Source organism: Bifidobacterium sp. WCA-178-WT-4B, from assembly GCF_009696495.1.
GTDB classification, from domain to species: domain Bacteria; phylum Actinomycetota; class Actinomycetes; order Actinomycetales; family Bifidobacteriaceae; genus Bifidobacterium; species Bifidobacterium infantis.
The window spans coordinates 173,014-230,684 of sequence record NZ_VULV01000002.1 but is presented as its reverse complement, the minus strand read 5'-3'; the positions used below and the strand labels follow the sequence as shown (position 1 = coordinate 230,684).

Annotated in this window: 52 protein-coding genes, 1 tRNA gene and 1 pseudogene (2 of these 54 only partly in view); 21 read left to right on the top strand and 33 right to left on the bottom strand. The window is 56.2% G+C overall.

Annotated features, from left to right (window positions below; all coding sequences use genetic code 11):
* The 4 genes from leuS to FYJ31_RS02790 form a co-directional block, all read right to left on the bottom strand.
* Window positions 1-1,203, bottom strand: the start of a protein-coding gene (gene leuS / locus FYJ31_RS02805; RefSeq protein ID WP_154535914.1) for a leucine--tRNA ligase. The gene continues 1,761 nt to the left of window position 1, outside the view; the window shows 1,203 of its 2,964 coding nt (coding positions 1-1,203); it begins with the start codon at window positions 1,201-1,203; the stop codon falls past the left edge of the window.
* Between the two features lie 42 nt (window positions 1,204-1,245).
* Window positions 1,246-2,091, bottom strand: coding sequence for a glutamate ABC transporter substrate-binding protein (locus tag FYJ31_RS02800; protein ID WP_060621623.1), 846 nt, complete (start codon window positions 2,089-2,091; stop codon window positions 1,246-1,248).
* A gap of 95 nt (window positions 2,092-2,186) precedes the next feature.
* Window positions 2,187-3,137, bottom strand: coding sequence for a magnesium transporter CorA family protein (locus FYJ31_RS02795; RefSeq protein WP_007052681.1), 951 nt, complete (start codon window positions 3,135-3,137; stop codon window positions 2,187-2,189).
* Between the two features lie 114 nt (window positions 3,138-3,251).
* Window positions 3,252-4,097, bottom strand: coding sequence for a histidine phosphatase family protein (locus FYJ31_RS02790; RefSeq protein WP_077425840.1), 846 nt, complete (start codon window positions 4,095-4,097; stop codon window positions 3,252-3,254).
* Window positions 4,098-4,165: 68 nt separating this feature from the next.
* On the opposite strand from FYJ31_RS02790, the gene FYJ31_RS02785 reads away from it, so the two are divergent.
* Window positions 4,166-5,461, top strand: a complete 1,296-nt coding sequence (locus FYJ31_RS02785; RefSeq protein WP_195839419.1) for a class I SAM-dependent methyltransferase — start codon at window positions 4,166-4,168, stop codon at window positions 5,459-5,461.
* Window positions 5,462-5,488: 27 nt separating this feature from the next.
* On the opposite strand, the gene FYJ31_RS02780 is transcribed toward FYJ31_RS02785, so the two are convergent.
* Complete coding sequence (locus FYJ31_RS02780) at window positions 5,489-5,893, bottom strand: pyridoxamine 5'-phosphate oxidase family protein (protein ID WP_012577367.1); 405 nt, start codon at window positions 5,891-5,893, stop codon at window positions 5,489-5,491.
* Between the two features lie 252 nt (window positions 5,894-6,145).
* On the opposite strand from FYJ31_RS02780, the gene FYJ31_RS02775 reads away from it, so the two are divergent.
* Window positions 6,146-7,081 (top strand): DMT family transporter, encoded by a 936-nt coding sequence (locus FYJ31_RS02775; RefSeq protein ID WP_154535912.1) that lies wholly within the window; start codon window positions 6,146-6,148, stop codon window positions 7,079-7,081.
* A gap of 160 nt (window positions 7,082-7,241) precedes the next feature.
* A complete protein-coding gene (locus FYJ31_RS02770) occupies window positions 7,242-8,213 on the top strand; it encodes a hypothetical protein (protein WP_174773122.1) in 972 nt (323 codons plus the stop codon).
* Window positions 8,214-8,328: 115 nt separating this feature from the next.
* Here the strand turns inward: FYJ31_RS02770 and FYJ31_RS02765 are convergent, their stop codons facing one another.
* The 7 genes from FYJ31_RS02765 to FYJ31_RS02735 form a co-directional block, all read right to left on the bottom strand.
* Window positions 8,329-9,618: a sensor histidine kinase gene (locus FYJ31_RS02765; RefSeq protein ID WP_229773824.1), complete on the bottom strand. Its 1,290-nt coding sequence runs from the start codon at window positions 9,616-9,618 to the stop codon at window positions 8,329-8,331.
* Between the two features lie 59 nt (window positions 9,619-9,677).
* Window positions 9,678-10,343 (bottom strand): response regulator transcription factor, encoded by a 666-nt coding sequence (locus FYJ31_RS02760; RefSeq protein ID WP_154535909.1) that lies wholly within the window; start codon window positions 10,341-10,343, stop codon window positions 9,678-9,680.
* A gap of 53 nt (window positions 10,344-10,396) precedes the next feature.
* Window positions 10,397-11,203: a NisI/SpaI family lantibiotic immunity lipoprotein gene (locus FYJ31_RS02755; RefSeq protein WP_154535908.1), complete on the bottom strand. Its 807-nt coding sequence runs from the start codon at window positions 11,201-11,203 to the stop codon at window positions 10,397-10,399.
* Window positions 11,196-11,939: a lantibiotic immunity ABC transporter MutG family permease subunit gene (locus FYJ31_RS02750; RefSeq protein ID WP_154535907.1), complete on the bottom strand. Its 744-nt coding sequence runs from the start codon at window positions 11,937-11,939 to the stop codon at window positions 11,196-11,198. The genes FYJ31_RS02755 and FYJ31_RS02750 overlap by 8 nt, the downstream gene beginning before the upstream one ends.
* Window positions 11,939-12,682 carry a lantibiotic immunity ABC transporter MutE/EpiE family permease subunit gene (locus FYJ31_RS02745; RefSeq protein WP_154535906.1) on the bottom strand — a complete coding sequence of 248 codons (744 nt, stop codon included), beginning with the start codon at window positions 12,680-12,682 and terminating at the stop codon, window positions 11,939-11,941. The genes FYJ31_RS02750 and FYJ31_RS02745 overlap by 1 nt, the downstream gene beginning before the upstream one ends.
* 1 nt (window position 12,683) lies before the next feature.
* Window positions 12,684-13,475, bottom strand: a complete 792-nt coding sequence (locus FYJ31_RS02740) for a lantibiotic protection ABC transporter ATP-binding protein (protein WP_272955104.1) — start codon at window positions 13,473-13,475, stop codon at window positions 12,684-12,686.
* A 127-nt stretch (window positions 13,476-13,602) separates the two neighbouring features.
* Window positions 13,603-13,854: a hypothetical protein gene (locus FYJ31_RS02735; RefSeq protein WP_195839418.1), complete on the bottom strand. Its 252-nt coding sequence runs from the start codon at window positions 13,852-13,854 to the stop codon at window positions 13,603-13,605.
* A gap of 570 nt (window positions 13,855-14,424) precedes the next feature.
* On the opposite strand from FYJ31_RS02735, the gene FYJ31_RS02720 reads away from it, so the two are divergent.
* From FYJ31_RS02720 to FYJ31_RS02710, 3 genes are all read left to right on the top strand, one after another.
* Window positions 14,425-16,380 (top strand): hypothetical protein, encoded by a 1,956-nt coding sequence (locus FYJ31_RS02720; RefSeq protein ID WP_154535904.1) that lies wholly within the window; start codon window positions 14,425-14,427, stop codon window positions 16,378-16,380.
* A gap of 2 nt (window positions 16,381-16,382) precedes the next feature.
* Window positions 16,383-17,033: an ATP-binding cassette domain-containing protein gene (locus FYJ31_RS02715; RefSeq protein WP_143724606.1), complete on the top strand. Its 651-nt coding sequence runs from the start codon at window positions 16,383-16,385 to the stop codon at window positions 17,031-17,033.
* A gap of 590 nt (window positions 17,034-17,623) precedes the next feature.
* Window positions 17,624-18,895, top strand: coding sequence for an IS30 family transposase (locus FYJ31_RS02710; RefSeq protein WP_143724605.1), 1,272 nt, complete (start codon window positions 17,624-17,626; stop codon window positions 18,893-18,895).
* Window positions 18,896-18,933: 38 nt separating this feature from the next.
* On the opposite strand, the gene FYJ31_RS02705 is transcribed toward FYJ31_RS02710, so the two are convergent.
* Together FYJ31_RS02705 and FYJ31_RS13275 are read right to left on the bottom strand one after the other, a co-directional pair.
* Window positions 18,934-19,176 carry a hypothetical protein gene (locus FYJ31_RS02705; RefSeq protein ID WP_032744192.1) on the bottom strand — a complete coding sequence of 81 codons (243 nt, stop codon included), beginning with the start codon at window positions 19,174-19,176 and terminating at the stop codon, window positions 18,934-18,936.
* Between the two features lie 1,276 nt (window positions 19,177-20,452).
* Window positions 20,453-20,833 carry a DUF961 family protein gene (locus FYJ31_RS13275; RefSeq protein WP_431355544.1) on the bottom strand — a complete coding sequence of 127 codons (381 nt, stop codon included), beginning with the start codon at window positions 20,831-20,833 and terminating at the stop codon, window positions 20,453-20,455.
* On the opposite strand from FYJ31_RS13275, the gene FYJ31_RS12670 reads away from it, so the two are divergent.
* Window positions 20,746-21,183: a transposase gene (locus tag FYJ31_RS12670; protein WP_229773823.1), complete on the top strand. Its 438-nt coding sequence runs from the start codon at window positions 20,746-20,748 to the stop codon at window positions 21,181-21,183. The two genes, FYJ31_RS13275 and FYJ31_RS12670, sit on opposite strands and share 88 nt — an antisense overlap.
* A 237-nt stretch (window positions 21,184-21,420) precedes the next feature.
* Window positions 21,421-22,614, top strand: a complete 1,194-nt coding sequence (locus FYJ31_RS02680) for an MFS transporter (protein WP_229773822.1) — start codon at window positions 21,421-21,423, stop codon at window positions 22,612-22,614.
* A gap of 112 nt (window positions 22,615-22,726) precedes the next feature.
* On the opposite strand, the gene FYJ31_RS02675 is transcribed toward FYJ31_RS02680, so the two are convergent.
* Both FYJ31_RS02675 and FYJ31_RS02670 read right to left on the bottom strand, forming a co-directional pair.
* Complete coding sequence (locus tag FYJ31_RS02675; protein ID WP_162859205.1) at window positions 22,727-22,939, bottom strand: hypothetical protein; 213 nt, start codon at window positions 22,937-22,939, stop codon at window positions 22,727-22,729.
* Window positions 22,940-23,053: 114 nt separating this feature from the next.
* A tRNA-Asn gene (locus FYJ31_RS02670) sits at window positions 23,054-23,125 on the bottom strand.
* 469 nt (window positions 23,126-23,594) lie between these two features.
* Here FYJ31_RS02670 and FYJ31_RS02665 point away from each other — a divergent pair.
* Window positions 23,595-23,771: a hypothetical protein gene (locus FYJ31_RS02665; RefSeq protein WP_154535903.1), complete on the top strand. Its 177-nt coding sequence runs from the start codon at window positions 23,595-23,597 to the stop codon at window positions 23,769-23,771.
* Window positions 23,772-23,985: 214 nt separating this feature from the next.
* Here the strand turns inward: FYJ31_RS02665 and FYJ31_RS12665 are convergent, their stop codons facing one another.
* Together FYJ31_RS12665 and FYJ31_RS13270 are read right to left on the bottom strand one after the other, a co-directional pair.
* Complete coding sequence (locus tag FYJ31_RS12665; RefSeq protein WP_013410807.1) at window positions 23,986-24,219, bottom strand: hypothetical protein; 234 nt, start codon at window positions 24,217-24,219, stop codon at window positions 23,986-23,988.
* A 175-nt stretch (window positions 24,220-24,394) separates the two neighbouring features.
* Window positions 24,395-24,655, bottom strand: coding sequence for a DUF3923 family protein (locus tag FYJ31_RS13270; RefSeq protein ID WP_052189177.1), 261 nt, complete (start codon window positions 24,653-24,655; stop codon window positions 24,395-24,397).
* Between the two features lie 109 nt (window positions 24,656-24,764).
* Between FYJ31_RS13270 and FYJ31_RS12655 the strand changes: the two are divergent.
* Window positions 24,765-25,843, top strand: a pseudogene (locus tag FYJ31_RS12655) (IS30 family transposase).
* 675 nt (window positions 25,844-26,518) lie between these two features.
* On the opposite strand, the gene FYJ31_RS02645 reads toward FYJ31_RS12655, so the two are convergent.
* Entirely contained in the window at window positions 26,519-27,472 is a 954-nt protein-coding gene (locus FYJ31_RS02645; protein ID WP_012577347.1) for an Abi family protein, read from the bottom strand.
* Window positions 27,473-28,242: 770 nt separating this feature from the next.
* Between FYJ31_RS02645 and FYJ31_RS02640 the strand changes: the two genes are divergently transcribed.
* Window positions 28,243-28,791: a hypothetical protein gene (locus tag FYJ31_RS02640; RefSeq protein WP_154535902.1), complete on the top strand. Its 549-nt coding sequence runs from the start codon at window positions 28,243-28,245 to the stop codon at window positions 28,789-28,791.
* A gap of 595 nt (window positions 28,792-29,386) precedes the next feature.
* A complete protein-coding gene (locus tag FYJ31_RS02635; protein WP_032744195.1) occupies window positions 29,387-30,730 on the top strand; it encodes a tyrosine-type recombinase/integrase in 1,344 nt (447 codons plus the stop codon).
* Between the two features lie 155 nt (window positions 30,731-30,885).
* On the opposite strand, the gene FYJ31_RS02630 is transcribed toward FYJ31_RS02635, so the two are convergent.
* Both FYJ31_RS02630 and FYJ31_RS02625 read right to left on the bottom strand, forming a co-directional pair.
* Window positions 30,886-31,653: a Fic/DOC family protein gene (locus FYJ31_RS02630; RefSeq protein WP_154535901.1), complete on the bottom strand. Its 768-nt coding sequence runs from the start codon at window positions 31,651-31,653 to the stop codon at window positions 30,886-30,888.
* Between the two features lie 2 nt (window positions 31,654-31,655).
* Entirely contained in the window at window positions 31,656-31,847 is a 192-nt protein-coding gene (locus FYJ31_RS02625) for an antitoxin VbhA family protein (RefSeq protein WP_004222561.1), read from the bottom strand.
* Window positions 31,848-31,964: 117 nt separating this feature from the next.
* On the opposite strand from FYJ31_RS02625, the gene FYJ31_RS02620 reads away from it, so the two are divergent.
* Window positions 31,965-32,192: a hypothetical protein gene (locus FYJ31_RS02620; protein ID WP_014484752.1), complete on the top strand. Its 228-nt coding sequence runs from the start codon at window positions 31,965-31,967 to the stop codon at window positions 32,190-32,192.
* An 88-nt stretch (window positions 32,193-32,280) separates the two neighbouring features.
* A complete protein-coding gene (locus FYJ31_RS02615; RefSeq protein ID WP_077426128.1) occupies window positions 32,281-33,180 on the top strand; it encodes a hypothetical protein in 900 nt (299 codons plus the stop codon).
* Window positions 33,181-33,208: 28 nt separating this feature from the next.
* Here the strand turns inward: FYJ31_RS02615 and FYJ31_RS02610 are convergent, their stop codons facing one another.
* Complete coding sequence (locus FYJ31_RS02610; protein ID WP_014484750.1) at window positions 33,209-33,355, bottom strand: hypothetical protein; 147 nt, start codon at window positions 33,353-33,355, stop codon at window positions 33,209-33,211.
* A gap of 265 nt (window positions 33,356-33,620) precedes the next feature.
* Complete coding sequence (locus tag FYJ31_RS02605; protein ID WP_012577342.1) at window positions 33,621-34,808, bottom strand: IS256 family transposase; 1,188 nt, start codon at window positions 34,806-34,808, stop codon at window positions 33,621-33,623.
* Window positions 34,809-35,311: 503 nt separating this feature from the next.
* Between FYJ31_RS02605 and FYJ31_RS02595 the strand changes: the two genes are divergently transcribed.
* Complete coding sequence (locus tag FYJ31_RS02595) at window positions 35,312-35,536, top strand: hypothetical protein (RefSeq protein WP_060621619.1); 225 nt, start codon at window positions 35,312-35,314, stop codon at window positions 35,534-35,536.
* A gap of 712 nt (window positions 35,537-36,248) precedes the next feature.
* Here the strand turns inward: FYJ31_RS02595 and FYJ31_RS02590 are convergent.
* Window positions 36,249-37,556 (bottom strand): MFS transporter, encoded by a 1,308-nt coding sequence (locus FYJ31_RS02590; RefSeq protein WP_012577341.1) that lies wholly within the window; start codon window positions 37,554-37,556, stop codon window positions 36,249-36,251.
* Between the two features lie 362 nt (window positions 37,557-37,918).
* Between FYJ31_RS02590 and FYJ31_RS02585 the strand changes: the two genes are divergently transcribed.
* Window positions 37,919-38,071 (top strand): hypothetical protein, encoded by a 153-nt coding sequence (locus tag FYJ31_RS02585; RefSeq protein WP_154535899.1) that lies wholly within the window; start codon window positions 37,919-37,921, stop codon window positions 38,069-38,071.
* A gap of 347 nt (window positions 38,072-38,418) precedes the next feature.
* Here FYJ31_RS02585 and FYJ31_RS02580 read toward each other — a convergent pair whose 3' ends face one another.
* Together FYJ31_RS02580 and FYJ31_RS02575 are read right to left on the bottom strand one after the other, a co-directional pair.
* A complete protein-coding gene (locus tag FYJ31_RS02580; RefSeq protein ID WP_012577339.1) occupies window positions 38,419-39,261 on the bottom strand; it encodes a Fic family protein in 843 nt (280 codons plus the stop codon).
* A 60-nt stretch (window positions 39,262-39,321) separates the two neighbouring features.
* Window positions 39,322-40,635: a HipA domain-containing protein gene (locus tag FYJ31_RS02575; RefSeq protein ID WP_154535898.1), complete on the bottom strand. Its 1,314-nt coding sequence runs from the start codon at window positions 40,633-40,635 to the stop codon at window positions 39,322-39,324.
* A gap of 442 nt (window positions 40,636-41,077) precedes the next feature.
* On the opposite strand from FYJ31_RS02575, the gene FYJ31_RS02570 reads away from it, so the two are divergent.
* Both FYJ31_RS02570 and FYJ31_RS02565 read left to right on the top strand, forming a co-directional pair.
* Complete coding sequence (locus FYJ31_RS02570; protein WP_014483669.1) at window positions 41,078-41,374, top strand: hypothetical protein; 297 nt, start codon at window positions 41,078-41,080, stop codon at window positions 41,372-41,374.
* A 115-nt stretch (window positions 41,375-41,489) separates the two neighbouring features.
* Entirely contained in the window at window positions 41,490-42,029 is a 540-nt protein-coding gene (locus FYJ31_RS02565; RefSeq protein ID WP_154535897.1) for a peptidylprolyl isomerase, read from the top strand.
* A gap of 94 nt (window positions 42,030-42,123) precedes the next feature.
* Here FYJ31_RS02565 and FYJ31_RS02560 read toward each other — a convergent pair whose 3' ends face one another.
* The 3 genes from FYJ31_RS02560 to FYJ31_RS02550 form a co-directional block, all read right to left on the bottom strand.
* Window positions 42,124-44,448 (bottom strand): RelA/SpoT family protein, encoded by a 2,325-nt coding sequence (locus FYJ31_RS02560; protein ID WP_195839417.1) that lies wholly within the window; start codon window positions 44,446-44,448, stop codon window positions 42,124-42,126.
* A gap of 133 nt (window positions 44,449-44,581) precedes the next feature.
* Window positions 44,582-45,058 carry a dUTP diphosphatase gene (dut, locus tag FYJ31_RS02555; RefSeq protein WP_012577334.1) on the bottom strand — a complete coding sequence of 159 codons (477 nt, stop codon included), beginning with the start codon at window positions 45,056-45,058 and terminating at the stop codon, window positions 44,582-44,584.
* Window positions 45,058-45,351, bottom strand: coding sequence for a DUF4193 domain-containing protein (locus FYJ31_RS02550; protein WP_032745175.1), 294 nt, complete (start codon window positions 45,349-45,351; stop codon window positions 45,058-45,060). The genes dut and FYJ31_RS02550 overlap by 1 nt, the downstream gene beginning before the upstream one ends.
* Window positions 45,352-45,509: 158 nt before the next feature.
* On the opposite strand from FYJ31_RS02550, the gene sepH reads away from it, so the two are divergent.
* A complete protein-coding gene (sepH, locus tag FYJ31_RS02545; protein WP_154535895.1) occupies window positions 45,510-46,601 on the top strand; it encodes a septation protein SepH in 1,092 nt (363 codons plus the stop codon).
* Window positions 46,602-46,610: 9 nt separating this feature from the next.
* On the opposite strand, the gene FYJ31_RS02540 is transcribed toward sepH, so the two are convergent.
* Entirely contained in the window at window positions 46,611-47,879 is a 1,269-nt protein-coding gene (locus FYJ31_RS02540) for an alkaline phosphatase family protein (RefSeq protein WP_154535894.1), read from the bottom strand.
* Between the two features lie 250 nt (window positions 47,880-48,129).
* On the opposite strand from FYJ31_RS02540, the gene FYJ31_RS02535 reads away from it, so the two are divergent.
* Complete coding sequence (locus FYJ31_RS02535; protein ID WP_154535893.1) at window positions 48,130-50,859, top strand: DNA gyrase/topoisomerase IV subunit A; 2,730 nt, start codon at window positions 48,130-48,132, stop codon at window positions 50,857-50,859.
* Window positions 50,860-51,005: 146 nt separating this feature from the next.
* Window positions 51,006-51,794: a response regulator transcription factor gene (locus tag FYJ31_RS02530; protein WP_154535892.1), complete on the top strand. Its 789-nt coding sequence runs from the start codon at window positions 51,006-51,008 to the stop codon at window positions 51,792-51,794.
* A 10-nt stretch (window positions 51,795-51,804) separates the two neighbouring features.
* Here FYJ31_RS02530 and FYJ31_RS02525 read toward each other — a convergent pair whose 3' ends face one another.
* The 3 genes in view from FYJ31_RS02525 to FYJ31_RS02515 are tightly spaced (at most 46 nt apart) and all read right to left on the bottom strand, a layout consistent with a single transcriptional unit that may run on beyond the window.
* Window positions 51,805-56,538 (bottom strand): DEAD/DEAH box helicase, encoded by a 4,734-nt coding sequence (locus tag FYJ31_RS02525; protein ID WP_154535891.1) that lies wholly within the window; start codon window positions 56,536-56,538, stop codon window positions 51,805-51,807.
* A gap of 15 nt (window positions 56,539-56,553) precedes the next feature.
* Window positions 56,554-57,546, bottom strand: a complete 993-nt coding sequence (locus tag FYJ31_RS02520) for a ribokinase (RefSeq protein ID WP_195839416.1) — start codon at window positions 57,544-57,546, stop codon at window positions 56,554-56,556.
* A gap of 46 nt (window positions 57,547-57,592) precedes the next feature.
* Window positions 57,593-57,671: the end of an MFS transporter gene (locus FYJ31_RS02515; RefSeq protein WP_195839415.1), read on the bottom strand. 1,148 nt of this gene lie beyond the right edge of the window; the window shows 79 of its 1,227 coding nt (coding positions 1,149-1,227); the start codon falls outside the window, past its right edge; the stop codon is at window positions 57,593-57,595.

Genomic DNA, 57,671 nt, shown 5'->3' with positions numbered 1-57,671 from the left:
CGCTTCGTCCACGCGGTCCTTGGCGGTCTTGGCTTCGGCGGCGAGCCTGTAGGCCTTCACCGCCTCGACCGGGTTGACATAGCCGCCCTTCCAATCCTCGGGCACATCAGCCGGCCATTCGGCGGGCACGTTCTCCAGCAGGTGATGTTCCGGGGAAACAACGGCGAACGTGGTGCCGAACAGCGTGTCGGGACGGGTGGTGTAGATTTCCATGTCCTTGTCACCGTCGGCAGTGGCCACGGTGAAGTGCACGGAGGCACCATGGGATTCACCGATCCAGTTGCGCTGCATGAGCTTGACCTTCTCAGGCCAGTTGATGCCGTCAAGGTCGGCGATGAGGCGGTGGCCGTACTTGGTGATGCGCATGGACCACTGACGGAGCTCACGCTGGAAGACCGGGAAGTTGCCACGCTCGGACTTGCCTTCGGCGGTGACCTCCTCGTTGGCCAGCACGGTGCCCAGACCCGGGCACCAGTTGACCGGGGACTTGGAGATGTAGGCCAGGCGGAAGTCGTTCAAGATATCCTGCTGCTCGGCGGCAGTGAGGTCGGACCACTGCTTGCCATCGGACTCGTGGCCCGGAATGGCCTTTTCGCCGGATTCGAACTTGGCCACGAGCTCGGCGATCGGGCGTGCGGAGCCCTTGGAGCCGGACGGGTTGGTGGCGTCCTCGTCGTACCAGGAATCGTAGATGCGCGAGAAGATCCATTGGGTCCAGCGCACGTAGCCGGGGTCGATGGTGGCGAACGTGCGGCGGTTGTCGAAGCTCAGACCCATGCGGTGCAGCTGGCGGCTCATGTTGGCGATGTTCGCCTCGGTGGTCACGCGAGGATGCTGACCGGTCTGGACCGCGTACTGTTCCGCGGGCAGGCCGAAGGCGTCATAGCCCATGGCGTGCAGGACGTTCTCGCCCTTCATGCGGTGGTAGCGGCTCGTCACGTCGGAGGCCAGATAGCCCAGCGGGTGGCCCACATGCAGACCCTTGCCGGAGGGGTACGGGAACATGTCCATGGCGAAGTAGGCGGTGCGGCCTTCGGCGTTACGGCCCTTGCCGTCCTTCAAATCGCCGTTGACGTTGGCGGCCCAGAAGGTGCCTTGCTCGTCCCAAATCTTCTGCCACTTGTTTTCGATGTCCTGCGCCAGTGCGGCGTTGTAGCGGAAGTTGGGCTCTTCGGTTTGCGTGCTCTTCTCGTTGTCACTCATAAATCAGCAAGGTAGCCTCGCAACTGGACACGTCGTCAATCGTTATTCAGCATCCGAGACGATGGCTTTGGGGTCACCGTTCAGCGAAACCGTGAGCTTTGTTTGGCTTGTGAACGTATCCTTGGCGGCCGTCCAGCTGCCATCCTCAACCATGTCTTCCAATGCTTCCGCGATTTTCTGCGCCAATTGGCTGATGCCTTGACTCACGGCGATGCCATAACTGACCTCGCCCTTGTCCGCAATCACGTCCATATACTGGGGCCCGTTGGCCGCTTGAAGACCGGAAAGCACCGCCATATCGGAGGCTATGGCATCCGCCGACCCTACTTGCACAGCCGTGACGCACTGCGCATAACTGCTACGCTCCTGAATCCGAGCCTGCGGGTGGTTGCCGCGGAAGATGCCGACTGTCTCGTCACCTTTCACTGCGCACACCGTGCCGTCGCCTACGTCGCCCACCGAACCTGCGTCATTGGTGAATCGGCCACGCTCATCCGACCTGACCAGCAAACCGACGCTGGTCGTGAGGTATGGTCCGGCAAAATCAACGATCGCGCTGGACCCATCGGTGATAGGCCAAGAGGCGACGACCATGTCGACCTGTCCATTGTCCAGCATGGAGCGCCGGTTTCCGGGGCGAACCTGCTTGAAGACGATCTGCTTGTTCGCATAGCCGAGTTTGGCGGCCACGTATTTGGCGATGGTGATGTCGAAGCCCTGGTATGTGCCGTCATGCCATGCTCCCACCGATGGTTCGTCGGCTGCGACCCCAATGGCGATGGTGGGTCCCTCCGGCGCTCCGGAGACGGTGGTGACTTGAATTTGGCCGCAACCGGCCAGACCAGATAATGGCAATATCATGCCAAAGGCCGCGGCGAATCCTGCCATCAGCCGGGAGCGAAATCCGCGCCGCATCGGGCGGCGAGCGCGGAGCACGCTACGGCTGGCGAACGATGACCAATGGTGCATAACCGTCAAACGCCTTACTTGAACATGCGCGAACGTGTGAGGAACCAGGCAACCACACCGGAAAGCACCATGGAGATCACGATGATGAGCAGGAAGCCCCAAGGCTTGTCGGTGAACGGCATGCCCATCATGCCGCCGTCGAAGTTCATGCCGTACATCGAGAAAATCAGCGTCGGGATGGACAGGGTGATGGAGATGATGGTGAAGATGCGCATCACGTTGTTCAGGTTGTTGGACACGATCGAGGCGAAGGCGTCGGTCATGTTCGCAAGAACGCCGCTGTAGATGTTGGCCATCTCGATAGCCTGCTTGTTTTCGGTGATGACGTCGTCGAGCAGGTCCTCGTCGTCCGGATACTGCTTGATGCGCTGCAGGGTGGTGAGTTTCTCCATCACGATCTCGTTCGATTTCAGCGATGTGGTGAAATACACCAAAGTCTTGCTCAGCTCCATAAGCATCACGATCTCGCGGTTTTGCATGGAATGGCGCAGCTTCAGTTCAAGCTTGTCGCTTTCGCGGTCGATGATGCGCAGGTAACGCAGGTACATCGTGGCGTTGCGGTACAGGATCTGCAGGATGAAGCGCGAACGCATGAAGGTGTTGAAGCCTCGGATCGTGCCTTCCATGAACGGGTGGAGCACGGGCGTGTCCTGCATGCAGACGGTGATGATGAGGTTTTCGGTGACGATGATCGACAGCGGGATGGTCTCGTACCAGTCGCGTCCGCCACGCTCCTCCACGGTGGGAATGTCGACGATGATCATCGTGTAATCGTCTTCGACGTCCACACGTGAACGTTCCTCGTCATCCAGGGGCGCGCGCAGGTCGGCCAGGTCGATGCCGGTCTGCGAGGCGACGGTGGCGAGCTCCACATCAGTGGGTTCGCTCAAACATAACCAGGAGCCGTTTTCCGGTTTCTCGATCTGCTCCACCTGGCCATTGATTGAGCTGAAGATTCTCAGCATGTCGCCTCACCCGCCTTCCGCGCTTTCCTACTGTTCTATCGCTGTACGGTTCCAAACCGCAATCAGTCTAGACCCACCGTTCGAATTTGCGAGCGGGGTTTCGCATAGCGACCGTCACCAGACGATTGGCTGCCAACTTGGCATGTGCGGTCCGCGCAGATCGGTCGGCCCGTTCTCCCAGTCGGCGCTGTCGGCGATGGCGGGAGCCTTGTTGTATTCCTCCAACTCCCACAGGGGCTGTTCGGCGGGGATGCCGTTGACGCTGTGGCGCACTTTGAGCCGGCACCAACAGGCGTTGCGCATGCCGCCGAGTGCGTTCATGCCGTCCGGGTCGAGTTCGAGCAGGTTGGAGATGGTGGCGGTAATCCATGAGCCATGGGTGACGAGCATCAGCGTGGTGGGCATGCTGTCTGAATAGGCGGAGTCGATGACCAGTGCGCGCACGGCATCGGCACCTCGCTGGCCCACGGCGGCACGGCTTTCCACACCATGCTTGGTTTCGCCCCCAGTGTGCTGTTTCCAAGAGGCGTAGTCGTCGGCTGCCACGGCTTTGATTTCGGCGCGGGTCATGCCTTCCCACTCGCCGAAGCTGCGTTCACGCAGTCGTTGGTCACAGGTGACCGGCAATCCCAAAATATCGGCGAAGGCGTGTGCGGTCTGCTGGGCACGGAACAGGTCGGAGGTCATCACCACCATGCGCCGGCCGGCGGCGGGAGCCTCCTCGAACTGTCGCGTATCAGTGCGTTCGGCGGCGTCAGGACCGGGCTGGGCGATGGCTTCGGGATGCTCGGCAAGTCGGTTCACCTTGGCCCAGTAATACCGTGAAGCGAGCGCGAATCCGGTCTGATCGACCTGCCATTGGCCTACGATGTCGAGCGGCACATCGATCTGGCCTTGCAAGCGATGTTCGAGATTGTATTGCGTACGGCCATGACGCAGCATCATCACTTCATCGATCATCGGTTTTCGCCACCTCGTTCTCTTGCGGTTTGCCATACTCATCTCAGCACAACCCCTAGAATGGCGGCATGGAGATTTCTGAGTCGACCTGGGCGTTCATCGCCAAACACCGCCGTGAAGATGTGCGTGATGTGGCCTTGCACGCCAAACATGATGGCGACGTGGATGTGCCGTTCGCGCTGGAGCAGATTGCCGGCTGGCAGCGCGCTTCACTTAAGCTACCTGACTGGGCGTCCCATGATGGGCTGATTTTCCCGCCGCAAGTCCCAATGGAACAATGTTCCAGCCAGTTCACGGCTCAATACAAAGCCCGGTTAGCACAGCGATTGTTGGCCAAGGAAGCAGTCGACGACGATTCCCCGACATCCCTAGTCGATCTGACCGGCGGTTTCGGCGTCGACTTTTCTTACATGTCCCGAGTGTTCAATCGTGCCATATATGTGGAACAACAATCCACTTTATGTGATATCGCTCGCCATAATTTCCCAATACTCGGCCTTGGCCACGCCGAAATCATCAATGATGATTCAACAGCAGTGCTTGATACGCTTGGCCGAGCCTCCATGATCTTCCTCGATCCGGCCCGCCGTGACGATCATGGCTCGCGTACCTACGCGATTGCCGATTGCACGCCGGATGTGCTGACCCTGAAGGATACGCTGCTGGCCAAGGCACCGACGGTCATGGTCAAGCTCTCCCCCATGCTCGACTGGCATAAGACCATTACGGATTTCGCCGGCGCGGTGCACGAGGTGCATATCGTCTCCACCGGTAATGAATGCAAGGAATTGTTGCTGGTGTTGGGGCGCGGCCGTTGCGCCTCACCGCTCGTGGTATGCGTCAATGACGGGCAGGTGCTGTCGTACAAGGCCGGCGATAACAGCGACAATCAAACCCCTATCAGCGATTCTGCCTTAGTTGCATGCAATACCTGTAATACCGAGGATCTCCCGGCTGAGGAAAGCGCGAACGGCTTCGATTCCTCGCATTGGAAGTACCTTTACGAACCCAACGCCTCAATCATGAAGGCCGGGTGCTTTGATGTTCTCGAACAGCGCTTCGCCGTGCATCACATCAGCCCGAATAGCCACCTGTTCGTGGCGGCCGAACCTATTTCCGATTTGCCAGGCAGATCATTCGTCATCGAATCCATCGCCACCATGAACAAGAGAGAACTGAAGCAGCTATTGGCCGGTCTCACGCACGCCAACATCTCCGTACGCAATTTCCCCCTAACCGTGGCCCAGCTACGCAAAAAACTCAAACTCAAGGACGGCGGCAGCACCTACCTCTTCGCCACCACTGACGCCCAAGGCCGTCACCTAGTACTGCGCACTAAAAAGCGAAAAAGTGGCTCCCTCTGACGAGGAAGCCACCAATACGTCAGCTAATCAGTCCTTGGCGATGGTCTTGCCGGCGGTCGGACCGGAGGCAAGGTTCTGGATTTCGGTGACTTCGAGAACCGGAATCACGGCCGGCTTCTTGGTGCCCTTTTCCTCGGCGACCTTGACCTGCTCGTTGTAGATGTCGTCGTCAACGTGCAGCACCACGTTGCCGCGGAAGCGGTAGCCCTGCTTCTTCTCGAGGTTGGCGAAGGCGATGACCAGCGGAGAGCCGTTCTTGAGGTTCTCGTAGTGCTGGCCGGCGGTGCGCTCATGGTAGGCGATGTGCGTGTCGTCCAGAACGAACAGAGACATCTTCGGGCCGAGGTCCAGTTCGCCGTCCTTGGAGACGGTGGTGATCCAGCCGAGGTTGTTCTCGATGAATTCCTTGATCTGCGGTGTGATGACTGCCATGTCGAATCCTTTCAAGATTGTTGCGGAACCATGTCTGTTCCTTTCTAGAATACCGGTTTCGCGCGCGACCGGCCCGGGCGCTCACTGTGAGTATCCTCACCTTCACATGGTTTTCATCGCGCTTCCGCCCGCCGGCGGCAATACGGGACGATACGCGCCCGATACCCGCCGACCGGTCGGTTTTGGCCGGTAGTCCCCGTAATCTGTGAGCCAAGAGAGCCACAAGTTTTTCCAACCGTCCAGAGGTGCACCATGGGTTTGGTCGATCGTTGCAACAAGTTGCGCAGCCACTGGTCACGCAGCTTTCCCCCGAATCTCGCCAGACTCATGCTGCTGTGCTGCGCCGCGTTGTGGGGAGGCAGCTATCTGCTCGCCAAAATCGCCATGGAGGCGATTTCGCCCCAATGGCTGATGGGGCTGCGCATGACCGGTGCCTGTCTGTGCATGCTGGCGTTGTTCCATAGGCATATCGTGCCGTATCTGACGCCGAAGATCATCGTGCCGGCACTGGTGGCGGGCCTGACCTATTGGGGTACGATGGTCACCCAGACCGTCGGGTTGCGGACCATCGAGCCCGGGCGCAGCGCGTTTCTGACGGCGGCCTATTGCGTCCTCACCCCGTTCGCCACATGGATCGTCTCGAGGATTCGGCCGAAGGCCATCAACCTGGTCGCCGGCGTGATCTGTCTGGCCGGCGTCGGCTTCGTCTCGTTGAAGCCGGGCGGTTCGTTGTCGCTGGGCGCCGGCGACTGGCTGACCATCGCCACCGCGGTCATCTTCTCGTTCAACCTGACTTTCCTGGGCATCTATACCAAACGGTTCGACCCGATCGCCGTCACCTTCGTGCAGTTCGGCGTCGCCGGCGTATTGTTCATCGCAGGAGCGGCGTTCACCGAACCCGCGCCGAACGCCGGTTGGCTGGCGCCCTCGGTGGTGGCCAGCGTGCTCTACCTGTTCCTCGGCGCCACGATGAGCGCCCAGATCATGCAGAACATCGGTCTGGCCCACGTGCCCGCCTCGCAGGCCTCGATCATCATGTGCACGGAGAGTCTGTTCGCCATCACGTTTTCCGCTTTGTTCTGGGGCGAGAGGATCATGTGGAGCTCACTGGTGGGTTTCGCTTTGATTTTCGCCGCCGTACTGATGTCGGTGATCAGACCGACCGGGCAGTCGCTGCATCGTAATTGACGATGTCCCGCGGCCTGCGGCGACGCGAAACGCACGTGTGTGCGCCGCAGGGCGTGTCCGACCTGCACGAAGACCGATTTTGAAGGTCTCGTGTAGGCCTCGCCCCGCTTCCATCGAGTCTCAGGCAACCTGTCAGCCCGACACCCTACGGTCGTGCATTGTGAAGAAGTTTTTTGAAGGAATCTCCCTCTCATCCATCGTGGCGGGCACCCTTGCCGCCGTCACCTCGTTCCTGCTCGCATCGAAGATCGGCATCGGCGGTTCGGTGATCGGAGCGGCGGCCAGTTACGTCGTCTCCGCCGTGGCCACCAAGATCTACCAGAACGTGCTCACCGCCTCCGGCGAAAAACTCCAATCGGCCTCGTCCTCCGGCAACGGGATCACGAAGGACGCCGAGAACGGCGATGCCGATGGCGGCACCCCCCGAACGGCCGGCAGCCGGACCGACGTTCGAGACGAGCCCGATACGGCGACGGGCGTGACCGCCGATGATGCTTCCTCCACACACAGACCGCGTGAAATCGTGTTCAGCCGGGCGAACGGCAGGACGTACTCGGTCGATGAGCTGCGCAAGTCCCGCTTCCGCGCTTCGAAGCACACCGCCATGATCGTCACCTTGGTGTCCGGCCTGCTCGCCGTGGCGGTGACGGCCGGCGTCGTGATGCTGGCCACGCAGGGACGCGGCACGGACAATCTCGTATCCCCCACCACGACCACGCCCGCGCGCAACGACACCGGCACGCGAACGGGCACCCCCGATCAGAACAACGCTCTGCCCCAGACGGGCACCGGCGATGATTCGAAGGGAACCAGCAAGGATTCGAAAACCGACGCCCCCTCCACCGACCTCGACGCCAACGGTGTTTCGGGTTCGAACGGCGCCGGCACCTCGGATTCGAAAACCGACGGCACCGCCAACGGTTCGAACGGCACCGGCACCTCAAAGAATCCGACCACCGAGGACCCGACCAGCCAAGGCACCGGCGGCAGCCAGACCGGTTCGACCGGCGCCGGCACCGGCTCGACGCAAAAAGATCCATCGGGATCGACTTCAACCAGTACCGGCACCAGCGGCACCAGCGGATCGCCGGCCACCGGCCCAGACGCCGGAGCCGGCAGCACGGGCAAATAGCGCATGCGGAAAGCCCGGCGACCGCGACGTCAGTCGACGGCTAAGTTGAATCCGGGACCACCATGCCGAATATCGCTTGGAGATATGATAAGGGAATGACGCATGAGTCGTTCCCTTATCGTGGTAGTCGTATCGTGACCCTGGCGCCTTTGGTTTCTGCGGAATTACTGAGGAGCAGTTCTCCTCTATGCTGTTTTATGATGACGTCCACGATATATAGGCCCATCCCATAATGCAGTTCGGAGCCTCTGCTCTGGTCTGCCATATAGAAACGCTCTTTCGCGTGCTTCAATGCCTCTTGCGAAAAACCACAGCCACAGTCCGTAATGCAGACATTCAAGTGATCACCCTGGCCATCCGCATCCATATATAGCGGAGAGTCTACGGGCGAGTGCTCTACGGCATTTGAAACCACATTCATCAATACCCGCTCCAACAATACTCCATCCCCAGTTATATGTTTCGGAAGAGCGTGCTGCGTCTGCTGAATCACAATACCTTTATCTTTGCAGATGATTTCAGCTTGAGATATGACATGTCTCCAGAACTCCGGGAAGCATATGTCTTCCATCTGCAATTGATATCCGCAGGATGCTCGGGATATATCAATCATCATCTTTATGTACCGTCTCATCTGCTCAGAGCTTCTCATCGCATACGACAGATAGAGCTTTTGTTCTTCGTCAAGCGTCGTTTCATCCAACAGGTCGATGTTCCCCTGCATAACAGTCAATGGAGTCTTCAGATCATGGGCCAAGGATGCGATCTGCTCTCTCTGCGCTTGTTCACTTCGCCACTGCTGTTCCAATGACTCTTTCAAACTGTTTCGCATACTATCAAAAGATGAAACCACGTTTTCAAATTCAAGTATTCGAGAATGCCTGATAGCGAAATCTAAGTTGTGATTTTCAATCTCTTTAGTGGCTTCTAATATAGGCGTCAATTCTTTTCTCAGCTCTCTGGCGAAATGAACCGTCAAGTAGACGCATAAGCCTAAGCTGTTAGCGATGATCAAAGCGATCAGCAGTATCTCCGGAGACGGTAGGTACTTGTTGCACTGTGCATTGAGATACTGAGAACCTATGACGTACTGCAGAACAATGTACCCATCATCTCGAGTGATGAAGATGAACTGTGTTCTACCGCCTGCATCTATGAGACCCGTCTCGGCAAACGCCAGAGCCTTCTCTTCCTCTTCTTCGTTCATATTCGTATCTATAGATCCATAGTTTCTATCCAACCGAAGGTATTTAATCCCAATGGGCAGATACACGTCTGATACATCTGGCGTTGCGGTGAGTATCGGCACCAGATTTTTCGCTTGCCGTTCGGCATTATCCGCAAACGTTACAAGCCCCATGCTGGAGGCGAACATCATGCAGGCAAAGGGGATGACTACGGACATGCACAGTCCGCAAAGCAGACATACAAGAAATCTATAAAAAGTTCTTGTAAGCGTCGTCTTCATCTTTGTTCCCATTTATAGCCTATCCCCCAGACCGTTACGATTGGTTGAACACCGGCCTCCTCGAACTTCGACCTTATGTTTTTTATATGCGTCGAAATTGTAGAACCATCGCCATCCCCATAGAAGGGAAAAACGGCTTCGTATATTTGTTTCTTTGAAAAAACCTGCCCTCTGTTGCCGGCAAGATATTCGCAGATCAGATATTCGCTTTTCGTCAAAGGCACAGGTGTATTATCCACCAGCAGTTCTTTTGCGGATAGATCAATCTTTATCCGATCAAACGTAAGCGACACATGTCGTTCTCTCTGTTCACGGCGTAGATGCGCATGTACTCTCGCACGTAATTCCGCAATACGAAATGGTTTTGTCAGATAGTCATCCGCTCCTAGTCCAAGACCGGATGTAATGTCTCTCTCCATTGTCTTAGCGGTCAGAAAGAGAATGGGACAGTCCACCAACGAACGTATCTTGCCGCAATAGGTGAATCCGTCCATATCAGGCATCATGATGTCCAATATAATCAGATCATACCCGTTCAGCCCTTCAAGGGGCACATGGGCGGCGGACGTATGGATCGTCACTGAATGTCCATCTTTTTCCAGTCCGTTTTTCACAAGTTCCAAGATGGGTCGATCATCATCAATCATCAGGATTGTCGCCATGATACACCTGCTTGCCTCTTCTATTCCATAATTCATATATGCAATAAAAACGGTCATTGGCGCTTTGCAACATAGAAGACGTCATTTATCCGCACCGCAACGGCTTCAGTCCTCTCTCTACTGTTGATTTCATAAACGTCCTTGTACATCCATTGTTCCCGATGCCGTCCAACGGTTTCCCCATACCAGTCAATTTCCTTCAATTCCTCCTTTGACAAAGGAATCTTCGTCTCTGCATCAAATACGACATCTTTAACAAGAAGATCAATGCGACTTCCTAGTTCACCATCTGACACAGTATCAGAAGTTACTTGATAGACTACGCCATCACAAAGAATCTGGGTCGCATCTCGGGGATTGACCGAGAATCCGCAACTCGTGGATTGTCGCATGTCCTTAAAATCAAACACCCTATCCACGTCTCTGACATCTTCGTCTATGACAGCTTTGTGATACTCGCCATCTATATCCACAATCAGATAGTCGCCGGCATCAGAAGCTGCATACACATTTACGAATGGAAGAACATGGGACTTACCAGGGGCTTTATCCACCAGATCCGATATCTTCGCCAGAGTCTGCAAGGTACCATTCTTAAGATCCTCTTGAAGTATTACCTTTCCCGTCTCGTCCACAGCAACAAGTTGTCGGACATACCCGACCCATGCCCCGAGACCGTTGTTGGAGACCGTATCCTCTAGAATGGTGTAGTCATTTCCCATACAGGAGAACTTCGTCACGTTATCCTTATTCAAATAACATTGCTCTCCGGGATATTCGCTGTTCCCCTCTTGCAACGAACAGCCCGTAAGAGATAGACATGCGATACCAGCACAGAGCAGCGGCAGCATTTTACTCATATCCCTTTGTCCCTTCCCATCTGTGGAACCACATCAGGCTTACGATGAATAGCACCATTGAAGAGACAAGCATGATCATGAATCCTAGTTGGAGTTCATATAATCCAGAATAAAACTGTTCCTCATTAACATATCTCAAGACACAATAATCTATAAACCGCACTCCCCAGCCCCACGGAAGGAACTTCCAGATACAGTCTCCAAGTCCCGTAGCCAGCAATGCCGATAATAGGCTTCCTGTAATACCTATACCCATAACTACACTTTTACCTAGAGTGAAACCAGCAAGTATGGAAATAAGATACAGTGGTATTGCAGACAATATCAACATGGTAAGTGGTCGTATATAGAACGAGAATGGAACGCTTGAATAAAGCAGAGCAAATAAGAAGACACAAAGCGCCGTTGCGGAAGCTGCCAGAATGATAAGATATGCCAATTTTCCGATATATACTGACATGCGCGAAGGAACCACGCCAAGGATTGATTGAAAATGACCTGCTTCATTTTCAAGTTCGACCGTCATACCTACGACGATAGAGATAACAAGTGGAAAAACAATTGCCACAACTTCTAAAAAAGTCGTCACAGCCGTCATCCATCCCCAACCTGATATACGGAAATATCCAGCAAAAACACAGGCCCCGATCACAGGGAAGAGAACATGGATCAGAAGTAATGGCGTATGCCTGCTTTTAAGCCATTCCGCTTGAAGACATCTGATAATACCCGACATCAAAGAACCTCCTGCTTGATAAAGGATCTTGCCGTTGACTTCGCAAGGCCATATAGTAGAAACACCGACAGGCACAGTACCGCGATGCCCAACAGTAAGGGAGTCGACAGGGCACTTCCTTCNACTGATGCTCCAATCGGCAATATTCCCAATGCGGGAACCATAAGGCGATCAACCCAACTATAAGGGCACAGGAACCAAAGGCCTGTGTCCGCCCCAAATATCCCCAGCGTCAGGCTCATTCCAACATTCAATATGAGAGTGGCGAATACACCCACCTTCTTGGTCAGCCATAAGCATAGTGGTATATTCCATGCACTTGCCAGAATGATGCAGAGCGTTCCGAACAATGCCTGCATCGGTCTGATCGTCATGGGTATGCCGAAGATGCGTTGAATAATGAAACCACCTGCAATATTGCACAACATCAGAATTGCATTGGCGAGTGCCGCATAAAGTATGCAGGTGATTATCTTTGCATACCATACCCGCTCTAGGTCGACAGGTAACGACAATATGGCCCTAAACTGTAATTTGCCGCTATCTCTCTGGATTATCAAGATTGATAATAGCGTCACGCAGCCGGGGTACAAGAACACATACCACCAGTTATATGAATTCTGCTGATACCACATAGGAGCAAGCACATTAAGACATACCGTTAGCATAGGGGCTATCCATGCTATTTTCCTAACGAAAGTACCTTTATGTTTCAGGTATTCAGAGGCTATATAATTGATCATACTATCGTTCTTCCTGTGATTTCCTTACAACCTCGACAAATAGTTCTTCCAAGTTCTGATCCTTATTCATTGGTCCTTCATATCCCAAAACACCATTTGAGATGATACCAATATCGTCAGCAATAAGCTGAACCTCCGATAGAATATGACTGGATAGAATAACAGTAATCCCTTTAGATGAGAAGGAACGGATAAGAGAACGTAGTTCTTGTATGCCGATAGGGTCTAATCCGTTTGTCGGCTCATCCAGGATCAACAATTCGGGACTATTCAACAGAGCGATGGCTATTCCCAAACGTTGTTTCATACCCATTGAGAATTGTCCGGCTCTTTTCCGTCCCGCATCTTGCAGATCCACTATTCTTAGAACTTCACCTATCCGGGTTTTAGGAATATCCAGCAACTTCACACGGACTTCCAAATTCTCCGTTGCGGAAAGATTCTCATACAGTGGAGGAGTTTCAATCAAAGCTCCGATCTGTTCCAGATCTCTTCTGCTCCACTCATGTCCATCAAACAGAATCTTGCCACTGGTAGGATGGAGCATGCCCGTGATCATTTTCAGAGTGGTGGATTTACCGGCGCCATTTGGGCCAAGCAGCCCGTATATCGAACCTCTCCGAACGGTTATAGACACGTTATTCACAGCCCTTTGCTTCTTGAAATCCTTACATAGGTTATTCGTCTGTAGAATTGCTTCCATGTTTGCCAATACCCTTTCCTTGTTTTCAAGGTAGAGAATAAACAGCAAAATTGAAGACTTTTTGAAGATTTCAAGATACCGTGCACCCATCCATCCGCAGCGTTCAACCTGCGATATACGCAAACCGTGGCCACGGATCAGGGAAGGGCCCGTCCACCGGATCATCACGAACGTTTCGTTCCATCGAGAACCGTTCAATGGAACGAAACGTTCGTGATCATCCGGCCGACTGCGTGGCGGCGGGAAAAGATGGGGACGGGCGCGTACGGCGAATGCGCTCCAAAGCCAGACCAAGGCAGATGAATGCAACGCCGAACAACGCCACCAGACCAATCGACGACGCCCATGCCACGTAATCCACTCTGGTCACGGCATCAAGCCCGAACGCATTGTCGATGGACGTGCACAACCACCATCCGGGCAGCAGTTTGCCGACCATGTTCTTCGGCCCAAGCAACATCACGGTCAAAGTCTCATGGGGCACCGATACCAATATTATCGGCTCTGAGAACGTCACAGAAATCAAGACATAACTGCACGATGACGAATCATTGAACTCGGACAACTTCACCATCATTTGGTATGGCAACATCTCGACCGTCACCGCCCATGGCGAAAAACAGTCAGGCCAAAGCTACACGTTCAACTGGAAAGAGCCACCCCGAACACCACTTCTCTCAGGTCCCCACAACCGGACAGGCCACACCAAGACATACGCATGGGAATCGTGCGTCCGACACTCGGTTTCGAGCCCATGAGACATTAAGGCCACGACTATCGTTGTATATTCCGAAATTGGACGCAAAGCAGGTATTGGTCGTAACTACATGGTAAAGTTGGCCGTGAAAATTGGCGGAGATACGCATACCAGCGGCCTCAAATCAAACTACGCTTACAAAGACGCAAGGAGAGTTTGGTGGGCGGATGAAACATCTTATTATGATTATTATCCATATTGAGCAAAGTAGTTCGAGTATTTAGGGCGGGGCTATTTGTCCCGCCCTAGTTTATAGATCCCTTCAAAGAAGAGGCGTATGCTATGAAAAAGTTTTTAAAGATTTTTATTTTCCTTGAAGTCATACTCTTTGCCTATATTTTTAATACTTCCATTTACAACATTTATGAAAAGAATAGCATTGCTGCCAAGAATCTAAAAGGGTACGTCTTAGAGGAAACATCGTCAGAAGTTCTCGATAGGTTTTATACGTTATTTACAAAAGAGTATTCTCATAATAAATTAGAGCTTATCAACAATACGCTCACTTCCACAGATAAATCTGTTTATGATCTGTATTGCTTTCCGTTAAATTCTTTTACACAAAAACAGCCTATATCTTCCTCTATCTTATTTCAATATCATGAATTGCAGAAGGAAGATTTTTTAGATAGTGTTGGTGTATTCTATACAGATTTACCAAACGATGCAATCAAAGAGATAGCATCTCGACTGTCCGTCGCGATAAACAACTTTGAAAGCGACTCCATTCCGTACAGTATGGTATTGGAACTAAATCTTGTGAATTTCATAATTTTATTTATTGTAATTCAAATCATATACTGTATTTATACCTCCTATAGTTTGAAAAAAATAGGTATTAAAAAAAGCATGGGCTTTTCTACTATACATATTTTAAAGGAACAAATTACAAATATAATAAAATATTATTCTGTAGTATGCCTAGTATTACTGTTGTTGTTAAATACCTATTACGCATTAACAAACAGGTATGCTTCTTCTTATTTAATAACAAGCGTGCTATTCTTTATTGGAGTTTTAGCTATAAATGTACTTTGTGTTTTAATGACAAGTATTCTAATTAAGTTTGTCTCCTTAGAGGCAATGATAAAAAATAAAACTTTAAATAGCGGCACAAATGTTGTAGTTCAGGCTGTAAAAATAGCTTTTTCAGTAATAATCGCCATTACCATTATTTCATTACTAAATCAAGGAAACTCATTTAGACAAAGCCAACAAGCTGTTTTAGACTATAAGTATCTGGATGGATATTATACCGCCAATGGTTTTAATTCCTCGAAGTATGACTATGCGTTAGCAAACACAAACATATTAGAAAACTATTCCAAGCAAGCATCGGAGATGTACAATCATAACCATTCACTACTGTGTGATTTTAAGACAGACGATGGTTCGCAGACATCACGCCCCTATTATGAACAACAGCTTGCTATCGCAAACAGGAACTATCTGAATGATTTTTCAAATATTAAGCTCAACGGAAAACCATTGGAAGAAGATAAATTCAATGAACCAACCGTATTGGTTCCGCATAAATACAAGAATGATGAACAATCTATTAAAGAATATATCAAGCAAGAATATTTTCGATTGATGAATTACAATCAATTCTATGGAATACCAGGAGAAGAAAGAACTATTGACAAGTTTAATATTGTTTATATCGACGATGCTTCCACAATAAAAGTTAATACAAAGAATGGTTTTTCTGATATAGCTAATCCTATTATCATTGTTGATACAGGCGATTTTGCTGGACTTTACTATCTGGATTCCTTAAATACAAGATGTCTATTTTTCCAAATGAAATCAAGAGAAGACTTTTCTTCCTTGTTGTCAGAATATGGTTTAGAGCAATTAGTTACAGCTGGAACATTACTCACACCTTATTTAATGCAGCTCGAGAATGTGACTTTCGTTCTTAAAACACTCACCATGTTCATGATTGTATTTATAGTGTCTTTACTATTTATTTTGTATATTTCAAATTATGTGGACATCTTTGTAAATCGAAAGAAATATGCGGCAAAAGAGATTTTGGGATTCTCTCATTCTAGAACACTAAAGAATCGTTATATTCTTTGGGGAATTGGACTCATTATATCAGTCATATTGACTGCTATAAATCATTATTTTGCTTTCATTTTCGTGATCATATTTATTGACTACATATTTTGCGAATTGCTTTATAGAACTTATATCTCAAACACTTTATATGAGATTGAAAAGGGAGCATAATTATGTCATTGATTACATTGAAGAACATCAAGAAACAATATGGAAAAGATCAGGTTCTATTTGAAAATCTGTCTTTGGAAATAGAAGAAGGCGAATTTGTGGGGCTTGTGGGGAAAAGCGGTGCGGGCAAAACGACACTTCTAAATATAATAGGATTGATTACTGATATATCTGCGGGAACAATCACTATTGACGGGCATCAAAATGTGTCCATGAACAGTAAAGATGCTATGATTTTGAGAAGATACACAATAGGTTATCTGTTTCAGAATTATGGACTTATAGAAGATGAAAGCGTGTTATGGAATTTAAAATTGGCTCTTGAATATAAGAAAATAAAAAAGAAAGAAAAACTCAAACTAATCGATAAGTATCTAAAGCAATTTGAGCTAACTGATATGCTTGACAAGAAAGTATACCAGTTAAGCGGCGGAGAGCAACAGCGAATTGCAATTATCAAGTTGATTTTGCAAGGAAGTCGGATCATATTAGCCGATGAGCCAACTTCCGGACTTGATAAAGAGAATGAATCGATAGTGATGAAGCTTCTGAAAGAATTAAATGAAAATGGCATTACCATAATCATGGTCACACACAACATGAATTTGCTCGATTGTTTTTCCAAAGTTATAAATGTAGAAAACTTCAGATAGTTTGCCTAAAGGGAGATACACGGTCTTACATGCGTGCAATCTCCCTTTGCATCTCGTCATATCAAGACCCATATTCAATCACGATACATTCATGGTGAACCACTTATCATCCAAGCAATGAACAGTCTTTAGATACTGTATTTATGTAGATAATCAGATTCCCTGTATCGGGTTTTGCTTACAGTAGATTTTCCCAACACTCCTGTCCCTTGAAAACTACAAACATTCACCGCCAGTCGCCTGCGCTTCCATCCATCTTTGATTCCTCATGAAGAACGGCATGGACCCATTCCAAATGCTGATCGGCGGATCATCGAGGTGCGTTCCCAGCATAAGAGCCCCCCTCCGCCGGCTCGCGGTCACTCGTTGCCTTGCCGGCCTGGACTTCTCCGCGACTCCGATTCAATAGATGCGTCCCACGGCCTTGCCCGTGGCGCCCATCACCCTGCGCAAGCCGAGCGCCCGGCGCAACCAGACGCCGCTCACCAAGGACAAGATAGATCGACTCGTGCCATTGCCCCCCCGAATACTACCGGCCCGGCGGGTTCTAGTGATCGTTGCAACACCTGACCTACCGCAAGGAGGGTCAGGTGACCAGGAGCCACCGAAACGAAGACCGTGGCGGGGAACACCGTTGGGCGTTCAACGGCGTCGAATATCCGACGAGGAAGCTGATGTGCGAGGCGAGACGCGCCGAGTACGTGCGCCTGCTGGACGAGGAAGGCATGAACTTCACCCAGGCCGCGCACGCGGTCGGCGTCTCGAAACGCACCGGCAAGGCGTGGCGCAACGGCAGGACGCGCGCCACGGGAAGGAACGAGAAACCCCTGGTGGACCGGTATCGTTCCACCATGGACAAACCCAGGACCCTCCATCCGCGCCACCTGAGCCAGGAGGAGCGCATCCAGATCGCGGACCGTCTGCGTCTGGGCGATTCGATCCGCGCCATCGCCCGCCTGCCGGGCCGCGACCCCGGCACGGTCAGCCGCGAGGTCGAGCGCAACAGGAATCCCGAGTCCGGCGGTTACGAGCCCTACCAAGCCCAACAAAAGGCCGCGGACCGGCTCAAACGCCCCAAACCGCGCAAGGCGGCCGAGGGCACGCGACTGTGGGACGAGATCGCCGCCGGGCTGCGCAGGCATTGGAGCCCGGAGCAGATAGCCGACCGGCCGAGGCCGGACCTCCCGGATAATGGGGATACGCACGCGAGCGTCGAGACGATCTACCAGGCCATCTACCTGCAGGCCAGGGGCGAACTCAAGCAGGAGATCAAACGCGCCATGAGGCAGGGGCGAACCGCCCGCAGACCCCAAGGCGGCCAAGGCCGCAAACCCCGTTTCCGCGAACCCATGGTCATGATCTCGGAGCGACCCCCGGAGATCGAGGACCGGGCGGTCCCGGGCCACTGGGAGGGCGATCTCATCACCGGCAGCCGCAACAAAAGCGCCATCGGCACGCTCGTCAAGCGCACCACCAGGTTCACGATCCTGCCGCACCTGCCCGACGGGCACGACGCCGAACACGCCCGGCAGGCCATCATCGACAAGATGCAGCACCTGCCCAAACTCCTGCGCAACAGCCTGACCTGGGACCAGGGAGCGGAACTCGCCCTGCACAAACGGACCGGCGCCTCGCTGGACATGGCCGTCCACTTCCGCGACCCGCACTCCCCGCGGCAGCGCGGCACCAACGAGAGCACCAACGGGCTCCTGCGCCAGTACTTCCCCAAAGGCACCGACCCATCCGTCTACCCGGAGGACCACCTCGACGCGGTCGCCGAGGAACTCAACGACCGGCCACGCAAAACCCTCGGGTTCATGAAACCAAGCGAGAAGATCATCGAACTGCTCGACGCCGCGTGATAACCTCAACAACCGACAACGTGACCATGGAAGGCCGCTCAAACCTCAGGTGTTGCAACCACCACTAGAATCCGCCTTATCGCCAAATCCATCAGGCTCTTGTACCCGGTCTGGAAGTAGCTGTTCGGACTGGAGGACTGCTTATCATCACGATCCGGTTTCACGGATCCGCCGTAGAACGTATTCTTCCCGACGGCCTGCGTCACCATCCTGGGACCATCACGCTCGATGGCCTCACGGTGTTTTTCCAATATCGCGCTTCCACCGGTGATGGAGGCCATGGAATCAACGATGAGCCCGACAAAACATCACCAGCCCCTCGCAGGACACACGCCGTAAATCGTGTCCGACTCGGACAGATATGCAGCTAGAATCTCTTCTTCACCACATTGACGACCAAGTGGCCCACTTTGCTGACGACCGTGGGACCGTATTTCTTGGCGAAGGCAGGGGCTCCGGTATCACGTGTCTGCATGAGGAGCACAGAGCTTACTCGGAAGACGAAGCTTCCTGAGGTTCTGCGTCAGTCTTCATCTTGAACGGGTTCATCTTCCATTTCCTCATCGTCTATTGCGAAGGCTTCGTCGGAGATACTGATTCAGCAATCAGGAGACATGGTCATTGACATGTCTTTGCTCCCATCCTGGTCAGCACCCGTATGGGCCCATGAACCTGAATCCGTTGAAATGCATCATATAATCGGGAGTGTCGGCACACCAAGTATGGTTATGAAGTTGTATGTGGAAAGCGTCAAGCCGTTCTCTAACAAGCTGAGATGTTCCCAATCGGTACGCACGAGCTGTTTTATATTCAGTAGCAGAAGAACTGCCACGAACAAAAACAGAAACGTCCCTATGGAAAAATGATAGACAAGGTGTTCGTCGCCGGCACTGATACGGTGTCTTTTGTTCCAAATCTTTTGCATAAATCAATCACTCCTTTCTGAGTACAAAAAGAGCAGTCAATCCTAAGACTAACTGCCATGTATGCATAGATATGAAATTGCAAAACTGGAAGTTATCGCTCTGCCATATATCTCTGTATTTCATCAGAGGTCAATTTTCTTATTTGTGTATTTGCATATTCTCTGTATTCTTCAATCATGAAAACAGGTTTCACATCTTTGCAAGTTTTTCCTTTGTTCTTCTTTAGATATAACAGCAAGTCCTCACCGTCCGCAAAGATTTTGTATGAAAGTCTGCCATTCTCACTTTTCAGTTCGTAAATACCACATGACTTTTTAGTACTATAATCAGCAGTACGCAAATATAATTTCGCTATCTCTAACGATCTAAAAGGGAAATTCCACCGTTGTAATCCACGTTTGGGGTCATGCTCAATGCAGATACACCTCCCGCAAGTCCCACAAATGTATTGTGTATGATTTTCTAAACAATCTAATGGATTTAAAAGTGGTGTTATTCTATTCTCGTCAACATAACATTCCATACACATTTCAGATTCACTCCTTCTGCAACTTCAAATGCGTTGCTTCCTTCATACCCATATGATAACAGTTCCATATATCTGCTACAATAAAAAATCTACCCACCAAATTTATTTTTTCGGTTGTCCCTGCGGTGTATGGTTCCGTGGATTGCCTGCGTTCTTCAATACAATGTCCTCTGCTTTTACATACCAATCCGCATCTGCACCCGTATAGGTCTTTCTTGATACCGTATCGGCTCCGGGATTGACAAGCTCCACAACTGCATTATACGGAAATTCCCTTAACGGTACTTCTGGCGGTACAGACACGGGAATAATTCCACCATGCAGACTACAGTTTAAATCAGGCTCTTGTGTTGTTTTCGTGGGTGGTGGTTCGTCGGTGAGCCGTTGAATCCCAAATGGTCGTCGAGGACGTGCCGGCGGACGATTCGCCGTTGTGTCCCGCTCCCGCGCCGGTGGTCCGGGTGCGGTGCCGGAAGGCGACACCCGGGTGTTCGCACTGCGGGCGCAAGTGCCCTGAGTACGACGACGGGGTCGGCGAACGGCGACGGCCCATCGACCAAGCCGGGGCCGGGCTGGAACGATGGATTTTCCGAGCCTCCCACAGCCGCATCCCCAAGATCGTCGAACCATGCGGGAAGACCCACGGACGCGAGGACAACATCCTCGGGACCATCGGACTCGGCCACTCCAACGCCAGGCCCGAGGCATTCAACGACAAGATCAAGATCACCATCCACATGGCCTACGTCTTCCGCCACGTCGACAATCTCATCGCCATGATCAAACTCCGATGCAGCGGCCTACCCATCCACCTGCCAACACCCATCCTCTAACCCACGAAAACAGCAGAAGGCTCTCAAATGTATAGCGACGAATATCGCACCTTGTGATTCGACGTATTTTACAAACTCCAATCGTCTGGAGGATTTTGCTAAGGCTATGGGATTTAATATACATAGATCGACGTATACCGGTTCTTTGTTTATGTAAGGGAATGATTGATGGTTCGGTTTGCCTGTTTGTATAATGCGCTTATTTATCTTGGTGCCGGATGCTTTTCGGTCTACTATATGGTGGCCTATCATGATGTGGGCCTGTCGGTGCTGCTGATCTCCATCGTCAATGTGGTGTTCGACGTCAGCGAATCGGCCAGCGAGCTGCCCACGTCCGTGCTGTTCGACCGGTGGTCCCGGGAACGAACGCTGATCATCGGCGTGTTGTGCCGCGTCGCGGGATTCATATTGATGCTGTTCTGGTCCGCGAACTTCGCCGTGCTGTGCCTGGCCAACGTGCTGGCCGGCATCGGGGCCGCGGTCGAAAGCGGCGCGGCGTCCTCGCTGTACATCGAATACGCCCGCAAGCACGATCCCTCGCTGGGTATGAAGACCTTGGTGTCAAGACTGTCGGCGATGATCGGTGTGTGCACGATATGCGGCGGTGCGGTCGGTGCCGTGCTGTTCCTGCTTGACTCCCAGCTGATCTGGCTGGGCGCGACGGTGTTCTACGTATTGGCGATCATCCCGCTTCTCGGTCTGATGAGGGCCGGGTCGCGCACCAAGGCGGCAGCGATGGATGGGAACGGGACGACGGAACGGCAGGCCGAGGCGTCCGTCGAATCCGATGGATCCGCCGAGCCGGGCGAGTCCGGGACCTCGCTGACGGTGTTGGATCATGTCAGGCAGACCGTGGCGGCCGCGGCCGTGCTGCTGCGGAAGCCGGAGATATGGAATATGGTGGTGTTCAATCTGGGTACGTTGTCGGTGCTGACGTTCTGGCAGCTGCTGCTGATGGGCCACCAGACCGGGGTCTGGTGGCAGTTCGCCGGCCTAGTGTTCACTAATATCGCGCAGATCGTCGGCAGTCGTCTGGGTATGCTGCGGCTGCATCCACGTTCCGGCGACATTGCGATCCTCGTGCTCATCGTGTCGGCGGTGGTGCTTGCGGCCACGCCGATGCCGGCGGTGAGGATCCTGGCGTTCTTCGTGTTCTCCTGCGCGCAGATGTACGTGGCGAACACGATCTCCAGCAGCTTGCACGAGAGCATTAACGATTCGATCCGCGCGACCGCGTTCTCCGTGGGATCGCTCGTATTGATGGCCTTCACCGCGGTCGTCACCCCGCTGTGCGGCTACATCGCCGACACGTTCTCGATTTCCTGGGGTACACTGACGACGATCCCCCTGCTGGTGGCCCTCCTCATCGCCGGACTTGCGCGAAAGCCTGAATCCGACAAACGGGTAAAAGTCGATATTTCGTTGGATTGAGACGTCAAGGGCTTGCGGACACGATGTCCGCAAGCCCTTGACGTCTATATGTCATTCATTCATGGTTGGAATGCGCTCCTCCTACGCGTGCGGTTGAATGGTTAGTCCATCGCTATCGTCGGAGGGTGTCAGGGCCGAAGATGAAACCGTCTGTTCCGGGTGCGTGATCCAGGTGGAATGGATTGGCAACGGTGTACGACTTGTCGCCGGGTTTCACGTCGTCCGTGTCGAATTCGTTGGAATCCTTGTCGAGCAGTGGGCCGTCCAGCGAGGCGGGACAGTACACGGTGACGTGCCAGTTGCCGTCGTCCATGGGGATGAGCACGGTGTAGTGCCTTGGAGACCGTCTGCCGCGGCATCCCTTATGGATGATTCCTTGATAAAGGAGTTTCGGGGGGCGGGTAACAAAAACCCGGAACCGAAGTTCCGGGTTTTTGTCTGGCTCCTGCGGCTGGGCTTGAACCAGCGACCGTCCGATTAACAGTCGGATGCTCTGCCAATAGACAACGGGCAATTCGACTGCCATGTCAGGTATGGTAATCTCGAACCAGCCAGAAGATCGATAAGCCAAATTACCTGCGACTGAAGTGAGGACGGAATCATGCGTAGCGAGTCCCCTGGTCTGTTGTATTGCGCGGGTGCATTAATCGCAGTGACCTCTTGGGCTCTTTTCATGTTCTCGAAAGAAGTCCATCGGAAAGGCCGAACAGTATCCATCCTGAGATTGCCCGTCATTTGGATACTGTTCCTCGTGAGTTCGGCGCTGGCTCTCGCATCATATCCGGTTTTTGAAATATACTCAGGATCCATGGATCCAGATGTCCTCGATTTCTACAGTCAGCCGTTCATACGGCTACTGCCAGCAGCGACCTGCATAGTGAATCTGTGCGTATCGACATGCTGCTCCATGGCTCTTGTCAGCAAGCGCAGAAAAACCGAACATCGAAACATCTGAACCACAGCGTTCGAGATGAGATGCCATGGAAAAACCGCTGCTTCCGCTGGCCTTGGTGCCGCTGACCGTCGGATTGGTCCTGATATCCGTCGTGATCGGATCCAAAAAACTGGGAAGAGAACGCAAAAGGACTCTTCTGCGTGTCTTCTCGGCGCCCATGGTCGTTGCCGGCACGTTGATCATCGCGAGCCAACTCGCATGACGCTTCGCGCGGCGGCTCGGCTTCCCGGCTATCGGCCGCGGCCAGTCCACGGGCCCTCTGTGCCATTCCCCGCAATCAAACAGCAACGCCCGGTCTCAAGCCCATGAGACACTTAAGACCATGACTACCATCATCATGCGCACCTCGCATGATAATCCTAGCCAACTGTTTTTGGCTTTGTTCCAAGGCTTTCGATTTTTGGGAAACCTACCGATTACCCTCGTTTCTCCACGAGGCACCCACAGGCACCCAAGAATAATCTCAACTGATTCCCACCCCACCGGTCGGCCACCATCAGCCGGAACGCTCGTATCTCGCGGCGTTGGCGATCTCGTTCGCCTGAAGCGTCGGGCATCGCGTTGACGATCCGCTCGACCTTCTCGCGCACCATGGCGTCGAGCTTGCTCTCGAACATGGCCTGGTCGAACTGTATGATTTCCTTGGACATGGCTCCATGCCTCTTTCCAATCGCGGTTTTTCATTGTCTGGCGACTGAAAATCGTACCCGGCACGGCCCATGTCCTTTTCCATCAAGGCCGGAATCCAAAAATGCGCAAGAATTCGGTCGTTATCCCCTTAGAGACTAAAAGAATTCTATTAGTTCAGCAAATTCGTATATCAATTTATTTTTTAGCATGTCGGACAATACAGTAAATCAACCACTCTATGGCTAAGATACCAAGGTAGAAAAGCGCCCATACGGAAAAACTAATCAGCTTTACTCCTAGTGTCTGTACAGTTCCATGCCCGTCCACTGTTCTTATAAAAAGGAATACACTAATGCATAAGAACAATATGAATTGAATGATTTGGAAAATTCTCCAACCTTTGTTTTCCACAATCACCCTCCTGTAACCCCAATCTCTATATGCTGATTCCACCATTATAAGCCGCCCTTGGTGAAATGTCAGGCGCCCCGTTGTCTAATTGAAAATGCAACACCCGTTAGATTGGAGATCGTCCGGATAACCAGTCCGAAGGGATGTTGCACCTATGGGAGAAGTGTATTCGCACCTGTCGGAAGAGGAACGCCAGGTCATCCAGATCGAGATCGGCAACGGCACCAGCATCCGCAGGATCGGTCTGATGCTCGGCCGCAACGCCTCGACGGTCGGCAGGGAGATCAAACGCAACACGTGGTTCCCGTCCAACGAGAACGAGTCCTGACGGCCGTACCGGCCGAAACGGCTGAAGACGGGCCCGTGGACGGGCAGATGCTACATCGCCGGCCCCGCCGCGGCGCAAGGCCGACCGCAGGCGCGCCAAACCGCGCAGGCGCCACCCGCCTGTCATGCGAACGCCTGTAGGCGCGGGTGGCCGAATGGCTGCGTCGCGGCTGGTCGCCGCCGCCCGTCAGCGGCGGGCCGCGCGTCCTGTTCCCCGACGACTCCGCCATGCGCGTGTGCCCGGAGACCGTCTACCGTTGGATCCACGCCGACCGCCATCGCCGTGAACGCTGGGCGCGCTGCCTTCCACGCGGCCACAGGAGGCGTCGCAGGCGTGGCGGCGGGAGGACGTCGCGTTTCCCGATCCCCGGACGGGTTCCCATCCCCGAGCGTCCGCCGGAGGCCGGCGACCGCAGCGGTTTCGGCCATTGGGAGGCCGACGGCGTGATCGGCGCCGGATGCAACCCGCACACCGAGGTCGAGAGGAAGACCAGGTTCCTCATGGCCGGGATCGTGCCCGGCAAGACCGCCGGGGAAAGCGTCGGGGCGCAGCCGGCGATGTTCTCGCCGCTGCCGGCCGGCGCGCGCGGCGGCGTCACGCACGACAACGGCACCGGGTTCGCCCGCCACACGCGCCTGCGCGACGAGCCGGTCATGGACACGTACTTCGCCGACCCATACTCCAGCCGGCGGCGGGGAAGCAACGAGAACAGGAACGGCATGATCCGCCGGTATCCGCCCAGACGCAGCGAGATCCGGATGGACATGGCCGGGGAACTGCGGGAGATTGTCGACGAGGCCGACAACCGTCCCATGCGCGTGCCGGACTACCGGACGCCCGCCGAGGCATTCGCCGACGAACTGCTGGAATTGCAGGACCAACAGGGGTGTTGCACCTCTAAATAGACATCGGGCGCTTACTGTGGCGAGAACTGGATCTACAGGGCCAACGTGACACAAATTATCGAAGAACACGGCATCTCAGTCACGGTCCAACGGCAGAATGCCGGAACCGCTCGCCGCATCGTTACCCAATGCATTGGTCTCAATCTTGGTGGTCGGCTACCCCATGCCCCTAATCACAACCCGCATTCCTGCAATCAGGCATCACCACCCGGTCTCAAGCCCATGAGACACTTAAGACCATGACTACCATCATCATGCGCACCTCTGATGATAATCGCATGTGGTCGTTTTTGGCTTTGTTCCAAGGTTTTCAATTTTTGGGAAACCTGCCGGTTACGCTCGTTTTCCACGAGGCACCTACAGGCACCCAAGAATAATCCGGGAACGTTCCACCACCCTGCCGGCGCTCAGCGTCTTCGCCGACCGGCACGGAAAAGCGCAATACCCCCTGTGGTTTCATGATGTTCCGCATGGGTGGTGCCCAGAAGCATTCACCCGGCAGCATGTCTCCATGGCGGACAATAGACAGAACGATACGCAACCCGTGCAACCGTCCCAGCCGCCAATGGCATCCAAATCCATCCCGAATCCCACAGGCCCATTGCAGACAGCCCAGATCAGCTGGCTCATGGTCCAAAGCCGCCTGCGACGCCACCGTCCCAATAGCAGGAACGGTCAGCTGCGCAGTATGATTTCCGCCCTGTCGGCCAGTTCCCGTTCGCGCACACCCATGGCAGACAGGATCGCTTGGCTCCGCGATGGCATGGTGGAGGTCACCCGTGCGACCAATGCGGAGAAGCGACCGAACAATTCCAAGTAATCGTCCTTGTCAAGCAAATAACCAAGATCACCGATGGCCTGATACACGTTCTCGTTAGCGCGCCCATCGTACCGGGCACAATAGCAGCGCTCGTCATGCGCGCACAGGTTGCGGTAGAACACCAGTCTGTTGAAGATGCTGTCCAGCCGCTTGATGGTGATGCGCCGTGGCCTGTCGTGCGTGTCCGCATACAAACCGGTGAAACTTTCGGCGACCGCCAATCGGACGGCCGGGGACTGGACTTGGAAGAACCATACCGTCTGGCCGAAGGAAAGATCGTTGGCCAGCACCCACAACGGGACCTGGCCGTTGTGGTCTTCCATGCAATGGCGGATATACGCCTTGCCGCCATAGTCGCCCCTGTTGCGCGGGTTGCCGTCCAACTCAAGTATCCGCTTGAAGACCTTGTCGATCAATGCCATGGCGCTCGGACGGCACCTGGAATCATAATAGTCGGGATTGAGATACGGGTTGACCTCGTCGGGGTGCAGCCCGGTGAACTCATGCGCGCACACTGCCTTGAGCGCGGCCTCCGCCCGTGTGATGGAGGAAAACAACAGTTCACGCAACTCACGGTCGAACAGGAACAGGGCGTACAGATCATCGAAACGCGCGCCCGTTCCGTACCGGTCATCACCAGCGGTCAGGCATGCCTTTCGGTCGAGGAACAAATCCTTATAGCCATTGACGATCGGATAATAGCCCTCGCGCCTGAGCACATGACCCGCACCGGCATCGACGGCCATGCCACGGGAGCGCAGAATGCGCAGCTGTTCGTTCACACTCCTGTAGGGCTTGCGCAACGACATGGATCCGACCTCCCCCAATCCAGCGATGAAAGCACTGAGGCCACCCCGCGTCCACGGAATGGCCTCAGCGAACCGAACGAAGTCCAGCTTATTTCGCTGTTACAGAATAGCGCCAATCCCCCGCGAATGCAACCCAGCCAGACGGCGGACGATATAATGAAACCTCCATATCATCATTCCAGAGGCACACGCCGGTCCATCAAGACCACCACCAGAAAAACCCAAACGCCCACAAAGGAGAAGACGCGCGCCTCCACGAGGCCTGTATGACCCTCGCTCTTTCAAGCGTCTGCACGAACCAGGCGAAGTCGTAGATGCCGTATGTCGTACATCGATGATGTCGGGTCCCCAAGCAGGGTGCTCGTGGCTCTTCACCAGGAGGCTGGAACACTTTCTCGTCGATTCCGCAGGAGCGACGCAAGCCTTCCGCTCCTTGAACTGGGCCTGGCCTCTCCGGTAAGCCCTACTACAATAGGACTCACTCCTCCGCAGTTCGAGAATCGAGTCAATATGTGCCGAATTTGCCACATTCTTGCAGGTCTCCTAGTGGGTACCGGACTCCTACGCACAGTAAGCGGCTTTATTTTTGACTACCTGTATCCGGAATACGTGTCTAGCTTTCCTTCATACCTTTATTTTTTACGAGCAGTCCCCTTCCTTATCGCTGCTGGTGCTGTCGAAACTATTTTATTCCTGACAAAAAGGAGAAATAAATAAAGAAACTCAAACAAATTGTCACTGCTCTAGTATCTGTAATATTGGCTGGAACTGTGACAGTAAATGCGTCGGCAGCAGAATCTATGGAAACTCCCTATAGGAGTCCTACCCTATCCAGCTTTCCGTCTAATGCTTCTCTGGAAGATTTTGAGAAAGCCTCAGATAACGAAGATCTGAGAATTATCTCATCTCCTTCTCGGGGTGCTAATTACAAAACGTGCGATGCAGAGGCTGTAGCTTTACTGCGGATTTATTCTACTACAGGATCCGGCTCGTCATCTAGTTTCACGAATCTCGGTCATTCTTGGCTTATGATCACAAACCTGTCTGGCTCTACGGCAGACATTGCTGGGATTAACGTTGCTGATGGTAAATCTATAACAGCAAGCACTTGGGATGAATCCGTAGATGTCAGTAGAGAATATAAGGGTCTGTGGCTCAATCTTGATTCGAAGCTTAATTCCAATGGTATTAATCTTCAGAATGTTTCCATTCAATTACCCTTAAGGCAAATTGATTTAGATACAGTGAATTCTAATATTAAAAATAACGATAAATGGGGCTATCTTAACAACTGTTCTACTTTCGCTTCAAAAATTTGAAATTCAATTGCTAGTGACAGCAGTAAAGTTGACGCTGGAGCCATGAATACACCAGCCAGTCTAGCAAAAAGTATTACAAAAGTTGGTGAGGCAGAATCATATACATTGTTAAAGTACAATACTTCTTCACCGCATTACGATTCCGTATATTACGGCTATCCTCCCATAAAGAGTAATAACAATAATTAGACAACCAAATCTGTCCGGTAAAGCCAGACTAGTTTTATCTATAATGTGAGCCGCAAGTGTTGGCATAGCGCTTGCGGCTCATACGCACGATAAGCAAGAGCCACAGCATTCCCACCCGGTCTCAAGCCCATGAGACACTGGGGACCATGACTACAGTTATCATGCGCACCTCCGAAGGTGACATGCGCATGATGCTTCTTCTTTGGGATGTGACATCAGGAAACAGATCACTGAAGATTGTTGAAATTCCAGTCAAAACCACTCCAAGAGCCCTGAACAATCCCGATTTTCCCGAAAGATAGAATCCCCACGGTCGAAGGATAGCACCTTATTCAAAATCACCGGCGTAGGCAATTACTCTTTCTTCTAATGGTTTTTCAAGAAGTAGAGAAAGACAAAACAACCGATGTCCAATGGAGACAGGAAAAGACGGAAATGGGGATGCGTCGTCGCCTGCAAGGACGCGGACGGAAGGATCGTCTCCTGGCAGGCCCGATACCAGAGTCCCGTCAATCCCAGGCAAAGAATCTACCGCCGATTCGGATTGGAATTCCAGACCGAGGCGTACCGCTGGCTCGACGAGGAGCACGCGCTCGTCATCGACCATAAAAAGGGAATCCGCAGGTGGACGCACCCGTCTGCAAGGACGATGCACGGCAGGGTCCTGTTCTCCTCATACGCGACGCGTTTCGTCGCCAACCTGCGGAAGAAGGACGGGTCGGAGCTGAGCGGCAGAAGCAAGCGGATCCAGAAGGCGGCGTTGGACAAACTGCTCCCCTGGTTCGGCGAGACGCCCATGTGCGACATCACCGAGGAATTCGTCAACGAATGGTACGCGAAGGCATGCGACGAGGTGCGTCCCTCCGCGCTCGAGCACGCGGTCTGGCTGCTCAAGCGCCTGATGAGGGCCGCGACCGAGCGGCAGCCGGACGGAGGTCCGCCACTATTGTCCTCGAATCCATGCAATCTCGTCACGAGGAAGAGACCGTCCAAAAGACGCGAGCAGGCGCCGATGACCAGGCAGGAGATCGACACGCTGGTCGAGGGCTTCCCGGAATACTACCGCCTGTCGATCCATCTCGCGCTGCTGGTGGGCGGGCTGCGCATCGGAGAGGTCTGCGGACTGCAACTTAGGGACATCGACCTCGACCACAGACTGCTGTACGTGCGGCATTCCGTGACGCAAGGTCCGGACGATCTGGGCGAATACCGGCTCGACGAGACGAAGACCCCGGAAAGCCACCGAGTCGTACCCATCCCCGCACCGGTCTGCCGTCTCATCAGGGAACATATCGACAGGTTCTGTCCCGACAGGGATCCCGACACGATGCTCTTCCACGCGATCAGGCACCCGGAACGGGTCCTGAACCCGACGACGATCCAACGGCAGTTCCGCACCGCGAGGAAAAGAATCAACCGCGAGGACGTGACGTTCCACTCCCTGCGCGCGACACACGCGACGATGTTCATGATCCAGGGCGGCACACTGCGCGAGACCATGGACGAGCTCGGCCATGTGGACGTCGACGTGGCCGTCCGATGCTACCAACGCGTGGTGCCGAGACACAGGCGCGACGTCGCCGAACGACTGGCGCTCGAATATCTCCCCGCCGGGGATCCGGCCGGCATCAAGGCGCAGATAGCCCAGAAGGAAGAGGAAATCGACCAGCTGCGACAGACCGTCGCCGGACTCCGAAGAAGACTGGAAGAGCTCGAAGACGACGGAGACGGGCGGAGCCAGTCCGGATAAGCATACCCAAAACCGAAAAACCGAAAAACCGAAAAACCGAAATAATGAAAAACCAAAACCGGTGGAGACCGGCATCAAACGGAACAGGCCCACGCATCTAAGCGTTGCGGCATCTGCCGTCGCAACACTTAGATACGTGAGGCGTTATCCGAAAATCATCTCGACCTGTGCCTGAGTTTCGGCTTCTCCTGCCCTGGAGGAACGATGGCACGCTGATAGGAGTAATGCTCGCACACATGTTGTCTCTGTGCGGGAGACATGTCGTATGCCTTGTTCGCCGGTTGCGTATACTCACCAAGATGGGCCAGATCATTCGACATGGTTAACGGTTCTGACAACGGCTTGACGATTCTTCTGAACATATCCTCGAGAGGACGCAGATCGTTTCGCTGCATCCCCGCGATCGAGGCTTGATCGTTCGTCCTTTTGTCGATGAGTCCCCAGTCGAAATGCCAGCCGGCCTCCCGCGCGATGATCTCCCAGAAAATGCGTTGCGTCCGTCCGTTGCCCTCACGGAACGGGTGAAGGATGTTGAAGTTGTTGTAGCTGACGCTCAGACGCTTTACGAATTCGTCATGGCCGAGACCCTTGAGAAGATCGTCGGCGCGAAGCACCTCCTCGGAGTAGCGAACCCCCATGCTGAACAGCTCCAATGGCTGGAAGGGAAGCCCCTCGCCCTTGCCCATGTCGATGGTTCGTATCTCCCCCGCCCAGTCGTACACGTCCTGGAAGAGGAACCGGTGTATGCGGCGAAGCTGTTCCAGCGTCCCCTCCGCAGGTGGGAGATTCTCTCTCAGAATGGCGGCGCGGGCGGAGCAGAGATCGTTCTCCGCAGCCGCCAGCGCATCCTTGTCCGTGGCGCCCACAAGGTTCCGCAGCACGTTCGTTCCCGGAATCAGGTAGGGATCGAAGACACGCGCCATCGTCACTCCAGTCCGTAACGGCGACGGGTGCGGGAAAGAAGCTCGGCGCTGCCGATGCTCCCCCGCGCATATTCTCCGGCATCGCGTATGAAGGCCCTCGTCACGTCACCGCCTTCCAGCCGCACGGACTGCACCGACAGTCCGACGTTCTCCGTGCGGCGGCGCATCTCGGATTCAGATATCGTTCCGAACATTGCACCTCCTTTTCTCTTTAGATTCTAGCAAAACCGACGGCCCTTAGACGGAGCCGCGCCTGATTCCGCTCCTAAAGTCCTTCATTCCAGTCGCAATCCTTTCGCCAGATGCCACGCATGACACGTCAGGCACGCCACCGCACCGTCATCGCCCAGAAGGAGCATCAGATCGGCAAGCTCCGGGACGAGGTGGAAAGGCTCAGGAAGATCCTGCTGGAGCGGGATACCGGAACCGGTGAAAACCGGGAAACCGTTTTACCTAAAAACCGAAATACCGAAAGAACTACATACCGAAAAACCGGGATATGGAAACACTGGAAAACCGAGACAAGGAGAAACCGATGAACGAGAAGACCCGCGAACCGATGGTGATCGCGCTTTGAGACTGCTTATATCGTTTTGGACGGAATGAGCGTCAATCAGAAAGTTATGTATGATGGTTTCGCTTATTTATCTCGGTAAGGAGAATCCCATCTCATACAAGACAGTATTCGGCATGGACGCTTTCGATAGACATGACACCGATGGAGGAAACCAGACCGCGGATTCAGCCAGCGATATAAAGGTGTATCCTGAGTCCGCTTCGGGATGTTTGATTAACGACTTGGGCAAGTTGCTGAATATGAATCCGGATTTCTATAGACGACGGATCCGCCGCATTAGACCGGCTGCGATTGCCGTCGGGCTGAGCGCCATTTGCCTGATTGACATTTTCTTGATTCCAGATGATTCGAATCCGGTTTTCCAGAATTTCTTCAGCGCACTGTTTGGTTTCTTCCTCGGGTTGGCCTCTTCTGTATATGAGGAATTCCGCAAATGGGCCGACCGAGTTAATCAGACCATGAAAGACGCTGAAGGACGTATGCCGATATGGGAAGCCATATATAAGAATTCCATATTCTACGATGAATGTTTTATAACGCTTCCGGCAGCACGCGTATCCCCAACCTGGGCACAAAGAGCATGGATTAAAATCAGATTCCCCTCATTGTCGCGCAAGTGGCATAAGTATTTTCGCAACGGAATGGCTGAACCAGGTTTGAAACCATTACCATTTCCGCTTATCTATGACTCTTCGCAGAGTGAGCAAAAGAAGTTCTCGATAAGATGGCGCCATTGGTTCAATAAGAGGGAATGCAGAAAGCAGCTTCATTACCTGGAGTCGCTGAGCCGATGCATCTTCATACTCGAACCGTATCAGGCGACTCTTGATTATCTACTGGCCTATTCGTCCAAGATAATCGGGAAGGAAATTCGTAAGGATAAAATCCTGAAGGGATACATTCCAGTTAATGACGAAGTCTACGTTTACCAAAAAAATGTAGACAAATAAGCAATACCGGAATACGGAAATACTGAAATCAGTAAATACCAAAAAACAATATACCGCAATCGGATCCACGTGAATCCAGGACGCTTTTTTCAGGAACGCGGTCAAGAACACGGTACGGCACCTGACGGTGGTAGGCGACCACCTTGTTCTTTCCCATCCATTCCAAAGTCGGCATGACCTGTTCTCCTCGCTACTTCATGGAATTGGTATACTCAGAGTATATCGGCCTAATGGCTCATATGACGCGCGGGCGAAAGTATTCTGACCGACGCGCAGTGGGATTCAATCGTTAGGGATTTCCTACAGCGAATGGCATGACCGACGCGGACGATGAGAGCGTGACCTAGGTGGCGATCCGTTACAGCCTGTCCCAGAACGGCAATGGATAACGCCCGAATTCTTGCGCAAAAGCGGTTCGGCCCGTTGCCGGGAGGACAACTTCAGTCGGTTGATTGCATGATGCCGTCGAGCCGGGACATGTCCAGGTAGCGGCGTGCGCTCCATTGGTTGGCGGTGACGTAGCGGATCCTGGCGCAGACGAGCATGAGCGCGCTCCTGCCGTCCGGGAAGCTGCCGACCACTCTGGTGCGCCGGCGGATCTCGCGGTTGAGCCGTTCGATCATGTTGTTCGTGCGGATCCGCCGCCGATGCTCGACGGGATAGTCGTCGAGCAGGTAGGTCGTGGTCTCGCTGATGCCTTCCCTGAGGCAGGAGGCGGCGGCCTTCAGCCCCTTGGACTCCATTTCGGTGGCGACCTGTTCGGCCTTCTCCAACGCGGCCTGCCGGCTTTCCATGGCGAACACGGCCTTCAGGGCGGACGCGGCCCATGCCGCGTGCTTGTGGCTGACCTTGGACAGGACGTTGCGCATGAAGTGGACCATGCACCGCTGGTAGCGCGCGTCCGGCAGCATCGAGTTCACGGTGGAGACGAGCCCGGCGCACCGGTCGCCGACCACGAGCCGCACGCCCCTGAGACCGCGTTCGATCATGCTCCTGACGAACTGCTCCCAGCTGGCCTTGTCCTCCTTCATGCCCTCCGCGACGCCGACGACCTCACGGTGGCCGGTGTCGTCCACGCCGATGGCGACCAGCACGCTCACGTTCTCGACCGACCCGCCCCACGTGCGCTTGTGCCACACGCCGTCCACGAACAGGTACGGGTACGAATGGGCCGCCAGGGGACGGTTCCGCCATTGATCGATGTCCTCGTACACGCGCTTGAGCTTGTCGGAGAGCGTCTGGGAGGGCATCCGCTCGCCCCACAGCAGGCGGCTGATGTCGTCGACCTGACGCGTGCTGACGCCGGCCAGGTACATGTCGATCAGCGCCTCCTCGACGCTCTGCTCGCGACGCCGGTAGCGTTCGATGACCGCCGACTCGAAGACCGCGCCCTTCAGCTTCGGCACCCTGAGCGTCATCGTCCCGGCCTTCACGGTCAGGTTCCGCTCGTAGTGGCCCGCACGGTAGGCCCTCCGACCGGACGCACGCTCGTATCTCGCGGCCCCGGTGATCTCGTCGGCCTCCGCGTCCAGCATCGCGTTCAACAGCTCCTCGCCCTTCCGGGACACGAGACGGTCCAGCTTCGTCTCGAGCATGTTCTCGTCGACCTGTAGAATCTGGTTCGACATGGTTCGTCGCCTCTTTCCATAGCGGTTTTATGTTTGGCGACTGAAATCGTACCCCGGCGACGGACCATGTCCCTTCATTCAGACCTCAACCAAAGTGCGCAACAAACCGGGCGTTATCAAAAGCAGCTGGAGTCGACAATCACCTTCAATGTCAAAATGCTATTGACGGCTTATGGTTATTCGCAGTCCAGCTTGGCCGAAGCGATGGGAATTGGCCGTTCGGCCATGTCCCTAAAGATGTCGGGGAAAACAGGCTGGTCTGTATACGACCTGGTTAATGCATCAAGATTCTTGAAAGTAAGCACGGAACAACTTCTTGATGATTCTCTGATGAGGAGAATGGGCGTTTCGGACGATGCGGAGGCGGATATGGAAAAGTCCGCCGTTTCCGGCGGACTTTCCGATGATGTTACCCCCCGTCGGAGCGCGCCCCCGCGGAGGCACTCGAAAACATCCACCCGTTCGCCGACGACAACGGGCGTACCGGACGCCAGATCCTCAACATGATGCTCATGCAGGCGGGGTACGAGCCCATCGCCATCAGGCATGATGCCGGCAGCACCTACGCCGGACGGCTCGAGCAGTGGCAGGCGTACGGCGATCCGGTTCCCCTGGCGTGCATGGTCGCGGACTGCGTGGTCCGGGAACAGTGCCGGATCGGGAAGATCGTGTCCGATATCCGCCGCGGGCATCCCATCGCCGGACACGCCAGAGGTATACGTGAATAGTGTGTTTACACACTGTTCGAGAATAATACCCTGACATGTCAACTAACGCAACGTTTACTGGGATGACGGACAAGAAGGTTGGTTCCTATCAGCTCATAATGACGTTGCCGACTGCTTGATGGTGGTTGTGGCGCTTGTTTGTTCGATTCCGCCGGTGCTGGGTCGTTTTCGTCTGGCTGAACGGCGGCCAATCTGGGAGTTCGTTCTGGTAGACCTCGTCGGGCCATAATCTCCCAGATTCTGCGGGAGTTTACGCTGACTTCGGGAATTCGCCGCTGAACTCCCGTGCCGGACGCGGGAGTTTACGAGAATCCGGTACTCTCATGCATAATCTCTCAACAAAAACGTTGGAATTCCGCGATTCTCAAAAATCGACCTTGAAGCCGTTCCCGGGAGAACTTCGCCGGATTCATGTTTCGCGCTAAACTCCCGCGCGCATCCGGAAGTTTTCATAGAATCGGTCGCGCAAACGGACATCCGGATTTCTCAATTTCTCCCGGGATCAGCCTCTTCCACCGAGTTTTCCAGACCACAATCTGAAAACTCGTGATTTGAGCCTGCTGAATCGAGATTTTGAGTTCTTCCCAAACTGACTGCCGCAAACTGACCGCACTCATAGTCCTGTCAGCGCAGCCGGTTTGCGGAATGGAAGACGTGTGCGGAGAGCAGCGCGCAGCGGTGCATAGTCCCCATGGTTGGTGGCCGTCCGCGGCTACTCCAGCGGTGTGCGATCCCACTGGTCGGCGCGTGGAATGGTGCGCAGGCTGCGCGAACTGACGATTAGCAGCATACTGACGAGCATCACCGCCCAGAACACCAGCATAGTCCCGCTGAATCCGAAAGCGGGCAACAGACTTCCGGCCGTCGCTGAGCAGAACGCGGACAGTGCCTGGGCCGGTACGGTAAGCGTCACGGTGATACGCCCCTGCATCGTGTCGGGCGTCTTACCGAAAATGAACCCGAGCTGCAACGCGTTGATGATCGGGAACGGCAGGCACATCACGGCGTTGGCGATAAGCAGCACCCAGTAGTTGTCGGTCAGCAGCATCGGCAGCGAAGCGATGCAGATGAACACGAATCCGCAGCATGTCACCGGCCCGACCGGTGCGGTATCGCTGATCCGTCCGGCGATGAACGCACCCGCCAGCATCGCGAGGAATACGCCCGTATTCACGAATCCGATGAGCGTCGCGTTCACGCCGGTGCGCATCAGATGCAGCTGAATCGCATACTGGAAGCCATTGACCCCGAAATTCGCCAGCGCGGACGACACCATCGTCAACACCAGCATCCTGCGGTGCAGCGACCACGACCATCCTTCGGCGAAATCACGGAAAAATGACGCGCCGCCCGCTTTCCCACCGTCATCGTCGCTATCGCCGTTGCCGCTATCGCTGCCGTTCCGCGGATTTCCGCCGACTCGGATACGTGTCGCAGCCACGCCTGCCAGCAGGTACATGACCGCAGCCGACAGGAACGGCAACCACGGGGCGATGCCGTACAGCAGGCCGCCGACTGGGCTGCCGGCCATGTTGATGGTCGCGTCACGGCCTTCGTTGAGACTGCGCGCTTTCGGATATGAGCGAATATCGACGATGGATTTGAGCATCGCATCCGAGGCGGGGCCGAGAAACCCGTTGACCGCAGACTCGAACACCGCGATGGCAAGCAGCACGGGGAAGACCAGCTTGCCGGCCATGAGCAGCGCAGCGACTGACCCCCAACAGATGACGCCCGCTGTCGCGTTCACGATGATCAGTGTCTTGCGATCGTGACGGTCGGCGAATGTCCCGCCGAACACGGCGGCCGCCTGCTGTGCGATCGCGGCCAGCGAGCCCAACCAACCCGCTGCTGTGGTCGATCCGGTGAGCTTGTATCCGATCAGAGAGACCGCCAGATACCGCAGGGCCACGCCGATGGCCGTCGCGCTGTCCGCCGTGAACCATGGCACGTAACCTGGGATATCCCACAACCTGCTTTCGCGCACAGGAGCAGAAACGAGCTTTAACGAATTACTCATCTAATAATTTATCCTTACCCTACCAGTACTGGAATCCTACAGAAGATTAGGCGGCACTGGTTCTTTACAAACTTGCTCAGTATGCCAAGCATAATCATATATATCGAAGTAACCCTTTTCTCCATAATGAGCAGGGGCCGGTAACGTTTTGTTGGACTCGTGGCATAATCAAACCATAGAAACAAAGAAATCCAATAAAGCGACACCGTATCCAAGTGCCCACCTCTATTTGACGGAATGCACCATATTCCGGCACCGACGAACATCAGGATCGAGCCCCATCACCAATCGGCGCCAAGCCGCCCATATCCCATGATTAGCTAAAGATATCTCTGAATCACAGCGTTCAGAAAGGAGGCGCCATGGAAAAGCCACTGCTTCTACTGGCCTTGGTGCCGCTGGCCGTCGGATTAGTCCTGATATACGTCGTGATTGGATCCAAAAACCGGGAAGAGAACGCAAAAGGACTCTTCTGCGTGTCTTCTCGGCGCTCATGGTCGTTGCCGGCGCGTTGATCATCGCGAGCCAACTCGCATGACGCTTCACGCTGTGGCTCGGCTTCCCGGCTATCGGCCGCAGCCAGTCCACGGCTCTCCGCGCCATTCCCGCAATCACGTCTCTTCCCCGGTCTCAAGCCCATGAGACACTTGGAACCATGACTACCATCATCATGCGCACCTCGCATGATAATAGTAGCCAACTGTTTTTTGCTTTATTCCAAGGTTTTCGATTTTTGGGAAACCTGCCGGTTACGCTCGTTTTCCACGAGGCACCTACAGGCACCCAAGAATAATCTCATTCTTCTGTGCATATCAGCGGCTTACCGACGCACACGAAAGAAGCATGCGAGTGTTCCTGCGACCTATCTCAGATGGCGAAGCCGCTCGATCAGATCGACGAGCGTCTGTTCCTCCTGTTCCACGCAGTCTAGGAAAATGGAGCAGAACGAATCCGGCTTGCCGTCCACCTGCCATGCCTCCAGGCCTCGCGCATATGACCGACCCGCATCGTATTTGATGGCCACGGGACGGTATCCGTTCCGCAGCAGCACGAAGTTGAGCAGCTGGCGGCCGGTCCGCCCGTTGCCGTCCATGAATGGATGGATGTTCTCGAACATCGCGTGGAAACCGGCGGCCCTGAGCAGCGGATGCGCTGCGCAGCCATCCAACCCGTCGATCAAGGATCGCAGGTCGTCGCGGATCTCCAGCGGGTCCGCGGTCTTGACTCGGGTGGCGGTGATCCGCGCCAAATAGCCATAAGGACGGAACGTGCCGCGGGCGAACGGCTGGAGATCCAATGCGGTCACCTCGTGTAGACGACGGATCAGCTCCTCGTTCAGCTTCCGCCCCTCCTTGGCATATTCGCGCACGTAGGCCATGCCGTCAGCGACCCCTCGCGCTGCGAACACGTATCTGGCCGGCGAGTCCGATGGGACGAACTCGCCCTCCAACACCAGCGACGTGTCCTCCAGGGTCAGCGTGGATCCCTCAATGGCGTTCGAGTTGTAGGTGTAGCGCACCAGCCAGTCGCGGTCGTAATCCGCCAACGCCATGTCCTCGACACCGTCCAACGGCTCCAGCGAGCGGGCCCGGTCCTTCAGCGCGTCGACCCTCCGCAGGTGTTCGGAAATCTCCCGTCCCCCTTCAAGGGCGTTCAGCTCGTCGGGAAGGGCCTGGATGTGCCGTGACAGCTCGGGATTGGCCATCATGCTCCTCTTTTCGTGTTCCGGTTGCAAAGTCCATTATTCCAGTAGTGATTCGTTGCGCTAGCGGTTCAGATGACGGCTCAACGCATCCGGTCCGGTTCCGACGCTTCTGGCATCCCCGTCCCGTTGTCCAAGGTTCTTCCGCAACGTCTCGCCGAATCTGTCCATCAAATCCGTTTTATTGCGAATCGGGTCAGAAACACGAAGGACCTCACCTTCGCTGATTCTGCGGAGCATCCCGATACGCTTTACCAACTGTACCCGGATGGCGTCGAGGCGTTCGGGCGCGAACATGCGCATGCGCGACAACTCGTGCGCCACCTCGTCGGGCCAGTCCGACAGGGCGTCCAGGTCGAACCGGCCCCAATCCTCCACAAGTCTGAGCTGCCGCAAAGCCGAGGGCTTGCCGGTCGCGGTATAGAACGGCTTGGCGAACCAGTCCCGGCCGTCCACATCGAGCTCGCCGCTCCACAGGCTCGCTCCCGTGTCGTAGATCGGGGCCGGACGGACCTCAAGGGTCTCGATGTCACGGATCAGACCGAAGTTGTTGTAATGCCGGTCGGTGTTGCGCATAAGGTAATCGACCACGAGCCAATCGTCGGTCGCGTCGCTCGCCGCCCGCCCGTCGGCCCCGAAGCCGGCGGCGGCACGGATCCACTGGTCATGCGTGTTGAGGCCGCTGACGGTTTTGACGGACTGGAGCACCTGCCAGGCGGAGACCAGCTCCTCATGATTGGAGAGCAGGTCCGCGCATGTGGACACCAGACGGTTGCCGTTGCGTGCCAGGGAATACCGGACGGCCGGAACGCCCAATCGCATGCAGAGCCTCGAGGCGATGACCTCGTTCATCGGCTCCTGGCCCGTGCGGCCCGACTTGACGAGCAGCCTCCTGCCGGTGGTTTTGTCGATCGTCCAGCGTTTGGGAAGATCGCCGCCAGTGGACACGTCGGGGACGTTGAGGCTGATGTCATGGGACGACGAGTACGAGGTGAGCAGGATCTCGCCCAGCGCCTCGTCGAAGGAATTGTCGAAGAAGTTGACGTCCTTCCATTCGGCCGGGTCGTCCTCGCGTCTGACCCAGTACTGGTCCGACAGGCTCAGCCCGTAGGTCCTGTCGAGCAGTTCGTCGGTCGATGCCGCGCCAAGCGATTCGAGCACGCGGCGGATGCCGTCGCGGGTGGAGGGGATGGCGCGGGACCTCCACCATTCGTCGATCCTCTTGGCACACAGCGCGCTCTTGCCGTGCGTGGTGAACTCCAGGGGCAGACGATCATGGTCAAGGACCTCGCCAGAGGAGCACGCGCGACCGGACTCGGGATCGTATTCGAACGCAAGAACCGGATGGTCCCCGCACATGATCAGCTTGCGTGGCATGATTCCGCTCCCTCCAAACTTGGTCTTTAAAGATTCTACAGGCACGAATTACGCGCGAGACGGCGTCCCGTTTCATGACGCGATGCATGGATATGGGCCACTTCCGCAAATCGCAAGCCTCGGCGATGACGCCGACAACTGATACGGTAGTCATATTGGTTTCCCAAAGGTAAAGAGGCATGACCATGGGATTGTTCGACTTCGCTAAGAACTCTTTGGGTGACGTGCCGTCCGGCTTCGGCGGTCGGAGCGATATCGCCAACCATCTTTTCAACGACCGATGAAAAGGCTCCGGTTGAAGGCTATGGCATGATGACACGAGCGTGGGGAATTTATGACCGAAGGATACTCACATAAAGCGGCACACATCGTTGAGCATATCATTCTCGCAATCGCGCTAATCTGGGCTGGAGGCTGCACTCTCATATGGATGCAAACGGATATGTCGCATCGCATCGTGAACGCGAAATCCGCTGACGGCACCTGCGAAGTGACCATCAGCGAACTCGGCTCGCCCATATTCTTCGGCCCAAGCAGCATCACGGTCAAAGTCTCTTGGGACACCGATCCCGGTGTTATCGGTTCCGAGAACGTCACGGAAATCAAAACGGATCTGCACAACGACGGCAAATCATTAGGCTCGGGCAACTTCACCGTCACCTGGCACGGCAACATCCCGACCGTCACCACCCATGGCGAGGAACAGCCGGACCAAAGCTACACATTCAACTGGAAATAACCGCTCCGAACATCATGTCTCTCCCGAGAGTAGTCCTCACAACCGGGCAGGTCCCACAAGGAGCATAGCTCATGCACCCACTGTCCGGTCTCAAGCCCATGAGACACTTAAGACCATGACTACCATCATCATGCGCGCCTCCGAGGGCGACATCACCATCAACCTGTTCGACGACAAGGCACCGAACACCGTGGCCAACTTCCTGGGCCTCGCCACCGGCGAGAAAGAATGGGCCGACCCGTACACCGGCCAGCCTTCCCATGAACCCTTCTACAACGGTCTGACCTTCCACCGCATCATCAAGGATTTCATGATCCAGGGCGGCTGCCCGCTGGGCACCGGTACCGGCGGCCCTGGCTACGAGTTCGACGATGAGATCGACCCCGGCCTGCAATTCGACAAGCCGTACCTGTTGGCCATGGCCAATGCCGGGCTCCGCCGTGGCATGGACGGCAAAATCCACGGGACCAACGGCTCGCAGTTCTTCATCACCACCGTGCCGACCCCTTGGCTCAACGGCCATCACACCATCTTCGGCGAAGTCGCCGACGACGCCTCCAAGAAGGTCGTCGACAAGCTCGAAGCACTGGACACCGATTCGTCCGACCGTCCGACCGAGCCCGCAGGAATCCTCTCCATCGAAGTGAAGCGGTAAAAACCGCCCATACCTTCATGCCATAAGTGCCACAAGGCGGGGCGCCCCGATCCGACGATTCGGACCGGGGCCCCGCCGTATGCCACCCACATCCCTACTTCATCTTGCGCAGACGGGGTTCGGCGGATTCCTTGGCACCGGTGATGCGGTATACGTCGAACACGCCGTCAATCTTGCGCACGGCAGCCAACAGCGAGTTGAGATGCTGCGGATCCGCCATCTCGAAGCTGAACTGGCTGGTGGCCACTCGATCGGAACCCGTGGCGATCGTACCCGAGATGATATTCACGCCATGATCGGAAAGCACGCGCGTCACATCCGACAGCAGGTTGCGGCGATCCAATGCCTCGACTTGAATCTTGACCATGAACAGACCCTTGGTGCTGGTCCATTCGACCTCGACCACACGCTCGGGCTGCTTGCTCTTCAAGTCGATCATATTCTGACAATCGGTGCGATGCACGGACACACCCTGGTTGCGGGTGATGAATCCGATGATGTCATCACCGGGCACCGGCATGCAACAACGGGCGAGTTTGATCCACACATCGCCCACGCCCTTGACGGATACCCCGGTGGAGCTGCTGGAAGTCTTGCGCTCCACGGGCTTGAGCGGCAGAACCTCCTGCTCGACCTCTTCATCGACCTCGTCGGCACCCGCGTCCTTGACCAAATGCGAAATGACGTTCTGCGTGGAGACCTGACCGTCCCCGATGGCCGCGAACACGGCGTCCGCGTTCGGGAAGTTGAGATCGTCGGCCACACCCACCAACGCTTCCGGGGTCAACAGCGTGTTGACCGGCAGGTTGCGTTTGCGCATCGCCCGGGTCAGCTCGTCGCGACCCTCCTCGATGGCCTCAGTGCGGCGTTCCTTGGAGAACCATTGGCGAATCTTGTTGCGCGCCTTCGGACTCTTGACGAAACTCAGCCAGTCGCGCGAAGGCCCGGCCGTATCGGATTTGGACGTCAGAATCTCGACGGTGTCCCCATTGTCGAGCGTGGTGTCAAGCGGCACCAGACGTCCGTTGACACGTGCGCCCATCGTACGATGACCCACTTCGGTGTGCACGGCATACGCGAAGTCGACGGGCGTGGCATGAGCGGGCAGGGATACGATCTTGCCTTTCGGCGTGAACACGTAGACTTCGGACGAGCCGAGATCCTCCTTGAGTGAACCCAGAAACTCATTGGAGTCGGGGGTTTCGCTGGTCCAATCGGCAAGCTGCTGAATCCATTTGAGATTGTCGGCTTCGGAAAGCTCCTGGTTCTTCTCGTCACGCCTGCGGTCGGACTTGTCCGGCGAGCTCAGGGCGCGGCCGGCCTGGCCGTTTTCCTTGTATTTCCAGTGCGCGGCGATGCCGAACTCGGCGCGACGGTGCATGTCCCAGGTGCGAATCTGGATTTCGACCGGTTTGCCGCCCGGACCCACCACCGTGGTGTGCAGCGACTGGTACATGTTGAGCTTCGGCATGGCGATGTAGTCCTTGAATCGGCCGGGAACCGGGTTCCACCGCGCATGCACGGCACCGAGCGCCGCATAGCAGTCCTGAATGGTGTCGACGATGATGCGCACGCCGACCAGATCGTAGATGTTCGCGAAATCATGCCCGCGCACGATCATCTTCTGATAAATCGAGAAGTAGTCCTTCGGGCGGCCGGTGACGTATGCCTTGATGTTCTGCTCGTCGAGATCCTCGTTGATCTCTGCCAGAATCTGCTTCAGGTACACATCGCGCTGGCCGGCTCGGCGAGCCACCAGCACCACGATCTCGTTGTAGATCTTCGGGTAGAGCACCTTGAAGCTCAGTTCCTCGAGCTCCGTCTTGATGGCGTTCATACCGAGTCGGTTGGCCAAAGGCGCGTACACGTCGAGGGTTTCACGCGCCTTCCTCTGTGCCGACGTGGTTTTCACGTAACGCCAGGTGCGGGCGTTGTGTACGCGGTCGGCGAGCTTGACCACCAGGGTGCGCACGTCGCGGCTCATGGCCACCACGAGTTTGCGAATGGTTTCGGCTTGGGCGGAATCACCCACTTCAAGCTGGCTGAGCTTGGTGACGCCATCGACCAGACCGGCCACGGTGTCGCCGAATTCGGCGCGGCATTGATCCAACGTGTAGTCGGTGTCCTCCACCGTGTCATGCAGCAGACCGGCCGCCACCACGATCGGCCCCATGCCCAGATCCGCGAGAATCTGGGAAACGGCCAACGGATGGATGATGTATGGTTCGCCAGACTTGCGGCGCTGGGCAGAGTGCTGGATGACGGCGCGCCGGTACGCGCGGTCGAGGATGGACAAATCCTCACCGGGATGGTGGGACTTGCACACTTTCTTGATTGGTTCCAGCGGATTGAGCGGATCGGCGCTGATCTCGCAACCCAGTTTACGGGCGGCGTACTGCTCGCCATCAATCTCTGCCATGCCAGTCACCTCCCTCGTCATGAAGTTCATTGTAACCGCGAACCAGTGCCATGCGCACGCACCCGCCCGCCATCATTGGTTCCGCAACCGTTGTTGCCGTCATCACCTTGGTCATTCAACCGGCCTAATCCGGTCAGGACGCCACTCCCGTCGAACCGAACCCGCGTTCGGCGCGATCGGATCCGGGCAGTGTCTCGGCCGGGATGAACCGAGCCTCAACATACCGCTGAATCACCAATTGAGCGATGCGATCGCCCGGATGGAAGACGGCGGTGTGCTTCGGATCGAGGTTGATCAGCGGCACCTTGATTTCGCCACGGTAGCCTGCATCAACGGTGCCAGGCGCGTTGAGCACGGTGACGCCCTGCTTGGCCGCCAGCCCCGAACGCGGGTGCACCAAAGCCACGTAACCCGCAGGCAGGGCGATGGCCACGCCGGTGGGCACCAATGCCCGTTCAAAAGGCTTCAGCGTCACATCGACGGTGGTGATGAGGTCGGCACCGGCATCGCCCGCATGCGCGTACCGGAGCAGGGCCGGGTGTTCGGGGTCGAGGCTTTTGACCAGGACCTCGGTGGATTCGGGCTCGTTGTAGGTCTCGTCGAACGCCATCAGGCGGCGCACTCCTCACACACCGGCTGGCCATCCTCGTCCGTGTAGGCGAGCTGGCTACGATGCTTGACCAGGAAGCACTGCGAGCAGATGAACTCGTCACCCTGCATGGGGATGACGGTCACCGAGGAATCCTCGTTGCTCAAATCGGCGCCCGGCAGTTCGTAGTCTTCGGCGATGGCGTTCTCATCGTCGTCGATGTCGCCCGAGGCGTTCTGCGAGGACTTCCCCAGCGCCTGCAGCGATTCCTCGTCCTCATCCTTATTGCGGGGGGAATCATAATCCTGAGCCATCATGGTCCTTTCGTCGTCTTTGGTTCGTAAGTCGATATATATAGCACGGTCAGCGCCGTACTCGCCCATAGGATACACGATTTGAAATACTCGTAAAGTTCGACACGTGGGGCATACTTAAAAGAAGTAATGTCTTTGCGACGGAAAGTGGTGCGAATATGCCAGATGATCGGCTTGAAAAAGCCCGTTTCGTACGCGTGAGCAAGACGGGGGACCTTGTATTCTCCATTGGCGGCGGGGAAATGGCTGTGAGCGTGGACGACACGCTCGAACGGGCGATTCTTGAGGCCAAGCAGGTCAGAAGCGAGATGCGACAGGCTCCCCAGCCGCATCAGCAGTCCACTTTGCCGATTTCCCAGATACAGTCGCTGATTCGCGCCGGTGCCGATCCGGCCCGTGTCGCGGAGAAGTATCATCTGAGCGAAACGCTGGTACGTCGTTTCTCCATGGCTGTGGAAACCGAGAAACAGTATGCCATCGAACAGTTCCTTGCCGTGGCGGCACCCAAAGACAGCAGGGTGCGCACCATCAGCGAACTGGTGGAACGCACGCTGGCCTCTGCTGGAATCGGCATGGAATCAGTGACCTGGAAATCCACCCGGCGCGGACTTGAGCCTTGGCGCATCGTGGCGATATTCACTTCCGCGGGCCGTGAGATCCATGCCGAATGGACGTGGAATATGCACGACAATTCCGTGATGAGCCTGAACAATGCCGCTCGAAAACTGCTCGGCGAACAGAATCCGGAATCAGCCACGGATTCCAAACTCAAGCCGACGATTCCTGAACTGCCCGGCGACTCCGTACGTTCCGCGCGTATCGAGCGCGCCGTGTCTGCTTGGGCGGCACCTACGCCTTCGATTCCGGCCGCACGGCCTGCCGCGATCCGGCCCTCCGTCACTTCCACAGGTTCCATGCCCCCGGTGGACCTATCCACGTCCATCTCACCGGCCACGAACCAGGCTCATGACGCTACGGCCCCCAGCCCGGTCTCTTCGCAGACCGCCAGCTCTGTTTCGTCATCTGCCGCAGGATTGCAGCAATCGCCTGCCACGGCACCAGAGCAGGGTTCTGACAATATTTCGGACAAGACCATACGGCGTGGCCCCAATGCACAGCTGGTAGCCACCGAGCAGGAGCGGGCGGCCGAATCCGCCGCCACCAAACACGAGGCGCCAGCCAAACCGGCCAAGCGTAAATCAGGACGTTCGGCCGTACCAAGCTGGGACGAGATTCTGTTCGGAGACTGAATTTCCGAATCAGGCCATATCGATCAGGCAGGGAATATCCATTTCCAATGCCGTTTGGGAGCCATGCACGCTCGGCAGGTGGGTGGCTTTGTCTCCTTGCGTACGCGAATCGACGAGGGTCACGGCTCCCGCTGCCTGCACGACCACATCGCCGAGCATCGGCCGGACTCGCTCGCAGACCGGTCCAAACAATCCGTCCGCGATGGCCTCATCCCTGGTCCGCACCAAGGCTCGGTCTTGCAGGTGATCGCGCCATCGGCAAGCTATATCCTCAGGTCGTTCATCCGGCTCGGCATACAGCATCAGCGAGCGCGGCTCTCCCCCGACCAGTGACACGCCTCGGGTGAGCTGCGGTTCAACGGCGATGTCAATCCGCTGGTCCATGTCGGTTTGCACCATGCCGTGGTCGGCCACGATGACGATCAGCGTGCCTTTGGGTGCGCTGCGTTTCAGGAGCGCGAGCTGGGCGTCGATATGTTCGAATGCGGCCACCCAGTGTTCGGAATCCCACCCGTAATTGTGGCCGACTTTGTCGGCGTCACGGATGTACAGGTAGGTCAGGCCGGGGGTGCGTGAGGCGCGTGAGGCGGCCAGCACACGATCACGTGGGGTGACGTTGCCCTGATAGTCGGTGCCTCGCAATGCGGCTTCGGTCAATGGTGATCTGGAGAACTTGGGCAACCCCGAGCTCGTGACGCGCACCTCTTGAGCCGCAAGTTTCTCGAACACCGTCTCCTCGCGCTGCAGGTCGAACGGATCGACCATGGGCGGCGCAGGAATGTGCGGATTGGCTGGTCTGGTTGCCAGCGCGTCTTTGAACTGGATGAGTTGGATGAGCTTATGGCTGGCGGGTTCGAGCTGCGTATAGCCTGCCATTGCGGTCAGTCCCGGGCAGGTTCCGGTACCGAATGCGGCCATGGCCGCCACAGTGGTGCTTGGAGCGCAGGTGGCGACGGGACGCTGATTGGCGCTTTCGTTCATCAGCGAACGCAGATAGGGCGCGTGGCCGAGGCGCATGGCGAGGTTCCAGAAGCCGAGGCCGTCCACGAGCACCACGATGGCCGATTCGGCGTCGGGCAGTCCCAACGCGTGCTGGCAGGCCTTGGGATCGGCGTGGACCTTGGTGGGAGTCGGATGTCCGATGGCGGCGGACAAGGCGGGCAGCACGGCGGACAGGTGCAGCGCTCCCCCACGCCGATCGGCCGGGACGTCATCCCCATAGCCCACAGTGGGCACCAGCCGCAGCAACTCGTCCATATCCGGCGTCTCAACACTCATAGTTGCCCATTCAAGTAGCACCCCTCCCCTTGGCTCAGTGCGCAGAGAACGGTTCTCAATAACAACTGTGCGCTCCAACGCACATAATCAAACAAACGCACATCGACTGAAACACTGGAATCACGCCGTTTTATCGGCAGACATGTGCGATTGGCGCATCGAAACCAGCGCACAATTGGTATCGAGAACCGTTCTCTGCGCACTGTTTCGCGCCCTCCCGCTAATATGGGGGCGTTCGAAAGGGAGTTTCATGGCATCACACCGCAAACCGTCCGCGCAAACCTACGATCCGCGCACGGTCAAGGAGCATATCGTCGAGACGCCGCTGAACGAGGAGATGAGCAAGTCCTTCCTCGAGTATGCGTATTCGGTGATTTACGCACGCGCACTGCCCGATGCGCGCGATGGCTTGAAGCCGGTGCAGCGCCGCATCGTCTACCAGATGGGCGAGATGAACCTGACTCCCGACCGCCCGTATATGAAGTCCGCCCGCGTGGTGGGCGAGGTGATGGGCAAGCTCCACCCGCACGGTGATTCCGCGATCTACGAGGCCATGGTGCGTTTGGCACAGCCGTTCGCGATGCGTCTGCCGCTGGTAGACGGCCACGGCAACTTCGGCTCGCTGGATGACGGCCCTGCGGCCTCCCGTTACACCGAGGCCAGGCTTGGCCCGGCGGCTCTCGGCATGAACGCGGATATCGATGAGGACACCGTCGACTTCACGCCGAACTATGACAACAAGCTCAAGGAACCGACCGTGCTGCCGGCCGCCATCCCAAATCTGCTGGTCAACGGCGGCTCGGGCATCGCCGTGGGCATGGCCACGAACCTGGCCACCCACAATCTGGGCGAGGTGGTAAACGCCGCCAAGTTCCTCATGGCGCATTCGGACGCCACTCTGGAACAACTGATGCGTTACGTGCCCGGCCCCGACTGGCCCACCGGCGGCACGATCATCGGCCGCGACGGCATCCGTGAGGCCTATGCCAACGGCCGTGGTACGATCACCACGCGCGCCGCCACGCATATCGAGCATGTCACGGCCCGCAAGCAGGCCATCGTGGTCACCGAGCTGCCGTACATGGTGGGCCCAGAGAAGGTAATCGAACGTATTTCCGACGGTGTGAAGAACCGCAAGCTGGAGGGGATTTCCGGCGCGTTCGATCTGACCGATCGTCATAACGGCACGCGTATCGTCATCGAAATCAAGACTGGCTTCGACCCGCATGCGGTTCTGGTGCAGTTGTTCAAGCACACACCGTTGCAAGACAACTTCGCCATGAACAACGTGGCGTTGGTGGAGGGCCGCCCGCACACGATGGGTCTGAAGGAGATGCTTCAGGTGTGGGTGGACCACCGCCGTACGGTGATTCGCCGCCGCAGTGAATATCGCAAGAAGAAGGCGCTGGAACGCCTGCACCTGGTCGAGGGCCTGCTGCTGGCCATGCTGGACATCGACGAGGTGATTCAGGTAATCCGCACCTCGGATGATGCGGATGCCGCGAAGAGCCGTTTGATGGTCGTTTTCGATTTGGACGAGGTCCAGGCTCAGTACATCCTCGACCTGCGTCTGCGCCGACTGACCAAGATGAACCGTATCGAGCTTGAGGCCGAACGCGATGATCTGAAGAAGCGTATCGAGGAGCTGACCCGGATCCTGGCCTCCGCCGAGACGCTCGACCAGGTGGTCACCGACGAGATGGACGAAGCGGTCGCCAAGTGGGGCTCGCCGCGCCGTACCGTGCTGCTGGATGCCGACCCGGATGGCACGTTGACGCCGGTCGTGGCGCAGGGTGCCGGGGCTTCGGGCGTGTCCAAGTCCGCGCTCGAAGCGGTGAAGGCCGCCACCACGATTTCCTCCGCCGAAGCCGATGTGGCCGCAGCCGCAGCCGCAGCCAAGAAGACCGGCGAACAGTCCGCGCTGACCGGAGCCTTGAAGATCGAGGACGAGCCGTGCGTGGTGATGATGAGCGCTACCGGTTTGATTGCCCGTACCACGCCAAGCGCGATGGACGTGTTCAATGCACGGTCCGCATCCGATGAACGTCTGCGAGACGATCAGATCACCACAATCTTCGAGACTTCCACGCGCGCCACGTACGGGCTGGTCACGTCGGCCGGCCGCCTGGTGCTCGCGCATGTGGTTGATTTGCCTGCCTTGCCCGCTGCCGCCACATTGTCGCTGAAGGGAGGAGTTCAGGCCGACGAACTGATCGGCATGACCGAATCCACCGATCCGATTCGCGGTGAGCGTGTGATTACGGCGATTGCCATGGAGCAGCCGACGTCCGGCAAGGCCAGTGCCAAGGATGAGAGCGAGGATGGCGGGGCCGCCGAGGCCAAGCCGTTGCCGTCGCTGGCTATCGGTACCCGTAACGGTGTCATCAAGCGTTGGAATCGTGAGGCACCCACCACCATGGATTCCTGGCCCGTCATTGATCTGAAAGATGGCGATGAAGTGGTATTCGCCGCCGTGGCCGAGGATGACGACCGTCTGGTGTTCATCTCCTCCGATTCCTCGCTACTGACCTTTGAGGCGAAGAACGTGCGCCCGCAGGGTCGTACCGCGGGCGGTATGGCCGGCATCAAGCTGGCCGAGGGTGCCCGTGTGGCGGCCTTCAACGTGGTTCCCGCCGGCAAGGTGGCATGGACCTATGAAGAGGGCGAGAACGGCTTGACTTCCGGATCCGGTGCAGTGGTGCTCACCGTGGCCGGCGATTCCGATGCACTGCCCGGCACCGAAAACGGCGCGGCGAAAGTCACTCCGCTGGAAATGTACCCCACCAAGGGTCGTGCTACCGGCGGCGTGCGTTCCCAGCGCTTCCTGAAGGGCCAGAACACGCTGATTCTTGCCTGGGTGGGCCTCTACCCGTTGCACGCCTCCACATCCGCAGGCTCCCCGGTCGAGCTTCCCAAGCCCGATATGCGCCGAGATGGTTCCGGAGTGGACCTCGCCTCCCCCATCGCCTTCATTGCGTAACCTCAATTAAGCTCCCTCTGATGGGCCGAGCCGTAAAGCAAACACCCCCAGTGGGGTGTTTGTAGGCGAGGAGCGAACGATAGTGAGCCAAACACATAGAGAAGAGACCCTAAACCCGACCTACACTAAGCATCAAGGAGGTGGCGATGAGACTACTGGTTGCCGTATCCAATGAACCGTTGGCCCGCGCCATTCGTGGTGCGCTGCTTGCCTGTCGTCATGAGGTGTCCTTGGCAAGCACCGGCAGTATCGCGCTCGCCGCGGTCACCAAGGAGCTATTTGACGCAGTGATTCTCGATGAATCCCTGCTCGGCATCTCCACCGAGCAACTCATCGAATCCCTTCACAATGCCCGTGCCTCCGTCAAGATTCTGCTGCTGACTTCGACGCCACTCAGCAAAACCATTGGCGAAGGCAGCCGCTGGCGAGCGCTGCCTGACGAGTACGCCCCTATCGAAGAGACGCCCTACAGCTCCTTCAGCGCGGATTCACGCGCAAACAACTCAGATGCCGAAGCCGAACAACGCTCGGACAATGCCGCCGCTAGCGCACAAGCTAACGTACGACGCCCGGATGCCGCGCTGAGCAAACCATTCTCCGATGGCGAACTGCTCTCATACGTCGGCTCGCTTGCCACCGACTCCCCCGCCATGATCATTCGTGGCAATCTCACGTTGGACACCACGAATCACAAGGCCTACTACGCATCCACGCACAGCGCAATCTCACTGTCCCGTCTGGAATACAGTTTGCTTGAAGCACTGGTCAAGGCTGATGGCCAGTTTGTCAACACCAGCGAATTGGTCAAGCTCGTCGGTGGCCCATTCTTCGAGCAACAAGGGCTCCTCAGGAACGCCCTCTACACACTGGATAAGAAGCTCACCCGCGCCGGCCTCATCATGACCCAACGCGGCTCCAACTACCGCATTCGATAGCTGGGCTCAATCAGTACAGCCGCATGCCTCGGGGAACGGGGGTGAAGCCGGACTGGTGGAGGATACGGGCGAAGGGGTGACGCGCGTTGAGGGGTTCGCCATTGATGTCGCTGAACGTCACGGAACCGGTGCCATTGCGTTTGAGGGCGTAGGCCAGTTCTGTGGCGGCTTTGCGCATCTGTTCGTCGGAATCGTTGGCAGCGGGTTCATGGTCGACCGATTGATCGAACGCCGTCAGGTGCTTGGCTTTGGCAGCCGCGTATAGTAGCGTGCCTTGCGCATTGAGCACGACCATGGCTCCGATACGGCGTGCCGGTTTACCCGCACCGGCAGGCGCGTCCGGCCACGCGATGGCGGAGCCACTGAGATTTGCGGGGTCGAGCACACTCAATGCCACCACGGACTGGCCGCGATGCTCTGACGGATGACGCAACGCATCCACGGTGTCGTGCTCGGCAAATTGGGCCGCACCGAAACCACGGACGAACATGCCTCGTACCAGTCGACCATGCTCCTCCATGCGCTTCAATACCGGATACAACGCTGAGTAGCCACCCGGAATATTATCCTTGTCAATCACCGGCTGCGCGATGACGCCATACCTGTCCAGCAACGTCTCGACCAGTGCGAGTGCCCGTTCGGTCTGGTCAGTGTCTTCGGCTTCAGCTTGCCCGATCACGGCAGACCACAAACCTCCTAACGTCATATCCGTCGTGGCTCGGCGAATCGGAGCGACACGCCCACGACGACGTGATGTAGTGGATTTACGCGGGCTTGCTGCGCCTGCGGTTAATGCACGCACCGGCGCGAAGCTGGAATTGGTGACCTTACCTTGCCAGACCAAGCTCCACAAGGCATCCTTGAACTGCTGTTCGCTCCACTCTTGCGGAATGATTTCGCCGGTGTTTGGATTGATGTCCGGCTCCGCGGCCTCATTCCACACACGTTTGGCGGCATCCATCAGTTGACGGGCATGGAACGCTCCCCCTGAGTCCAGTGCGGCCAGAATCGCTTCCGGCATGGTGGCGTCTGAGGCGTTCGATGTCGTACCATGTTCCACATCGCTGAGCAATATTGAATCCGCCGGATAGAAAGCAACCTCACCGGGGTCCATCGCACTGGTTCCCCCGGTTTTTGAGCCGACCCAGACCACATCGCCGCTGGTCAGCAACTCATCCAGCAATGCAGGTTGGTAGTCTCGTACTCGTGCGGGGAATACCGCCGACTCCCAGAGTGCAGTGGGCAGTGATATGCCCTCCAGCTGCTCGATAACGCGCATGAGCCCGTCAGCACCTTCATATCGTTCGCCGCCGACCGGCCCGATACCTTGTCGGTCGATAAGAAACATCTGGAACGCCTCTGGTTCTACTGGCTTGACTGCTTTACGCGCCTTGGCCAATGAGCGAGACCGAATGCGGCGGAATACGTCCTTATGGAGCCACTGTTGGCCTTGCTCGTCATCATCTACAAAGTGGCCTTGCAGCAACTCGCCTTTGGCAGCCAGCACATCCAGAGTGTGCACGGCATCCGTAGCATCGAGGTGTAGGTCGGCTATGAGCTGATCGGCGGTGAAAGGACCATGGGTTTTGGCGTAACGGGTCACGCGACCAGTCACATCATCGTCGGCAAGTTCATTCCAGAAAGTGCGCTCCCCCAGTTCCTGTTCGACTTCGCGAATCACGTCCGGATTCAGCACTTGTGCCATGTCGGTGGTGCCGAGCAAGCGTTCGAGCACGTGCGGATCGAGAGACAACAGTCGCGCGCTGCGCTCGGCCTGAGGTTGGTCATACTGGTACATCACCACGCCGACGAAGCCAAAGAGAATGTTCTCGGCGAAAGGCGATGGCGATTCGGTCTCCACGTCCTTCACGGTAATGATGCCGGATTGCAATCCGGTCATCACCTCGTTCAGGGCAGGCATGTCGTATACGTCTTGCAAACATTCGCGCGCAGTTTCCAGCAGCAGCGGGAAGTTCTTGGCCATGCGTGCGGATTGCAGGAGCTGTGCGGCGCGCAGTCGCTGCTGCCATAGGGGCACGCGACGGCCCGGGTCGGATCGCGGCATGAACAGTGATCGGGTGGCGCATTCGCGGAATCGTGCGGCGAATAGCACGGACTCGCCCACTTGACGTTCTACATCTGCTTTGAGGTCTTCTGGGTCGAAAAGGAACAGGTCTTGAACAGGAATATGTCCATCACCGTCCGGTAGCTGAATGACGATACCGTCATCGGCGGCATATACCTGCCCATCAAAACCGTAGCGTTGGCGCAGTCTGCGGCTGATGGCCATGGACCACGGTTCGTGAACGCGGCGGCCAAAGGGGCTTAACAGCACGATGCGCCATCCGCCGTCTTCATCGCGGGTCCGTTCCACGATGAGGGTTTGGTCGCTGGGAACTGTGCCGGTGATGGCTTGTTGCTCGGAGAGCAGGCGGGCCAGGTTGGTGATGGCATTGGGGTCTAGGCCATCTCGGTGGAGGCGAGTGAGGATTGTTGGGATGAAGGTTGGGACAGCTGGACCTTCTGCGGCAGACCTCCCCTCAGTCCGCTTCACGTCTAATCCGGCGGCGATTTCTCGGGTGAAGCGGGCTATGGTACGGCTGAAACCGTAGTCACGGCCAGCGCCTTCACCGTGCCAGAACGGCAGACGGGCGGTGCGGCCCGGAGCCGGAGTCACGACCACACGATCACGGGTGATCTCCTGAATCTGCCATGTGGAGGTGCCGAGCGTAATGACATCGCCCACGCGCGATTCGTAGACCATCTCCTCATCCAACTCGCCGACGCGACGCTGGCCTTTGCCGGCGTCCGCCTCAGGCAGGACCACGGTGTACAGCCCTCGATCGGGAATCGTACCGCCAGAGGTAACGGCCACTTTCTGCGAACCGGGACGGGCGGAAATCAGGCCATTATCCTGATTCCATACCAGTCGCGGCCGGAAGGCCGAGAATTCCTCGCTGTTGTATTCGCCGGACATCATGCCGATTACGGCATCGAACATGTCACGTGGCAGTTCGGCAAACGGCGCAGCACGGAGCACCGTGGCATACCAGTCATCAGCGTTCAAATCGTGCATCGAGGCAGCGGCCACGGTCTGCTGGGCGAGAATATCGAGCGGATTGCGCGGCACGGCCAATGGTTCTATATCGCCGGCAATCATGGCTTCCAGACTTGCGGCCCCAGTGACAATCTGCTGACGGGTGAGCGGGTAGAACAATGCGTGAGAGACGCCACCGACCTGATGATCGGCACGACCTACACGCTGCAATCCGGAGGAGACCGACAACGGTGTATCGACTTGAATCATCAGGTCGACCGAGCCCATATCAATGCCTAGCTCCAAACTGGAGGTGGCCACCACGCAGCGCAATTCACCACGCTTGAGCCGTTCCTCAATCATTTTGCGACGGTCTTTGGAGACCGACCCATGATGAGCCATGGCGATGACATCATCGCCCTCATGCGAGCCGACAAGCATGGTGGTGGAACCGACCACAGCATCGTAATGTGTGGAGAACCCTTCGCGGCCTTCCGGAGAGCCCGGATCCCGCACAGTGTCGGGATTGGTGCCATGCCGGGTCTGCGCATAGAGATCATTGAGGCGCGCGGTGAGCTTTTCGGCCACACCACGCGAATTGACGAACACCAATGTGGTGCGGTGCGCGAGAATCTCATCCAAAATGCTGCGTTCCACCACGGGCCAGATGGAACCGGAGGTACGGTCGCCCGCCGCTCCAACCAACGCGGAGGAATCGAACGCATCACTCGCATCAGAATCGTCCCCAGAAGTGGAAGAAACATCTCTATCATCCACCGGCACAATGCCCCTGCGTTCGGCAAGTCGCTGCATGGCCGGCGTGACACCGCTGATATGCGGAGCGGACCGTTCAGCCTCCACGCCACCGACACGCTGCTTGGCATTCACGGACTGCAAATCACGCATGTTTTCCAACGGCTCAATCATGCGCAGATCCATTGCAGGCCGCCCACCGGGATTCACGATGGTAACCGGTTGTCCGCCGCCCAGGAATCGCGCCGCCTCTTCAGGCGGATTCACCGTAGCGGATAGACCAATGCGCTGCATATGAAGGTCACTGAGGCCAGCATCGATGGCGGTATCACTGCCCTCATCAGCATCCGCATCGATTGCATCTCGCTTGCGCGATTCCGCGACAAGGTTCTCCAGCCGTTCCAGACTTACCGCCAGATGTGCGCCGCGCTTGGTGCCCGCCACTGCATGAATCTCATCGACGATCACCGTATCGACAGTGCCGAGAATCCGCCCTGCTTTCGAAGTGAGCAACAAGTACAACGATTCTGGCGTGGTAACGAGGATATCCGGTGGATGGGAGGCTATGCGCCGCCGCTCCTGTGCGGTGGTGTCGCCTGAACGAGTGGCGACCGCGATCTTCGGCACGGGCAGCCCTTGCGCCTCGCATTGTGCGGCAATGCCCTCCAAAGGCTGTTCTAGGTTCTTGGCCACATCGACCGCGAGCGCCTTTAACGGCGAGATATACAGCACACGCACACCGGCACGCCGCGTACGTGGCACGGTCATCAATCGGTCGATGGCCGAGAGAAACGCGGCCAATGTTTTGCCGGAGCCGGTAGGGGCGATGACCAAGACATTACGACCGGAATGGATTGCCGGCCATGCTTGAGCCTGTGCCTCGGTCGGCTGACCGAAGGCATGCTCGAACCACACCTTGGTGGGTTCGGAAAACAGGCTCAGGCTTTCGTACATATGTACGATTATAGGTCAGCTGAAGTAGGCGATGACTTCTTCGGCAGTGCCGTAGGCGCTTTGGGCACCAAGCTTGGTGGCCGCATAGGCGGAGACATAGGAGCCGATTTGCGCGGATTGCAGCAGCGTATGACCAGCGGCCAAGCCAGCCAGCACGGTCCCCATGAACGAGTCGCCGCAACCGGTGGTGTCCACCGCATTGACTTTCGCGGCGGATACGCGATGCCAACGTCCGTTCTCGATCACCACCGACCCCGACGCACCAAGCGTCACTATCGCCCGGTCGAATCCGTAATCGGTGAATCGTTCGGCGACCTCATACCAGTCGAGTGATTCCACATCGCCGTCCGGTAGACCCAGCAGTTGAGCCACTTCATGCTGGTTGACCAGCAGAATATCCGTGGCTTCCACCAGTTCGTGAGGCAGCTCGTCCATAAATGGCGAGTCGTTGAGCAGCACGGTCACGCCAGCGTCATGCGCGGTCTGCGCGGCGGCGATAACGGTGGAAATCGGGCTCTCCAAACACAGTCCCAATACCGCGCATTCGGCGATGGTCGTGCGATGTGATTGCACATAGCTGGCACTTGCCTTGGCATTGGAACCCGGCGAATAGACGATGGTGTTCTCGCCCTCAGCGCTCACGGTGATTACCGTGGTGCCGCTGGGGCCTTCAACGTGCAGGATATCGGCGGTGTCGACGCCGGCCTCATCCAGCTTGCCTAATAGGAAGTCCGCGTTGGAGTCCTCGCCCACCGCGCCCAGCAACTGGACATTGACACCGAGACGAGCGGCGGCAGACGCCTGATTCGCGCCCTTGCCGCCCGGCAGCACTTTCATGGCACCACCATTGACGGTTTCACCTGGCTTGGGCAGTCGTTTAGTGGTCACGGTGTAATCGGCGTTCATCGAGCCGACCACGATTACCGAACCCGGCGCATCCTTCAGCGCTTCCAATCGTTCCCGTACGGGCTCGGGCATCTGTTTATGTTCTTCTTCACTTATCACCATGGGCTCCAAGCATAGTAGGCGGCGGGCCCAATTGCGCCGCATATGATCAGCCGCGCAACGTGCGAAGACGCTCGTGCATGGCCACCATCAGCACCAAGAGCACCAGCAAATACCACGGGTAGAGA

Bases quoted from the DNA above. Each gene is read 5' to 3' on its own strand.
- FYJ31_RS02800 (WP_060621623.1), bottom strand. From the start codon at position 2,091: ATGGCAGGATTCGCCGCGGCCTTTGGCATGATATTGCCATTATCTGGT.
- FYJ31_RS02795 (WP_007052681.1), bottom strand. From the start codon at position 3,137: ATGCTGAGAATCTTCAGCTCAATCAATGGCCAGGTGGAGCAGATCGAG.
- FYJ31_RS02790 (WP_077425840.1), bottom strand. From the start codon at position 4,097: ATGATCGATGAAGTGATGATGCTGCGTCATGGCCGTACGCAATACAAT.
- FYJ31_RS02785 (WP_195839419.1), top strand. From the start codon at position 4,166: ATGGAGATTTCTGAGTCGACCTGGGCGTTCATCGCCAAACACCGCCGT.
- FYJ31_RS02780 (WP_012577367.1), bottom strand. From the start codon at position 5,893: ATGGCAGTCATCACACCGCAGATCAAGGAATTCATCGAGAACAACCTC.
- FYJ31_RS02775 (WP_154535912.1), top strand. From the start codon at position 6,146: ATGGGTTTGGTCGATCGTTGCAACAAGTTGCGCAGCCACTGGTCACGC.
- FYJ31_RS02765 (WP_229773824.1), bottom strand. From the start codon at position 9,618: ATGTCCGTAGTCATCCCCTTTGCCTGCATGATGTTCGCCTCCAGCATG.
- FYJ31_RS02760 (WP_154535909.1), bottom strand. From the start codon at position 10,343: ATGGCGACAATCCTGATGATTGATGATGATCGACCCATCTTGGAACTT.
- FYJ31_RS02755 (WP_154535908.1), bottom strand. From the start codon at position 11,203: ATGAGTAAAATGCTGCCGCTGCTCTGTGCTGGTATCGCATGTCTATCT.
- FYJ31_RS02750 (WP_154535907.1), bottom strand. From the start codon at position 11,939: ATGTCGGGTATTATCAGATGTCTTCAAGCGGAATGGCTTAAAAGCAGG.
- FYJ31_RS02740 (WP_272955104.1), bottom strand. From the start codon at position 13,475: ATGGGTGCACGGTATCTTGAAATCTTCAAAAAGTCTTCAATTTTGCTG.
- FYJ31_RS02720 (WP_154535904.1), top strand. From the start codon at position 14,425: ATGAAAAAGTTTTTAAAGATTTTTATTTTCCTTGAAGTCATACTCTTT.
- FYJ31_RS02715 (WP_143724606.1), top strand. From the start codon at position 16,383: ATGTCATTGATTACATTGAAGAACATCAAGAAACAATATGGAAAAGAT.
- FYJ31_RS02705 (WP_032744192.1), bottom strand. From the start codon at position 19,176: ATGGCCTCCATCACCGGTGGAAGCGCGATATTGGAAAAACACCGTGAG.
- FYJ31_RS12670 (WP_229773823.1), top strand. From the start codon at position 20,746: ATGGTCGTCGAGGACGTGCCGGCGGACGATTCGCCGTTGTGTCCCGCT.
- FYJ31_RS02680 (WP_229773822.1), top strand. From the start codon at position 21,421: ATGGTGGCCTATCATGATGTGGGCCTGTCGGTGCTGCTGATCTCCATC.
- FYJ31_RS02665 (WP_154535903.1), top strand. From the start codon at position 23,595: ATGGAAAAACCGCTGCTTCCGCTGGCCTTGGTGCCGCTGACCGTCGGA.
- FYJ31_RS12665 (WP_013410807.1), bottom strand. From the start codon at position 24,219: ATGTCCAAGGAAATCATACAGTTCGACCAGGCCATGTTCGAGAGCAAG.
- FYJ31_RS13270 (WP_052189177.1), bottom strand. From the start codon at position 24,655: ATGGTGGAATCAGCATATAGAGATTGGGGTTACAGGAGGGTGATTGTG.
- FYJ31_RS02645 (WP_012577347.1), bottom strand. From the start codon at position 27,472: ATGTCGTTGCGCAAGCCCTACAGGAGTGTGAACGAACAGCTGCGCATT.
- FYJ31_RS02635 (WP_032744195.1), top strand. From the start codon at position 29,387: ATGTCCAATGGAGACAGGAAAAGACGGAAATGGGGATGCGTCGTCGCC.
- FYJ31_RS02630 (WP_154535901.1), bottom strand. From the start codon at position 31,653: ATGGCGCGTGTCTTCGATCCCTACCTGATTCCGGGAACGAACGTGCTG.
- FYJ31_RS02625 (WP_004222561.1), bottom strand. From the start codon at position 31,847: ATGTTCGGAACGATATCTGAATCCGAGATGCGCCGCCGCACGGAGAAC.
- FYJ31_RS02620 (WP_014484752.1), top strand. From the start codon at position 31,965: ATGACACGTCAGGCACGCCACCGCACCGTCATCGCCCAGAAGGAGCAT.
- FYJ31_RS02615 (WP_077426128.1), top strand. From the start codon at position 32,281: ATGATGGTTTCGCTTATTTATCTCGGTAAGGAGAATCCCATCTCATAC.
- FYJ31_RS02610 (WP_014484750.1), bottom strand. From the start codon at position 33,355: ATGCCGACTTTGGAATGGATGGGAAAGAACAAGGTGGTCGCCTACCAC.
- FYJ31_RS02605 (WP_012577342.1), bottom strand. From the start codon at position 34,808: ATGTCGAACCAGATTCTACAGGTCGACGAGAACATGCTCGAGACGAAG.
- FYJ31_RS02595 (WP_060621619.1), top strand. From the start codon at position 35,312: ATGATGCTCATGCAGGCGGGGTACGAGCCCATCGCCATCAGGCATGAT.
- FYJ31_RS02590 (WP_012577341.1), bottom strand. From the start codon at position 37,556: ATGAGTAATTCGTTAAAGCTCGTTTCTGCTCCTGTGCGCGAAAGCAGG.
- FYJ31_RS02585 (WP_154535899.1), top strand. From the start codon at position 37,919: ATGGAAAAGCCACTGCTTCTACTGGCCTTGGTGCCGCTGGCCGTCGGA.
- FYJ31_RS02580 (WP_012577339.1), bottom strand. From the start codon at position 39,261: ATGGCCAATCCCGAGCTGTCACGGCACATCCAGGCCCTTCCCGACGAG.
- FYJ31_RS02575 (WP_154535898.1), bottom strand. From the start codon at position 40,635: ATGCCACGCAAGCTGATCATGTGCGGGGACCATCCGGTTCTTGCGTTC.
- FYJ31_RS02570 (WP_014483669.1), top strand. From the start codon at position 41,078: ATGTCGCATCGCATCGTGAACGCGAAATCCGCTGACGGCACCTGCGAA.
- FYJ31_RS02565 (WP_154535897.1), top strand. From the start codon at position 41,490: ATGACTACCATCATCATGCGCGCCTCCGAGGGCGACATCACCATCAAC.
- FYJ31_RS02560 (WP_195839417.1), bottom strand. From the start codon at position 44,448: ATGGCAGAGATTGATGGCGAGCAGTACGCCGCCCGTAAACTGGGTTGC.
- dut (WP_012577334.1), bottom strand. From the start codon at position 45,058: ATGGCGTTCGACGAGACCTACAACGAGCCCGAATCCACCGAGGTCCTG.
- FYJ31_RS02550 (WP_032745175.1), bottom strand. From the start codon at position 45,351: ATGGCTCAGGATTATGATTCCCCCCGCAATAAGGATGAGGACGAGGAA.
- sepH (WP_154535895.1), top strand. From the start codon at position 45,510: ATGCCAGATGATCGGCTTGAAAAAGCCCGTTTCGTACGCGTGAGCAAG.
- FYJ31_RS02540 (WP_154535894.1), bottom strand. From the start codon at position 47,879: ATGAGTGTTGAGACGCCGGATATGGACGAGTTGCTGCGGCTGGTGCCC.
- FYJ31_RS02535 (WP_154535893.1), top strand. From the start codon at position 48,130: ATGGCATCACACCGCAAACCGTCCGCGCAAACCTACGATCCGCGCACG.
- FYJ31_RS02530 (WP_154535892.1), top strand. From the start codon at position 51,006: ATGAGACTACTGGTTGCCGTATCCAATGAACCGTTGGCCCGCGCCATT.
- FYJ31_RS02525 (WP_154535891.1), bottom strand. From the start codon at position 56,538: ATGTACGAAAGCCTGAGCCTGTTTTCCGAACCCACCAAGGTGTGGTTC.
- FYJ31_RS02520 (WP_195839416.1), bottom strand. From the start codon at position 57,546: ATGGTGATAAGTGAAGAAGAACATAAACAGATGCCCGAGCCCGTACGG.